The organism is Nocardia sp. NPDC041819 (assembly GCF_055590505.1).
Window position 1 is genome coordinate 1 of the sequence record NZ_JBVJAP010000007.1, and the last position, 57,671, is coordinate 57,671.

Genomic DNA, 57,671 nt, shown 5'->3' on the forward strand with positions numbered 1-57,671 from the left:
CGGGGTGGGCGTACGGATGCGGCGGGTACGACGGTGTCGCCGATTTTCGGTCCGGCGTTGGATGGGAGTTTGCCGGGTAATGAGGTGATCAAGACCGCTGATGGGGGGTTTGTGCGGGCGTTGGGTCCGATGCAGTTCTTGCCGGGGACGTGGGGGGCGTATGGCGCGGACGGTAATGGGGACGGGGTGGCCGATCCGCATAATGTGTTCGACGCGGCGTTGGCGGCGGGGAAGTATTTGTGTTCGGGGGGTTTGGATCTGCGGGATCCGTCGCAGGAGTTGCGTGCGGTGTTGCGGTACAACAACTCGATGGCGTATGCGGCGAATGTGCTGAGTTGGGCGGCGGCGTATCGGACCGGGGGTTCGCCTACGCAGGTGCGCATCTCGCCGGACCTGGTGCCGCCGGGAGCGGCAGCGCCGGTGGATCCCGGGTCCCCGATGACTGCGGTGACCACGGCGGTGCCCGCACCCGTCGAGTCGCCGCGGGCGCCCGTGCCCGTGCCGCGGCAGCAGGCGCCGACGCAGGTGATGATCACGCTTCCCGGTCTGCCGCCCATTCCGTGCGGCATCTTCTGCCCGCCGCCGCCACCGGTGAATCCGTGCGTCGCGCAACCTGTTCCCGCGCCGATGCCGCAACCGGGGCAGCCCGGCATGGCGCGCACCCCGCTCGCGCCCGGGCAACCGTACGGCGCGGCGCCCGGGCAGCTGCCGAACCCCGGCGCGAGCAGCCCCGAAGCGGCCGGCAACGCCGGACCCGCCGACGCCCGTGCGGCCGAGTGCACGCAACCCGAGACCGAGGCCGCCATCGGCCCCGCACCTGTCGCCCCGGAGCCGAACACGGGACCGCGCGACCCCGAACCCGCCATCACCACACCGCCCGCGCCGGAACCCGAGCCGGTGCCCGACGCCGAACCCGCGCCCGCACCGACACCCTCGCCCGGAATAACCCTGCCGTTCGGCATCGTCATCCCTCTTCCGGGCCCACCCCCGCCCCCACCGGCGGGCTGACTCGGTCCCCCGGTAACCGCGGATTCTCGCATTGGGGCGCGTGCTCTGCGTCCAGCTACTGGGTGCATCCACCGTGGACTCTGCGGCGCCGGTCGCACGGGGCGAAGAGGCGTTGGTCCAGGGCGGGCTATATGCCGCGACCGTTCGCGAACGTCTGCGAGCGATGCCACCCGGCCTGATCGCGCCGTAGTTCTCGCGGGTCGTCGTGCCGAGGCACGGTGACGTCGCCGTCGCTTGGGAGACCGTCCCGGAAACGGCGTCGAACGACTTCGTCACGATTGTGCCCATATCGGGCGCGACGCTGCCTCGAAGCCGTATCCGGACCGCGCGAACGGACGTATTCTGATCGGTAGCTATCGCGTGGCATCTGCCAGCGGCGCCGAGGAGGCCATTCACCTCCGGGCACGCCCGCACCTACCGGTCAGGGCTTGCCGTCGTGGTCTCCGAGGGCGTCATCTCGTGCGGCGGACGTTCGGCGAGCGTGTGGCCCGGATCCGAACCCGGGCCGATCGTCGGCGACCGCCGTGACCAACCCGTCCGAGACCGGTCGAGCAGAGGTGATCCCATGAGGGCCACAGTCGGAATATCAGCAGAACAGGCCGTGGTGCGCGGGGTGATGCTCTCGTCCACGGCGCAACGAGGCACCAGGCCGGACGTGCTGCGGGAGATCGAGCAGCCGGTCGAGCACTCGACCGCCGCATCGGTGGCCGCCACACTCGAAGCGTTGACGGCCGAGGCCGAGGCCGGCACCGAAATCGATGACGTCGCCGTGGCGTACCGAACCGTGGCCGAGCGGCGAGCAATCGTGTCGCAACTGTCATCGGCATCGTGGCGATCGGCGTCGCTCGTGTCGGCGAAGGCAGCGCTGCTGGCGATGATCGAGGACATCCCCGGCCTGGCGCAGTACGGCACCGTGCTGGTGCTCGAGTTCGTCGGCTACCACACGTCCTATCTCGTGACCGGTCCGGAACGGAACGGAATTCTCAGCTGCGGCGGGTGGTCGTCCGGTGTCGTCGACGCCGATACCGCCGGCCTGGCGATCGATCGAATCCGGTCCGCGGTAGCGGCGGATGGGCTGCTGCCCGACGCCGTGGTCTTGTGCGGCTCGTCGGCGGGTGAGCCGGACGTGGTCGCCGCGGTGCGGCTCGCGCTCGCCGTACCCGTCATGGCGGCGCCGGACCATGCCAACGCCGCCGCCTACGGCGCGGCGTTGGTCGCGGCCGCTCCGTTCCGGAGCGCACCGGTGGCACCGGCGGCGGCCGGTCGCCGGCATGGCGGCCGTGTGATCCTGGCCGGAGCGGCCGCGGCCGCCCTGCTGGGCGGAGCGGCCGTCGCTGTCGTGCAGGCGCGCGAGGACCGCCCGGCCGATGCCGCGATCGGCGGGCCCGCGCAGGCGCCCGTTCCCGCCGCTCAGCTCGCCGAACCGAATCCGGCGGCGGCGCCCCCGGCGCCCGCGGCCGAGCAAGCCCCGGTGGCCGTGTTGCCGGAATCGGCATCCACTCCCGAGCCGTATCCCGAACCGCCGATCCCACCGCCACCTCCGCCGCACCCGCCGGCGGAGGCTCAGGCTCAGTTGCCCATCCCGCCCATCCTGCCTCCCGTACCACCGCCCGCGGAGCAGCAACCACCGCCGCACCCGCGCAATCCCAGCCCGACGGAATCCTCCGAACCGACCGTTCCGGCGCCGGCCACCGCCGCCGCGCCCGACGACACCTACCTCTTCCCGGGCGAGTCCCCACCGCCTCCCTGGAACGCCGACCAGGCCACCGTGCAGGCGTGGTGGGACAACCACTGGAAATTGAAGGAGAGCTGGCTGCACGGCCGCTGATACATGACGGAATCCACTGGTATGTGTGGTCTTTCCGGCGCGGGCGTGGCTCGTCGTCGACGTGTCCTGGGATCACCACACCGGCCAGGACCTGTTCGACCAGTGGTGGCAAGCGGCGCCGCTGTGAGCCGCGCCGGGTACCGGCGGCTCCCGCCGACGGTGGATAAGCTGGCCGGGTGAGCGCACCAACGGCCGGCTCGGTCGCTATCGTCGACGACCTGGAGACCGTCACGACCCGAGGTCAGGAAGACGATCCCGCCGCGATCGGCCTCAGCCGCGCCGACGTGGAGTCCCTGTGGGAGTCGGTGCAGGCGTGGTACCGCCTGGGCACCACTCCCGCGATCCAGGTCTGCCTGCGGCGCGACGGCAAGGTCGCCCTGAACCGCGCCATCGGCCACGGCTGGGGCAACGCGCCGGGCGACGGGCCGGAGGCGGTGCGCGTCCCGGCCACGCCCGACACGCCGTTCTGCGGCTTCTCGACCGCGAAGGGCGTGGCCGGTGCGCTGATGTTCATGCTCGTCGAGCAGGGTGCTTTCGCCCTCGACGATCCGGTGTCCGGCTACATCCCGGAGTTCGCGGCGAACGGCAAGGCCGCCATCACGATCGGTGAGGTGCTCTCGCATTCCGCCGGGATCCCTTTCGTCCCGGCTCCGTATCAGGGCGTCGACCTGGTACTCGACGAGGAATTGGCCGTGCGCGCGCTGGCCGACCTGGTGCCGAGCTGGAAGCCGGGACGTTTCCGTGTGTACCACGCGCTCACCCTGGGATTGGTGCTGCGCCTGCTGGTGCGGCGCGCGACCGGCAAGCGGATGCGCGAGCATCTCGCCGAGCAGGTGCTCGAGCCGTTCGGATTCCGCTGGACCAACTTCGGCGTGCGACCCGAGGACCTCGGCAAGGTCGTGCCGAGCGTGAAAACCGGTCCGGCTCCCTCTCGGACGGCGAGCTATCTGGCGCGCAAGGCGGTTGGCGGGCGAATGGACCGTGCGTCGCGCGCGGCGACCGACGCGTTCCTCACCGCCGAGTTGCCCTCGGGCAATCTGATCACCACCGCGTCCGAGTTGTCGCGGTTCTACGAGATTCTCGTCCACGGCGCACCCGACGGCCGCCGCATCATCCGGACGGAGACGCTGGAGCAGGCGGTGCGCCCGGCGCGCTGGATACCCGGTGTCGCCGGACGCGTCAGCCGAGCCGGCTTCGAACTCGGCGGGCGCAGGTCGAAATTCGGCCGCGACACCGGATCGCATTTCGGGCGTAGCGGATTGACCACCCAGTACGGCTGGGCCGACCCGGCTCGCGGGCTGTCCGGTGCGATCCTCACCAGCGGCAAGGCCACCACCGATACCGAGCGACCGTGGCGGCTGGTCGCCCAGGTCTCCGCCACGGTGCCTGCCGACCGGTAGCCAGGGCGAGGTGCTCGGCCGGATCGATCGCCTCCACCAGTGAGAACACCTTAGCCATCCGAACGATTTAGTCTGTTAACTCGCTTGTTGCCAACCCGTCGGGTTGTGCTAGCGCTAGCGGAACAGACTGACCCGTCGGCTCTTTGGCGGTGAAAGCGTTGGTGTTGATGAGGATTGACCATGACGTGGCGGTGAGCGGATCCCGCCACGAGATGTTTCCCGACGAACGTGGGCGGTTCGGCGTGTTCGGTGGCAGATTCGTTCCCGAGGGCCTGATGGCCGCGCTGCTGGCCTTGGAGGACGCCTACCGCCTCGCCTGCGCCGACCCGGGTTTCGTCGCCGAGTACCGGGAGCTGTTGCGCGACCGTGTCGGCAGGCCCACGTTGCTGCATCGGGTACCGCGGTTCGGGGAGTTACTGGGTGTGCCGGGCGCCCGGGTGTATCTCAAGCGCGAAGACATGGCCCACACCGGCGCCCACAAGATCAACAACGCGCTCGGACAGGCGTTGCTGGCCCGGCGGATGGGCAAGAAGCGGATCGTCGCCGAGACCGGCGCGGGTCAGCACGGCGTCGCGGTGGCGACGGTGTCGGCGATGCTCGGATTGACCTGCGTGGTCTATATGGGCACCGAAGACATGCGGCGCCAGGCGTCGAACGTGGTGCGGATGAAGCTGCTCGGCGCCGAAGTCCGGCCGGTGGACAGCGGTTCGCGGCGGCTGAAGGAGGCGATCAGCGAGTCGGTCCGCGATTGGGTGGCCGACGTGGACACCACCCACTACCTGTTCGGCACCGCGGCGGGGCCCGCGCCGTACCCGCGGATCGTGCGTGATTTCCAGACGGTGATCGGGACGGAGACCAGGTACCAGATCGCGCGCGCCGAGGGCAGGATGCCCGATTACGTGCTGGCCTGTGTGGGCGGCGGCAGCAACGCCATCGGGGTCTTCCATCCGTTCGCCGACGACCCGCGGGTGGCGTTGATCGGTGTGGAGGCCGCCGGGCTCGGGGTGGATACCGGCGAGCACGCCGCGACCCTCTGCATGGGCAGCCCGGGTGAGATCGACGGCTCCTACAGCTATCTGTTGCAGGACGAGGACGGCCAGATCGCGCGCACCCACAGCATCGCCGCCGGACTGGACTATCCTGGCGTCGGTCCCGAACTCAGCCACCTGAAGGACAGCGGCCGGGTGCTCTACCGGGCTGCCACCGACGCGGTCGCCCTCCGCGGCATGCAGGCACTCAGCCACACCGAAGGGATCCTCGCCGCACTCGAATCCGCTCACGCCGTCGGCTATCTGATGGAGATGGCGGCGCGCGGTGAGATTCCCGCGGACTCGCTGATCGTGCTGTGCCTGTCCGGCCGCGGTGACAAGGATCTCGCCGTCGCCGCCGACCGGCTCGGTGTGGCGTGACCGCTGCTATCGTCGAAAACGCCCATGGCGCCGGAGAGGGACCGCGCGCTACACCCGCGCCCGAGGACGAGCCCTCTTGAAGTATGTGCCCCGCCTGTTGTTGTTCCTGGCGATTCCCGCCGTGCTGTTCCTGCTGCCCTGGTGGACGCTGGTAGCCGCACCCACCGCGGAATCCGGCCCGCTGTTCTGGCTGGGTTCCGCGCTGTTCCTGCTCGGATTCGTCGGTCTGCCCGCGTCGATGTTCCTCGGTCACGGACCGGCGCAGTCGGATGCGGCCTCGATCCTCGGGGACACGTTGCTCGGCGTGATGTGGGTGCTGTTCAGCTGGTCGGTGCTCGGCAATCTCGCGCGCGCCGGACTGACCGTCGCTGGAGTGGCCGACCCGGCTCGCTCCCGGATCGTCGCGGTAGGGGTGCTCGCGGCCGCGACGGTGCTGGTGGTGTGGGGTGTGGTCGAGGCGCGCCGGGTACCGCGGGTGCGCACCCTGGAGGTGTCCATTCCGGGTCTGGGCCCCGCGTTGGACGGACTGCGCATGGTCGTCGTGACCGACACCCATTACGCCGCGCTCGACCGGCTGCGCTGGTCGGAACGGGTGGTCGAGGTGGTGAACGCGCAGCGGCCCGACATCGCCTGTCACGCGGGCGACCTCGCGGACGGATCGGTGGCGAAGCGGCACGCGCAGGTGGACCCGCTCGGCAAGGTCGAGGCCGAACTCGGCCGGTTCTACATCACCGGCAATCACGAATACTTCGGTGACGCCCAGGGCTGGATCGACCACATGACCTCGCTCGGCTGGCAACCGCTGCACAACCGGCACGAAATCGTGCGCCGCGGCGACGATCAGCTGGTGATCGCGGGCATCGATGATCCCACCGGCATCGCCTTGCCCGGGCACGGTCCCGACCTGCCCGCCGCGCTCGCCGGAGCGGACCCGGACGCGCCGGTCGTCCTGCTCGCCCACCAGCCCAAGCAGATCACGGAGGCCGCGGCGGCGGGTGTGGCGCTGCAGATCTCCGGTCACACCCATGGTGGCCAGATCTGGCCTTTCCACTATCTGGTTCGCCTCGATCAGCCCGTCGTCGCCGGGCTGAGCCGCCACGGCGAGCACACGCAGCTCTACACCAGCCGGGGGACGGGCTTCTGGGGGCCGCAGCTGCGAGTGTTCGCCCCGAGCGAGATCACCGTGCTGATCCTGCGTTCGCAGCCCGCGAGCGCCTGAGCGCTTTCGGCTGCCGGGGCGACCTCGTCAACGGTGGCCGCGGTCGGCGCCGGCCTGACCGGCGGCGTCGGACGCGGGCGACGGCGCAGGTGGTTGGCCGGGACTCCACGCCTCTACGACCCCCGGAATGCCGTCCTGGACGACATAACCGGCTCGTGTGTGGATGGGCGCGCCGGGATGGCGGACGTAGGGGACGACGCGAAAGTCGTTGCGCCATATCTTGTGGTCGAGTTCGACCCGGACATAGCCGCGTTGGGCGTTGAAGAACTTGATGTCCGGGTTCGCCGCGAGCAGCCGGCGGCCTTTGTCGCTCAGGTCGGTTCCGTCGCCGTTGCTGGTGATCGAGGTGCCGGTGAATTCCGCCGCCACGACCGGTGATCCGGCATCGGTGTAGTCGCGCCGCAGGTCGGCGGCCTGGTTCTCGTGCCGGTCGCCGGTGATCACCACCAGGTTCGCGGCGCCGCGGGTCGCCGCGGCGTCCAGTACGGCGTTGCGGTCGGCGACGTAGCCGTCCCAGGCGTCGGTGGAGACGCTGACCTGCGGGCCCGGGTCGGAATCGTTCTGGCTCATGCCCACCTGGTTGCCGAGGACCTGCCAGCGCGCGGGGGAGTGGGTCAGCCCGTCGATCAGCCAATCCCGTTGCTGCGCACCGAGAATGGTGCGGCCGGGGGAGAATCGATCGGTGCAGCCGCCGACCACGGCGCCGCCGCATGCCTGCGGCGTGCGGTATTGGCGCGTGTCGAGCATCGTGATCTCGGCCAGATCGCCGAACCGGAAGCGGCGATGCAGCCGGATGCCCGCCGCGGACGGCAGCTGCGCCAAGCGCAGTGGCTGGTGCTCGTACATGGCCTGGAAGGCGGCGGCGCGGCGGCGGCGGAACAGGGCGGGGACGCGCCAGATGTCGATACCGATGCCGGGCGCGTCCGCGGCCCAGTTGTTGTCGACCTCGTGATCGTCCATGGTGACCAGCCACGGGAACGCGGCGTGTGCGGCGCGCAGCGGCTGCTCCGATTTGTACAGCGCGTAACGCAGCCGGTAGCCGGGCAGGTCGACGGCCTCGTCGCGGAAGTTCGGCCCCATCGCGACACCCGCCCGCCCGCGCACCCACGCCCGCTCGTAGATGTAGTCGCCCAGATGCACGACCAGATCCAGATCTTCCCGGCTCATGTGCTCGTAGGCGGTGTAGTAGCCGGAACTCCACGACTGGCAGGAGGCGAAGGCGAAGCGCAGCCGCGCCAGGGCCTGCCCGGGCGCCGGGGCGGTGCGGGTGCGCCCCACGGGAGACACCGCCGAGCCCACCCGGAACCGATAGAAGTACCAGCGATCCGGCGCCAATCCGTGCACCTCCGGATGCACGCTGTGGCCGAGTGCGCGGGTGGCCACCGCCGACCCGCGCGCCACCACCCGGCGGAACTGCTCGTCGTCCGCCAGCTCGTAATCGACCGTGACCGGGTCCACCGCCATGCCGCCGAGGCCGTCGGGCGCCAGCGGGTCCGGCGCCAGCCGCGTCCACAGCACCACGCCGTCGGGTGCGGGATCGCCGGAGGCGACGCCCAGCGCGAACGGATCGCCGAGCCGTCGCGGGGCGGGAAACCGGGCACTGCTCGCCGCCGCGGTTCCCGCCAGTACCGCTGCCGACCCCGCGGCGCCGACTCGGAACAGTTCCCGACGTGAGAGAGCCATACATCAGCGTAAGGCCGTGCCGAGGACGGGAAGGGGCCGCGAGCGGCGCTCCGGTGTCAGAGCAGCCCGCCCCGGCGCGCGTGGTCGAGGGCCTCGACGCGGGAATTGGTGCCCAGCTTGCCGTAGATGCCGCGCAGGTGCGTCTTGACGGTGTTGACCGAGACACCGAGGTCCGCCGCGATCTGCTGGGCGGTGCGGCCGGAAGGCAGTTGCTTGAGCACGGTCATCTCGGTGTGGGTCAAAGCGGGGTAGGCGGGCCTGCGGCGCGCCGCGGGGTGACGCCGGATCGTCGCCGCGAAGCTCTCCGCCCGGCCGAGCCGGCCCGCGTAACTGTCCAGCAAGGGCATCGCGGCGGGCACGTCGAGGAACGGCCGCAACAGCCGGTGGGGCGTGGCGGAACCGAGCGCGTTCTCCAGCGCGGTGAGGGCTTTGGCCGGCGCCCTGGACTCGTGTTGCGCCGCGGAGTACAGCAGCCATCCGGTGACGGCGCTGACCGGACGCAGGTCGCCTGCGCGGTCCAGCAGCGGTTCGAGGACCGCGCAGGTCGCCTTGCGGCGATCGGCCGCGGCGTGCAGCGCCGCATCGGCCAACCGGACCTCGGGAAGCTCTCCGACGATGCCGCGGGCGCGTTCGACCAGCAGTTGCGCGGTCCTGGCGTCGTGCACGCGCAGCAGCGCCCACACCACCGGCAGGATCAGGCTGCCCGTCGTGGCGGGCACCGTCTTGTGCTCCAGCAGGACCAGCAGGCTGCGACGCAGCGCGTCGACCGCCGCGGACTGCTCCTCGGCCCGCTCGAGATCCAGCAAGCGGCCCACGACGTGACCGCGCCATCCGGCGGCAGGGCCGCATGATCCGTCGTGCTCGGCCCGCTCGGTGAGAACGGACGCGATCTGCGCCGCCTCGGGCATCTCGCCTTGCAGGTAGGCGCCGTAGGCTGCCACCGACGTCGCCTGGACGGCGTCGGTCGTCCACAGCAGCCCGTGTTCCTCGGCGATCGCCAGCGCACGTGCCGCGCGCTCGCGCATCGCGGTGGCGGCGTCGACGGCGTCGGCGGCGAAGGCCAGCCGGGTCAGCGCACGCAGCACCAAGCGGGGGCGGCCCGCGTGCTCGGCGAGTGCGAGCGCCGAGTGCAGCAACTGTTCGCCGCGAGCGACGGCGCCACCGGCGACGAAGGCGGTGGCGATCTGGATCTCGGTGTACGCGTCGAGATCAGGATCGCCGGTCGGCGAGACGCGGTCCGGGAAATCGGGAAGGTCGGCCCCGGTGGTCGCCGCGACGTCGATCGCCGCGGCGAGGGTGAGTGCGTCCAGCTGTTCGGGCGAGGCGAAGGAGATCTTGGCGGCGCGCCGCGCCTCGGCGGTGTCCAGGCACGCCACCGCGGCGGCGGTGCTGCCCGTGACGAGGGCGTCGACGACGCGCACCAGCCACAGGAACGGATCATCGAGCAGAGCGGGCGCTGAACGGGCCAGTTGATCGAACAGCGTCGCGCCCCTCCCGTCGAGAACCATGCGCAGCGCACACGTGGACAGGAATTCGCACAGCTGATCGCGGTCCGCGCCCGCGAGCTGATGCGTAAGCGCGGTGGAGGGCAGCCCCGCGGACCGCAACCAGCGGGCCGCCCGGCGATGCAGTTCCGCGCACAGGTCCGGTCCGAGGCGGCGGGCTTCGGCGAGGAAGTGGGCGCGCACCAGCGGATGACAGGAGAACCAGACCTCGCCGTCGCGCACGTCGGAATCGATCGGGAAGTCGATCCGATCGAGTTCGTGCAGACAGTGCCCCGCGCCGCGGCCGAGGAGTTCGTCGGCGAGCTGCTCGGTGAAGGAAACCGGAATGCTGGTGTAGGTGAGGAACCGGCACAGTGCGGGCGGCAGTGCCTCGATGAGCTCGCTCATCAGGAAATCGGCGACCGCGCGCGCCGGGCGCGCGAGAACGGTGAGCGCAGCGGCTCGGTCGTCGGATCCGGCGGCCAGATGGGTCGCGGCGATGCGCACGAGGGCGGCCCAGCCCCGGGTCAGGGCGTGCAGCGTCGCGAGTTCGTCGCCGGTGAGCTCGCAGCCGTGGTCACGGCACAGCGCATCGATCTGCGCCGGGGTGAAGGCGAGTTCACTCGGACCCCACCGGGTCAGTCGCGAATGCAGCTCGAGCACATGCCAGCGCAGCGGCGGAGCGAAGCGGGCGCACAGCACCGTCGTCACGTTCGGCGGGGCATGCTGCAGGAAGTACTCGATACCGGCGAGCGCGAGCGGATCGGTGAGCAGATGGGCGTCGTCGAGCACGAGAACCGTCGGCGTCGTGCGCGCGGCCAGCGTGTCGGCGAGCGCCGCTGCCTGCGCGGCCGGCGGGCCGGGGCAGGTCGTGTTCGCGATCTCGAAGCGGGCGTGCAGCACGGTCCACAGCGTCGTCGCGTCGTCGAGCTGCTCGGTGACGGTCACCCAGGCGACATCGGACGTACCCGCGGTGTGCCGGGCGGCCCAATCGGCCACCAGTACCGACTTCCCGGCCCCGGCCGGTGCGCAGATCAGCAGCACGTGTCCGTCGCGGGTGCTCGTCACGCCGTCGGCGGCGGCGTACAAATCGAGCCGGGGGATCGGGGTGAACGGCAACGCGGGTATCTCGGTGACGGAATCCGCCGCGGCGGGGACGGGGCGTAGAGCGGGGACGTGCGAGGTGGTCACCGTGCCTCCCGGGCCGTGTGCTGACAGATCACTACCACGCCTCGGTAGCGGAACTTACCCGGTGTGTAGTCCGCTCGATCAGATCGTGTGTGGTCGTTATGGAATTTTCATTTCGGGCGACCGCGAAATATCGGAGTCACCCGAAACGGGTGAAGTGCCGGACGGTGGGACTGGTGGACATTCGGAAGACGCCTGTCCACCATTCCCCGAGAAAGGGGGCGACCGATGACGCACATGACCGAACCGGAGCCACACCCCGTCCGCCGTGGCATCGCGGCGGGTACGTCCATAGCGGCCGCTATCCTGTTGCTGACCGTCGGTGTGCTGTCGATCTTCGAGGGGATCTCCGCCGTCGCCGAGGACGCCCTGATCGTCGTCGGCACCGACTACGTCTACAAGTTCGACACCACGACGTGGGGCTGGATCCACATCGTCATCGGCATTCTCCTGGTCGTCGCGGCGCTGGGCTTGATGACCGGCGCCATGTGGGCGCGGGTGGTGGCGATCGTCCTGGCGGCCCTGTCGATCATCGCGAACTTCATGTGGTTGCCGTACTACCCGGCGTGGTCGGTTCTGGTGATCGCGTTGAACATCGTCGTGATCTGGGCGGTCGCCACGTGGCGGCCGGAAGCCGTCTGAGCGGACGGACATTCCCGGCCGCGCCTTTGCTCTCGGCCGGGTCGAACTCCGCCGATCCGACCTTCGGTGCGGTTCAGATCGCCTCGCACCTGAAGCATGGCGCGGCGCCGGTCAGCGGGATCCGGCGTCTTCCGGCCGGGGTGGGAGCCGGCTCGGCGCGGGCGGGAGGGCGATACCGTTGCGGCCGCAGCATTCCGGCGAGCAAACTTGGTGATCTCTCGCAGAACTCGGGGTTTCCGCTGCCACCATAGGTGAGGTTGTGGTATCCACCTTCGAGATCGCACTACGAACTCGAAGGGACGCCAATGCCCAGCAAGCCCCCGCTCGTTCTCCTGCACGGTGTCACGATGTCCGAACGGGTGTGGGACGACGTCACCCCCTTGCTCGCCGCCCGGCACGAGGTGATCACGCCCACCGCCGTCGGCCATCGGGGCGGGCCGCCAGCCCTGCGGCGCCCGGCGCGGGTCGAGCATCTGGTGGACGACATCGAGCAGCGGCTGGACGCGCTGGGGCTGCGCCGGGTGCACGTCGCGGGCAATTCGCTGGGTGGGTGGATGGCGATCGAATTGGCTCGTCGCGGTCGAGCCGAGTCCGTCTGCGCGCTCTCACCGGCGGGGTTCTGGAAAGCCGGGGACGGAAGCCGGTCGGCCGCGACCCGCCGCATCGCCCGGGAGGCGGTCACCGGGCGGCTGCTGGGCTTTCTCGCCCCGCTGGCGCTGCGCAGTGCGGCGGCCCGGCGAATCGCTCTGCGTAACATCGCCGTGCACGGTGATCGCATCAGCTCGGCGCAGGCCCTGACCTGCTTACGCGACCTGCTGGAATGCACCGTCACCGCCGATCTGCTCGGCACCGACGAGCAGATCGCCGCGCTCGACCCGTTGCCGTGCCCGATCACGGTGGCCTGGTCGGAACGCGATCGTGTTCTTCCCGAACACATTCACGGGCCGATCGCCCGGACGCGGCTGCCCAAGGCCGTGTTCGCCATCCTGCCGGACACCGGTCACGTTCCGATGATCGATGACCCGCGGCTGGTGGCGCAGACGATCCTGACCACCACCAGCGTCACCACCGCCGAGGCGCCCTAGGCCTTGCGCGTTCCGCGGCGTAGCGCCCGGAGGATGGCGACGGGCCTGCCCGGAGGACGGCGATGGGCCCGCCCGGTCACACGTCGAGCAGGTGCGGCAATCCGGCGCGATACCGATCGGCGTCGATGCGTTTCCACGGTTCGAAGACCGGCAGGGACACCAGCGGGAAGACCGGTACGCGGGGCGCCGGGTCGTCGGCGGCGTCGAGGATCGCGTTGGTGGCGGCGCGACCGGATTCGTTGGCGCCCTCCATCGTGGCGAGGTCGATGTGGTTGCGTACGTGATCGCCGCCGAAGAACAAGTTCGGGATGGCGCAGTGGGCCTGCGGCCGGTGGTCGTAGGAGCCGACGGTGTTGACCAGCAGCGGAGTCTCGTTGTGCACGCCGTTCGCGGTCCAGGTGACGCCGGGGTCCAGATGCCAGGAGCGGATGTCCTCGGGACGCAGCCATCCCGTCCCGGTGTTGAGCCACTCCGTGAGCTGTGCCCATACCTCTTCGGCGATCTCGGCGGCGGAGCATTCTTTGGCGGGCCGGTGGAAGCGGATGCCGGGGGAGTCCCAGTCGGAGATGTCCACCGAAAGGCATTCGCGCACCGTGCCGTCGCCGTAACGGGTGGCGAAGTCGCCGACCCACATGGGTGCTTGGCGCAAGGCGGTGAGCGCCCACGGGGAGCCGAGGGCGGCGATATGGCCTTCCGGCAACTCGGTGGGGTTGGCGAGGTAGTACTGGAGACCGACCATCCAGTCGGTCCGCAGCTCCCGCATGCCCGCCAGATGCGGGTCGGTGTCGAGGATGTCGTCGGTCAGCAGCGTGACCGCCTTGTCCACCGGCATCGCGCACAGATACCAGTCGGCGGTGACCACGGTGGAGCGGCCGCCGGGATCCGTCAGCGTCGCCGAGGCGATCCGGCCATCGCGAAGCTCCAGCCGTGTCGCCCGCAGGCCCGGCACGAATCGCACGCCCCGCGACCGCAGATAGGTGACCCACGGGTCGATCCACGCTTCGTTGGTGGGACGGTTGAGAATACGGTCGATACCCGCGGAGTACTGCGGGATCGCCCCGGTCCCCGCCAGCACCAGGGCCTCCCCGATGGTGCCGATCGTGCGCGCCGAACTCAGCTGGGGTTTGGCCGCAACGGTGATCCGGGTGAGGGCGCTGACCAGGTATTCGCGATAAGCCGGTGACTTGCCTTCGGCGCGCAGGATCTGCTCCCACGTCACGTATTCCCACTGCCCGAAACGCCGTTCGGTGCAAGAGGTGAACCAGACGGCCATCTGTTTGGCGAAGAACGCGAGTTCGGCCGGTGGCAGTTCCGGGATGAAGCCGAACGCGCCGATCAGCGAGCTCTGCAACCGCTGCGGGTTGATCTGGTCGAGGCCCCCGAATTCGACCGGCGCGTAGATCGGCGGCCTGCCCCGGAAACCGGCGACGGTGCCCTCGACTCGGACGAGGTTGCCCGCGACGCCATCGGGACTGCCGGGGAAGGGGATGCGCCGCATGGTGTCCGGAAGGTTCTGATAGCAGCCGGGAAAGAACCGGAAGCCGTGCTCGCCGGGGAGGTCCGAACGGCCGTCGGTACCGGTGCCCGGCACACCCATGCTGCGCGCCTTACCGCCGAGGAACGCCGGTTCGTACACGGTGACCGCGTATCCCCGCTCGATCAGTTCGTGGGCCGCCGACAGCCCGGCGACGCCGCCGCCGAGGACCGCGACCGACTTTCCTCCGGTGCGCAGCCCGGGCGTTCGGCGTGGTCGGGGCGGTGCGGCGTGTGCCGGGGCAGCGGTGAGAGCCAGTCCGGCCGCGAGCGTGCCACGCAACAGGTCGCGGCGGGTGAGGTCGATGGTCGGCCGAGGACGCGGGTCATGCATGTCGATCTCCTGAAGATGCCGCGAGAACGCGCCGCGGCGGCCGGGACTGGATGGCGTCGGCGGGATCGAGGCGCGTGAAGGCGCACGCCTCCCTCCGTTCGGAGACTGTGTCGCGGCATTCGTCCGTCAGATTCGCGAGGACCGGCCAGGGGGCGCGCCATGAAGTGCGTAATGCTCCCGCCGCGAGCGCCGCCGCGCGTGCGGGAGTGAAGACGTCTTCGGGAGCCACGGTGCGCGAGAAGATCTCGGTGACCGCGTCGGCCAGCGCGGGGTCGGTCGCGGCCCTGCGGTAGAGCTCGATTTCCAAGGGGCGCATCGCCGTACCCCGGGCCAGCCGATTGGTCCACTGGTAGACGCTCAGGCATTCGCGATCGCGCAACCGTTCCCACGCGGCCAAGGCGGTGTCGAGGTGCTCGGTGTCATCGAGGGCGGCGGCGGCCAGTTCGCCGAGTAACCGGCCGTAGCGCAAGGCATCCCGGATGCCTTGCGCGGTCACCGGATCCTTGAAATGGCCCGCGTCCCCTGGCAGCGCCCAGCCCGGCCCGGTCGAGCGCCGGAAGTAGGACGCCAGTCCGGTGGCCGAACGCACCCGCCCGACGCGGCGGCAATCACGCAGGCGCAGTAGAAGTCCAGGCAGGCGCTCGATCGCCTCCTGATACCTGCGCTCGGCGCGCCCGCCACCCGGTTCGGCGGGCTGCGCGGGCGGCTGGACGAGGCTCAGCAGCAAGCCGTCGTCGCAGGGGAACGCGGTGCCGAGATCGGGACCGTTTCGCCATTGGGCCGCGATGTGCCGCTGGTCGGCCGCGCCGTCGTGCCAGTAGGCGAAGAAGCACTCCCGTCCGCTCGGTGCGGACAATCGGGGCCGGGTGGCGCCGACGAGCCGGGCCACCGTACTGCGGCGGCCGTCCGCCCCGACGACCAGGCGGGCACGCACCTCGTGCTCGCCGCTTCCGTCGGCGTAGCGAACGCCGGCGCAGCGATCCCCCGACCACAGCAGATCGGTGACCCGCACGCCCTCGCGGATCCGTGCTCCCGCCTCCACGGCGGTGGCCACGAGCGCGGCGTCCAGTCCGGTCCGCCGCACGCACATCGCGTAGTCGACGCCGTCCACCGGTGTGAAGGACGACCGGACCGCATAGCCGCCGCCGTCGGCGAAGGCCATGGTCAGCGGGGGCGCGCCGAGCCGCAGGACACGGTCGAGGGCGCCCGCGCGATGCAGTTCGGCCAGGCCGCCGGGCCACAGCAGGTGCGTCGAGAGGGTGTCGGAGGGAAAGCGCGCGGAGTCCAGCGCGAGCACGTCGCGCCCGGCTCGCGCCAACGCGATGGCGGTCGCGGAGCCCGCGCACCGCGCGCCCACCACGACCACGTCGGTGTACTCGATTGCCGGGGGAGGAGAACCGCGCATGCCCGAACACCTCGGTCACATAGTCTCGGACACTGTGTCCGATCGATGGTGAGCGGTGGGTGCCCGAATGTCAATATCGGTGCCGTGTCGGCAGAATGGTGGGAGCACCCGACCGGCACAGCCGAGCACGCGGCCGCCGCGCCGCAGAGAGGACCCGGATGCCCTCGCTGACCCGTGTCCCCAGAAACGCACGCAAACCGGTCGACGATCGGCGCGCGGAGTTCGAGCGACGCGTCCTCGCCGCGGTGGAGGAGCTGCTCGCCGACGGCACGCCCTACACCGAGATCGCCGTCCACCGGATCGCCGCCGCCTCGCAGTCGGCGAGGTCGACCTTCTACCGGTATTTCCCGGACAAGAGCCGGCTGCTGATCCGCATGGCCGAATTGGCCACCGCGGATCTGTTCGAAGCCGCCGAGCGCTGGTGGATCACCGAGCACACCGGGCGGCAGACCGGTGTGGTGGCGGCCGTGCGCACCATGATCGCGGGGTTCCGCGAGCACCGTTCGCTGCTGCTGGCGCTGAGCGAAGTCGCCGCCTACGACCGCGACGTCGGCGCGTATTGGCGCGGCCGGGTCGCCTCGTTCGTGGCGGTGGTGCGATCGCGGCTGGAGACCGACCGTGCCGCGGGCCGGATCAGTCCGGCGATCGATCCGCAGGCCACCGCCGTCGTGCTGACCTCGATGGTGGAACGCGCGATCGCGGTGAGCTTCTCCTCCGGCTCCGGGGTCACCGACGACGCGCTGGCGGAGGCGCTGGGCCGGGCGATCTGGTTGACGGTGTACGGCGACGCCCCGTCGGCCTGACGGAACACCCGGCGGCACAAGCGGATCCATTGCTACAGTCGCGCCCATGACACAATCCGGACAGCCCCTGCGGATCGGCATCCTTGGCGCCGCCCGCATCGCGCCCGCCGCCGTCGTGCGACCCGCCGGGGCGAACGCGGACACGGTGGTCGCCGCCGTGGCTGCCCGCGAGCCGGAACGCGGGCGGGCGTTCGCGCGCGAACACGGCATCGCGCGGGTCTTCGACAGCTATGCCGCGCTGATCGCCGCGCCCGACATCGACGCGGTCTACAACCCGCTGCCGAACGGTCTGCACGGCCGGTGGACGAAAGAGGCGCTCGCCGCGGGCAAGCACGTGCTGTGCGAGAAACCGTTCACCGCCAACGCCGCCGAGGCCGAGGAGATCGCGGCACTGGCCGCGACGTCGGACCGGGTGGTCATGGAGGCCTTCCACTACCGCTACCACCCGATGACCAGGCGGGCCGAGGAGATCATCGCCTCCGGCGAACTCGGCGAGCTGGTGCGGGTGGACACCGCGATGTGTTTTCCGCTGCCGCGATTCTCCGACATCCGCTACGACTACGCCCTCGCAGGCGGGGCGCTCATGGACGCAGGCTGCTACGCGGTGCACATGGCCCGGGTCTTCGGCGGCGAGAACCCGGTGGTCGTCGCGGCGACCGCGAAGTTGCGCGGCCCGCACATCGACCGCGCGATGAGCGCCGAACTGCGCTTCCCCTCCGGGCACACCGGGCGGGTGCGCTGCTCGATGTGGTCGTCGGACCTGCTGCGCATCGGGGCGCGCGTGGTGGGCGAACGCGGTGAACTGCGGTTGCTCAATCCGGTGGCGCCGCAACTGCCGCGCAGGCTGTCGGTGCGTTCGCAGGGCGGCAGCCGCACCGAGAAGATCTCGCGCCGCAGCACCTACGCCTATCAGCTCGACGCCTTCGTCGCGGCGGTGCGGCACGGGGAGCCGGTGCTCACCTCCGCCCAGGACGCGGTGGCGACGATGACCGTCATCGATGCGATCTACGCGGCCGCGGGTCTGCCGCTACGGCAACCGGCCTGACGCGGCGGCCGTGATCGCCTCGGTGTAGACCGCCACCAGTCGTTCGGTGAACCGCGACTGCAGCGTTCGTCCCGCGTGGCGTGCCAAGACCTCGCGCATGGCGGTGAGCCGTTCCGGCTGAGCCGCCAGCAGTCGCAGCGCCTCGGCGAGCGCGGCCGTCGAGGCGTCGCGGGCCCGGAATTCGCCGCCCTCGGGCACGGTTTCGGTGACGTCGGGGTCGCAGTGCAGCACGGGAAGGCCCACCGCGACCGCCTCGAGCAGAACCATGCCTTGCGTGTCACACCCGGCGGAGGGGAACAGCAGCACATCGTGGGCACGCATGGCCGCCAAGCACTGCGCCTGGCTCACCTCGCCGTGCAGCCGAACCCGCTCGTGCAGCCCGAGCCGGTCGACGGCCGCGCGCAGGCGCGCCTCCAACGCTCCCGCACCGTAGATGTCGAGGGTGCAGCCCTCGGCCCGGTGCACCGCCTCGATGGCGTCCAGCGGGCGCTTCTCCGCCGAGAACCTGCCGCACCACAGCACGCGCAGCAACGGGTCCCGGCCACGGGGTCGCTCGGGGAGAGCGCGTACCAGATCGTCGTCGACTCCGTTGGACACCACGTGCATCGGCCGATCCACGCCGTGCGCGGCCAACCGCTGGGCGAAATGCCGTGTCGGCACCACGACGTGGTCGGCGGCCCGCGCTTGCGCGACCAGCGGTCGCCAGGCGTGGCGTGCTGTGCGGCTTTCCGCCGACTTCGGCATCGTCCCGCGCAGGCCGACGAAGCTGCCGTGCAGCACGCGCATGGTGAGCGCGGCGAGATAGGGGAACGGGGAATTGCGTTCGATGAAGGAGTCGTCGCGGCTGTGCATGGACTGCACCGCCGGAAGGCCGTGGCGGCGCGCGGCGCGCAATCCGGCGATGCCCGCTCCGTAGGTGGTCTGCGCGTGCACGACATCGAAACCGCGCTCGGCGAACACCGCGTCGATGAGGCGGGCATTCCTTCGGGTCGGCAGGGCGACCGGATAGCCGTTCACGGCCAATCCGGCCGTGGTGGCGAGCACGACGATCCCGGGATCCGGCGGCACGGGATCCGGCGGGGGGATGGTGAACACGGTGACGTGATGCCCCAGCCGTTCCAAGGCCGTGCGCTGCGCGCGCATCGACGTCTGGATTCCCCCGAGGGTGGCCGGATGGAAGTCCGCGAACATCGCGATGCGCAACGAGCGGTCGTCCGCGCTCACACGGTGCCCCGTCCGGACGCAGAAGGCGCACAGCCGTCGAGGAATTCGAGGATGTGCCCGTACACGTCCAGTGCGGCGCCGCGACCGAGGAAGGTGTCGAGGTGGCCGTAGGAAGGGATCTCGATGTAGCGCACGTCCAGCCCGGGGTGGCGGGTGGTGAGCACGTCGTGGCACAGCTTGTTGGAGTCGAGCCAGACCTCGTTGCGGCTGCCCGACAACAGCAGTACCGGGCAATCGATCCGGTCGGCGTGGTCGAGGGCGTTCTCCGGGAGCACGCGGTAGCGGTCGTCGTTGTCGTTCCAGCGTTGCACCGCGTGCGCCAGCTCCATCCGCCGCAGCTGGGGCAGCACATGCACCGGGATCGGCCCGAACAGTTCCGCCAAACGGTCGTGGGTGCGCGGATCGAGATGGTCGTGGACGAACAGCTGCGCGCCCATGCCCCAGCTGCCGTGCACCATCCGGCAGGTTGGGTCGGTGCATTCCCCTTTCCGGGTGAGCAGGGCGTAGAGCAGCGTTTTGCGCGACCACAGCCCGACTCTGCGGAAGTCGGACTCCAGGTGGTGGACGCGGGAGCCGAGCAGTTCGCCACCCACGAGCACGCGCATCCGCACCGCGTTGCTCACTTTCGGGGTGAGGAAGACACCCTGGGCCACGACGCCGGCCAACCCGGGCAGCAGTCCCGCGGCCATGCTCATCGACAGCGCCAAGGCCCCGACGCAGTGCGCGACCACGAACAGCGGCCGGTCGCCGATGCGCAGGCGGATCTCCTCGACGGCTCCGGGGAGGTCGTAGAGCGCCACGTCGTCGAAGCTGAAACGCGGCCCGGAGGCGTTGTAGGGCAGTCGGGAGCTGCCGCGCCAGTCCAGCAGCCACGGTTGGTATCCCGCGTCGAGCAGCGCGTCGACGACCGTGCGGATCTCCGGCGCCAGGAACATCTCCGAGGAGACGCCGTGGCCGTGGACCAGCAGGACCGCGGGCCGGTCGGCCTCGGCGGCAATGACGCGGCGCAAACCCAGCCGCAGGCCGTCGGCGGCACGGAACGGGATCTCCTCCAGCGTCGGGGCGGCGCCCGGCCGGATCGGGGTGAGCATCAGCGCGACTCCTTCGCGTTTCGGCGCAGATCCAGCAGCTCGGTGCCCACACGCAACGCCGGTTCCAGCAGGCCCTTACCGAGCTGGGATCCGAACCAGCTCAGCCACAACAGTTTCGCGATCCGCCGCTGGCGCTCGGACAATCGCGGATCGACCTGGATGCCGTCGATCTGATCGCGCAGGTAGGTCTCCAGCGGGACGGCGACTTCGCCGGTGAGGCTCGCCGGTTCGCCCTCGCGGCCGAGTTCCACGGTCAGCGTGCGCGCCTGCCTGATGAGGGTGCGGCGCGCCTCGGCGTATTTGTAACCGGACAGCCACCACGTCCCGCCGTCGGCGTCGCGCAGCGACAGCCGGTAGTGCATCAGCGGATGCCGCAGTCCGTGCCGGATCGGGATGCCGTCGTGCGGGCGCACCGACAGCACACCGGACACCGTGAGGGGTTCGTCGTGCAGGCGTGCGCACCGCAGTTCGCCACCGACATCGACCGTGCGCCCGGCCACCAGCTGGTGGGTGCTCGCGATGGACAAGCGCAGATTCAGGGTGCAGGACGTGTCGGCCGCCCCGTCCACGGCTGCGAGGGTGCCCGCCAGGGTTTCCGCGAACCACAGATACGGTGCGTCCTGCGGCTGCGGCAGCCTGGCCAGACCGGTGCCCGCGAGCATTTCCAGCGTCTTGCTTTGCGACCGAGCGCCGTAGCGGACCGGCTGGGGCAGGTTGTGGGCGCGCAGGAAGGCGCGGGTTCGGTCGTCGGTGGCGGCGGGGACGGAGGCCATCGTCTCCAGCGGGTGGCGCGCGACCGGGCTCTGCAACACCTGCGCCAGCGATTCCAGCTCAGGGACCGGCTCGGTGCGGATCCGTTCCACCACCTCGTCACACCAGGCGGCCCAATGCTGCACCCGCATGTCCATGCCGATCGCCGCCGACTCGCCGAGCATCTGCTCCAGCGAGGTCGGCGTGCCGGTGAGATGGTAGTTGTGGCCCCACGCCCCCGGCGCGCACACGATGGCCGCCGCGACCTTGCTGACCCAATCCACCGGGGCGACATGGAGATTGCGCAGCGCGGGGACGGTGCCGAACCGCGACAGCGCCGCGATGATGCCGCTGTTGAGGTCGCGGGGGTTGTGCGCACCGGTCTCCCGGTGTCCGCCGATTCCGCCGGGTCGCAGCACCGTGACCACCAGTCCGTGCTCGCGCGCCCGCCGCATGACCGCCTCGGCCGCCCACTTCGTCCGGTCGTAGCCGATCACGAGCTTGCCGATATTCGCCACCGGATCGTCCTCACCCATCGAGGCGATGCCGAGTTCGTTGAACACCGCGATCGAGGAGATGTGGTGCAGCGGTTTCGGTCTGCCGGTGGCGGCCAGCCGGGCGAGGGTCAGCGGGCCGAGCACGTTGCCGCGGCGCAGGGATCGGTAGCCGCGCAGGAAGTCCACCGCGGCGCCGACGTTGACGATCGCGTCGACCTCGTCCGCCAGCGCGGTCCAGCGTTGCTCGGACAGGCCGAGGTTCGGCTCCCGCAGGTCGCCGGTGAGCACCGTCACCCGCCTGCGCACCTCCGGTGACCACGGCAGCAGGAACCGCGTCAGCGCGGCGGCCAGCCGGTCGAGGCCGTCGGTCTCGTCCCGCGCGCGGACCAGGCAGACGACGTGGGCGTCGCTGCCGCGCAACAGGTCCAGCAGCAGATGGCTGCCGAGGAAACCGGTGGCGCCGGTGAGCAGCACACGGCGTGGGACCACCCGCTCCGGCGGGTCGACCAGCGGTAACCGGTCGGCTCCGGCGACATCGGAGATCAGCTGCGCGAACTCGTCGTCCACGGAATCGGATGCAGGCGCGATGGTCTCGTGGTCCCTGGCGTCCGGACCGGTGCCCAGCCAGCGCTGCGCGAGCCTGCGCGGACGCGCGTCGGCGAACACCTCGTCCAACTCCAGGTGCACGTCGAGCTCGCGGGCGAGCGCCGCCACGAACTGCACCGCCGCGACGGAGGTGGCGCCGCTGTCGAAGAAATCCGTGTCCGGGCCGACGGTTTCGGCGGTGAATCGGTTCGCCACCTGGGTGACCGCCGCCGTGAGCGACTCCGGATCCCACTGTTCGCGACGTTCGATCGCCGCCGTCGCGGGGGGCGCGTCGCCACCCGCGCGCGCGAGCAACGCGGACACGTCCAGGCCGCCACCGCGCTCGATGGCCTCGGCGAGGTCGCGCCGATCGGCTCGCTCGAGCCGCGGCGGGTGCTCGCCGTTCGGACTGCGCACGGGAAACTCCTTGTCGGCCATGATCATCGCGCCCAGGACCGGAACGTCCGCAGGCGATCCAGCGGCACCTCGACGTCGAGCCGCTCGGCATCGGTGGCGCCACCGCCCAGCGCGGCGGCCAACCGGCGGGCGGGCACGTTGCGCTCGGTGCGGTGGACGGTCATGCGCACCGTAGTGCAACCCAGCGCGGCCGCGCGGTCGGCCAGCCAGCCCAGCAGATGTTCCTCGACGCCGCGGCCGAGGGCGCGGCAGCTGAGATGCCATCCGCGCACACCCAGCGCGGTCCCCTCGGCGCGCAGCGCGAGCACGGCGATCGTTCCGTAGTCGCCGAACCGGTCGCGCGCCGCCGCGGTCCACACCTCGCCGTCCTCCTGCCAGCGGTCGACATCCTGCTCGGTGCCCGGGCCCAGAACGAATTGGCTGGTGCGCCGGATCAGCTGAGCGGCGCGCGCCCGGCTCCGCCCGGAGAGCCGCTCGACGGTCACCACCAGGTGCAGGCTCTCGAGGAACCGCGCGAAGTCGAGTTGTTCACGGGCCAGGTCGCGTTCGCGTTCGTGCCGGTAGAACTCCGCCCGCTCGGCGTCCTCCGCGGTCACCGCCACCGGCGTCACCGGCCACAACCGGGTCAGGAAGCCCTCCAGTTCCTCGATCGGCGGGCAGGTCACCGCGAGCACTTCCGGCAGACGGGAACGCATCTTCGCGATCTCCACCGGGTTGTCGTCGAGATAGACCACGTCGTCGGATGCCAGACGCAAGGTGCGCGCGGCCTCCTCGAGCCGTTCGGCCTTGCTGTCCCATCCGGTGGAGACGATGGCGAAGTCCGCGGCGCGCAGCGGACTGTCCGGACGGTCCAGGACCGCGTGCACGGAATCGTCGTCGTTGTTGCTGATCAGCACCAGCAGGGTGCCCGCGGCACGCCACTGCCGCAGTCGCCGCGCCAGCGTGATCCGCGGCGGGTCGAAAGTGACCGCCGCGGGCCCGATTTCGCCCACGACGCCGCTCCACAAGGTGTCGTCGCCGTCCACGGCGATGACTTTCGGGGCGGGCAGCAACGCGACGCGCGCGACGGCGGCGAGCGTCAGCGCCACCGCCGCCTGGAACTCCTCGGTGAACGGCAGGTGCGCCAGCGCGTCGGTCTGCTCGTCGAAACGGTGCGCCACCGGGTGGTCACGGGTCCAGTCGGCTTCGGTGAGGACCGCGACGCCGGGAATCTCCCGCAGCCGTTCGGCGGTCAGCCGCTCCCACCGCAGCAACCGCTCGTCGAGAACGGGGGCGGGAAGCAGGCCGACGATGATCGGCACCCGGGCACGCTCGGCGGCCTCCCGGACGGCGGCCGGGTACTGCTCCGCCAGTTCGGCGAGCGAGTCGTCGGTGAGCGGACCGAATCGCTCCAGGTCCGCCGCCCGCAGCAGCACGATGCCCAGAGCGGTCGACGGCTGGGCGAAGACCCCGGACGGGTCGCGCAATCCGGCCAGGACGTGATGGTAGGGCGCTTCGAGCACGGTCCGGCCGTCCGCACCGTGGGCATGCGCCGCCGCGCTGTACAGATCCGGCAGCTTCCCGAGCGCGAACGTGGCCCCGAACGCGACGCCTCGCGGTGTGTCCGTGCGCGGTGGGCGCACCGGCAACCCGGAGTGCTCGACCACCTCGCCGAGCAGTGCCAGGTAGTCCTGCCCGAGACGGGCGCAGGTCGCGTCGTCGATGATGTCGGCGTTGTAGGTGAACCAGACCTGATCCGCGTCGGCCAGCACGGCCACCATGAGGTCGAGATCGGAGTAACCGGTCCCCACCGGGACCAGGTCCGCGCGGTGCACGGCGGAATTGGCCCGCAGATAGTTGAAGTACACCTCGACCAGCGGCGCGTTGTCCCGATACAGGCCCTCCGCGGCGAGCGTGGTGAGCACGTCGGAGAAACCCGCTCCGGGCACCAGCAGCCGCCGCAGCCGGTCGCCGGTCCGGCGCAGCAGGTCATCGATCGACTCGCCGGGCTCGACGGTCGCCGGATAGGGCACCGGCACACCGAAATAGCCGACGGCCGTCGGCGCGTCGGCGTGGATGCGGGTGTCCACCGGGACGGCGAGCGCGAAACGATCGGTGTCCTGCCGCCGGGCCAGCAGCACCGTCAGCGTGCCGAGGAACAGCGCCGCCGGCGTTATGCCCAGCTCCCGGGCCCGCCGGGCCGCGCGATCCTGCAGCCCCGCGGGCAGTTCCAGCAGCACCTCACCGGCTCGGTGACTGCGCTGCGCGGGCCGGGGGCGGGCGAGGGTGAGGTCGAGGCGGCGGCAGCCGGCGAACTCCCGGCGCCATGCGGCGTCGGGCTCGGCCTGCGGTGCCTGCGCGGCGAGCAGATCGTGGATGTCCTTGTTGGACAGTGTTTCCGGGAATTCCGTGCCGGACAGCTCGGCCCCGATCTCCCCGGCGACCAGCATCATCGATTGGACATCACACATGCCGTGGTGGGCGCCGAAGATCAGTGTCTGTTCGCCGGACTCGGACGTCAGCAGTTCGAACCGCCACAGCGGCCCCTGCGCCAGGTCGAACGGTTCGCGCATCAGTTCACGGAACCGGGTGCGCGCGACGGCGTCGTCGAGCCGGTCGACGGCCGAACTGCGCAGCAGCGGCCCGCCCGGGCGGGACCGTACCTGCAGCCGGGTGCCGTGCTCGTCGCTGGGCACGATCACCGTGCGCAGCGCGGCGTGGCGTCCGGCGAGGCGGGCGAGCATCGCTTCCGCTTCGGCGTGGCCGACCGCCCTGGGCAGGCGCATGGCCAGTCCGCCGGTCTGGGCGACACTCGGAATGCCCTGCTGGGCGGTGCGCAACAGCCGCATCAGGTCTCGGGTGACGGGCAGGGTGACGACCTCGGGGACGTCCTGCTCGGCCGGCCGCGCGGCAGCTACGGCGGTATCCGTGTGCGCCGCTTCGGCGACTAGGTATTCGGCCAGCGCGGCCGCGCTCTGGTTGGCGAGGATCTCGCCGAGCGGGACCAGGATGCCGGTATCGTCGCGCAACCGGTTGCGCAGTTCCACCGCCATCAGCGAATCCATGCCCAGCCCTTGGAACGACCGGTCCGGTGCGATCGCATCCGCACCGGTATGCCCCAGCACGCCGGCGGCGACGCGCGCCACCACATCGACCGCGACCGCGGTCGCCTCACCGAGCGGCAATCCGCGCAGCCGCTCGGCGAAACGCGACCGTGCCGACGGGTCCGCGACGTCGCGGTGCGCGGCCGTGCGGCGCGCAGGCGGACGGATCAGCTCGCGCAGCAGCAACGGCACATACGGCGCGCGCCGCATCGCGTCGGCATCGATCCGCATCGGCGCCAGCACCGGCTCGGCCCGCCGCAGCGCCGCGTCGAACGCGGCCAAACCGTCCTGCGCGCTGAGCGGGCGCATGCCGGAGCGTTCCATGCGACGGATGTCCGCCGCCGCCATCACCTCGTGCATGTCCAGGCTCCACGGACCCCACGCCAGCGACTGCGCGGTGCGCCCTCGGGCGACGCGGTGGGTGGCGAGGGCGTCGAGGTAGGCGTTGGCGGCGGCGTAGTTCGCCTGGCCGGGATTGCCCAGGACGCCCGCCACGGAGGAGAACAGCACGAAGCACGACAGGTCCATGCCCGCGGTCAGCTCATGCAGATGATGCGCCGCGTCGACCTTCGGCCGCAGTACCGCGGCGAGCCGGTCGGGAGTCAGCGAGCCCAGCGTGCCGTCGTCGAGCACCATCGCGGCGTGGACGACGCCGCTGAGCGTGCGCCCGCGCAGCACCTCTGCCAGCGCGGCGCGATCGGCCACGTCGGAGCGGGCGAAGACCACGTCCGCTCCGAGACCGGTGAGTTCGGCGCGCAACTCCTCGGCACCGGGACCGTCGGCGCCCCGGCGGCTGACCAGCAGCAGCTTGCCGACCCCGTGGGCCCGCACCAGATGCCGGGCCAGCAGCGAGCCGAGCCGTCCCGGCGCTCCGGTGACGAGCACGTATCCGTCGCCGAACTCCACGCTGCCCCGCGCGGCCTCGGCCATGGGCGCTCGCGCGAGCCGTGGCGCGGACAGGGCGCCGTCGCGCACGAGAACCTGTGCCGCCCCGCAGGCCAGGACGGTCGCGATGTCGACCTCGGCGTCGGCGCTGTCGACCAGCACGATGCGATCCGGGTTCTCCGACTGCGCCGCCCGCGCCAGGCCCCAGACCGCCGCTCCCGCGGTGTTCGGGACGTCCTCGCCGGGCAGCGCCATCGCCCGGCGGGTGCGCACGACGATGGTCGCCGCCGTCAGGCGAGGATCGTCGAGTGCCGCTTGCAAGGCTTCCAGCGTGCGCCGGACCGCGGCGTGCACGGCGTCGATCGAATCACCCTCGGTGACGTCGATGAGCACCGCCTCCGGCGCCGGATCGTGCGTGCCGAGCCGCGACCAGGGCACGGCGGTGACCGGCCGGACCGCCGTCGGCGCCGCGAGCGCCGACCACTCCGGCCGGAACAACGTGCGGTGCGCGGCGGACAGCGCCCCGTCGAGCACCTGCGCGTCGGGCGCGGGCCGCAGGATCAGCGACCGCACCGACACGACCGGGCGGCCGGTGTGATCGTTCGCCAGGACACGCACCCCGTCCGAGCCGTCACGGGTGATCCGGACGCGCAACGCCGTCGCGCCGGAGGCATGCAAGCTCACCCCCGCCCAGGCGAACGGCAGCAGCGCCGAACCACTGTCGTCCGCGCCGAGCAGCAGCGCCGCGTGGAGGGCGGAGTCGAGCAACGCGGGATGGATCTCGAACCGCGCGGCGTCGCCGTGCGCGGACTCCGGAAGCGCCACGTCGGCGAAGACTTCCTCCCCGCGCCGCCACGCCGCGCGCACCGACCGGAACAGCGGCCCGTACCGGTGTCCGCGATCGGACAGCCGCGCGTACATGCCGGCCACGTCCACGGCCGTCGCACCCGCCGGAGGCCACTGCGCGCTGTCGCCGCCGATGGTTTCGGCTCCGTGCGTCGCCGCCAGCACCCCGCGGGCGTGCAACGTCCACGAGGTGTCGAGATCGCCCTCGAGGCGGGAGTGGATCGACACCGGGTGGTCACCGTCGGGGTCGGCGTCGGCGACCACCACTTGGATCTGCACCGCGGCATCCTGCGCGAGCACCAGCGGCGCGTGGAGCACGAGTTCGCGCACGTGTCCGGCGGCCACCTCGTCGCCGGCGCGGACCGCGAGCTCGACCAGCCCGGTGCCGGGCAGGACGACCGCGGCGGGCGCGGCGTGCTCGGCCAGCCACGGATGCGTTCGCAGGGAGATCCGGCCGGTCAGCGTCACGCCGCCGGAATCGGGGTGCGGCACGACCGCGCCGACGAAAGGATGACCCGCGGGCCGCAACCCCAGTGCCGCGGCGTCCTCGGACACCGACTCGGTCCAGAACCGCCGCCGGTCGAAGGCGTAGGTCGGCAGCTCGACGCTCCCGCGCGCGGGCACAAGGCGTGACCAGTCCAGGTCGCGGCCCGCCACCCAGAGCGCTGCTTGGGCGCGGGCCAGGCTGCGTGGCCCGTCCTCGTCGCGCACCAGCGAACCGACCGCCACGACCTCGCCGCCGATGTCCTCCGCGACCGCCCGCACCGCCGTGGTCAGCAGCGGATGCACCCCGAGTTCGACGAAATACCGGAACCCGTCGCCGATCATGCGCTCGATCGTGCTCGCGAACCGGACCGGTTCGCGCGCGTTGCGGTACCAGTAGCCGCCGTCGGCGGAGTCGTCCACCATCTGTTCGCCGAGCACGGTGGAGTACCACGCGACGTCCGGTGCAGCGGCGCTCAACCCGGCGAGTTCGTCCAGCAGTTGCTGCCGGATCGGTTCCAGCAGCGCGGAATGCCCCGCCAGCGCCGGTCCCGCGGCCAGCACCCGCACCTCGACCTGGTCGTCCCGCAGTGCACGCACCAGTGTCTCCACCGCGTGGCGGGCTCCGGCCACGATCGTCGAGCCGGGCACATTGATCGCCGCGACCGACACCGCCTCGTCGGCTGCCAAGCGTTCCGCGAGCCGGTGCGCGGGCAGGCCGACCATCGCCATCGCGCCTTCCTCGGTGATGCCCGCCATCAGGCGGCTGCGTGCCACGACCACGCGGGCGGCGTCGTCGAGGCTCAGCGCGCCCGAGACGTAGGCGGCGGCGATCTCGCCCTGGCTGTGCCCGATCACGGCATCCGGTGTGACGCCCGCGTCCCGCCAGGTGGCCGCGAGCGCCGCCATCGTGGCGAACAGCAGCGGTTGCACGAGGGTGAAGTCGCCGAGTTGCGCCGCGGTGAAGGTGAACAGCCCGGTCGCCAGCGACCATCCGGTGCGGTGCCGGAACGCTTCGTCGCAGCGGGCGAACTCGGCGCGGAACACCTCCGACCGGGCCAGCATGTCGCGCGCCATCCCCGCCCACTGCACGCCTTGCCCGGGGAAGACGAACGCGGTCTTGCCCGCGGTGAGCGCCGCGTCCGTGGCGGCCACGACATCGGGCGCTGCCCGTTCCTCGACCAGATCGCCAAGGCCGGACAGCATTTCGTCGCGTGTACCCGCGACGAGGACGGCGCGCCATTCGAACGGTGTGCGCTGCAACGCCAGCGAGCGCGACACCGGGGCGGGGTCCAGCGCGGGGTCGCCGGTGACGTGCGCGAGCAGGCGACGCGCCTGACCGTGCAGCGAGGCCCGGTTGCGGGCCGAGATCGGCAGCAGCGCGACCCGGCGGTCGTCCGGAGCGTCGTCGAACGAGTCGGACGTGTCGTCGAGGGCGGGCGGGTCCTCGAGGATCAGGTGGGCGTTGGTTCCGCTGAGCCCGAACGCACTGACGCCCGCGCGGCGGGGCCGGGCGCCGCGCGGCCATGGTGCCGAATCGGTGTGCACAACCAAACCGCTACCGGCCCAGTCGATGTGCGATGTCGGCGGCCCGTCGTGGGCCATCCCCGGTATCCGCTCGTGCTGTAGCCCGAGAACCAGTTTGATGACCCCGCCGATTCCCGCCGCGGCCTGGGTGTGGCCCACGTTGGACTTCAGCGAGCCCACGCCGAGCGGGCGCCCGGGTTCGCGGCCGGGACCGAAGACGCGCGCCAGGGCGCGGGCTTCGATCGGATCGCCGAGGGCGGTGCCGGTGCCGTGCGCTTCGACGTAGTCCACGTCCGCGGGTGTCAGCCCGGCCGAGCGCAACGCCGCCTTGATGACCTGCTCCTGCGCGAAACCGTTGGGAGCGCTGATGCCTTGGCTGCGGCCGTCCTGGTTGACCGCGGAGCCGCGGAACACCGCGAGCACCCGGTCACCGTCCCGCCGGGCGTCGTCGAGCCGCTTCAGCAGCACCAGACCGGCGCCCTCGGCCCACACCGTGCCGTCCGCCCCCGCCGAGAACGGCGCGCACCGCCCCGACGGCGACAGCACACCGAGTTTGCACAGCTCCACGTGCGCGGTCGGGCTCATCAGCAGCGTCGTGCCGCCCGCAAGGGCCAGATCGCATTCGCCCCCGCGCAACGCCTGCGCGGCCAGGTGCATGGCGACGATCGAGGAGGAGCACGCGGTGTCGAGGGTGACGGCCGGACCGTGCAATCCGAGTGTGTACGCGATCCGTCCGGATGCCACGGCCGGCGCCAGCCCGGTGCCGACCTGCCCGTTCAACTGCTGCGGAGCCGGGTCGGCGAGATAGCCGGTGCTGTACACCCCGAAATAGACACCGGTCATGCTGCCCTGCAATCGCCTGGGGTCGCGACCGGACCGTTCGATCGCCTCCCAGCTCAGTTCCAGCATGAGCCGCTGCTGCGGGTCCATCACCGCCGCCTCACGCGGGCCGATACCGAAGAACGCGGCGTCGAACTCGTCCACCTGGGTGAGGTATCCGCCGCGGAAGGTGTACGCCTTGCCCTCGGCGGCCGGGTCCGGGTCGTAGAGCCCGTCGATGCTCCAGCGCCCGGGCGGCACCTCGGACAGGCCGTCGCGCCCCTCGTCCAGCAGGCGCCACAGCGATTCCGGATCGTCGGCGCCGCCGGGGAAACGACAGGCCATCGCGATGATCGCGATGGCATCGTCGGTGCGCCCGGGCGGGACGGGCGCGGCTTCGGTTCCGGTGCGTGCCCGGGCCACGAGGGGCACGGCGGCGGGTTCGCTGTCGGTGCGCTGTCGGTCCGGGACCGGCGCGGCCCCTGCTTCGGCGGGGTGCAGCGCCGCCACCACTTGCGCGATGGTGGGGTGCTCGAAGAACAGGTTGGTGTCCAAGGTCCGCCCGACCTGGTCGGACAGCTCCACAACGAGTTCGACCAGATCGGCGGAGCCGAGACCGAATTCGACCAGCGGCCGGTGCACGTCGATGCGGGCCGGATCGAGATACGCCAGCCGGGCGATGATGTCCACCAGTCGGCTCTGCATGGCTTCGGCGCTCATCGCCGCACCGCCTGGTGCGGTGGGCGGGACGCCGGTCTCGTCGAATTCGCCTCGCAGGGACAGCAACGGGGACAACGCGTCGTCGAGATACGCGGCGCGGCAGGCTTGCCGCTGCACCTTGCCACTGCTGGTCTTGAGGAGGGCGCCGGGCCGGATCAAGACCACCGACCGCAATGTGAGTCCGTGCTCCGCGCCGATCGCCGCGCGGATCGCGTCCTCGGCGTCGGCGAGTTCGGCCGGATCCTCGGTGCGTACCTCCGCGACCACTACGGGCAGTTCCCCGTCGAGGCCCTCGTCCACGGAGAACGCCGCGACGCAGCCCGCGCGCACGGTGTCGTGCGCGGTTTCGGCCGTCAGCTCCAGATCCTGCGGGTAGTGGTTCTTGCCGTCGATGATCAGCAGATCCTTGCGCCTGCCCGTGACGAACAGCTCACCGCCGGAGACGAAACCCAGATCCCCGGTACGCAGGAAAGCGCGATCGTCGTCGCCGAGCCGGGCGTGGAAGGTCTCGGCGGTGGCCGCTTCGTTGCCGAAATATCCGGCGGCGACACTCGTCCCGGACACCCAGATCTCGCCCTCGGTGCCTTCGGCGCACTCGGTGCGGCGCTCGGGGTCGACGATGACGATCGACAGCCCTTCGGCCGGGCGTCCCACGCCGGCCAGCTCGGAGCGCCCGGGCGGCAGGACGACCGTCGGAGGCGCACCGAGTTCGGCGGCGCTGACGATGAGCGTCGCCTCGGCCAAGCCGTAGACCGGCTGGAACGATTCGGCCCGGAATCCGGCGCTCGCGAAGGTGTCGGCGAACCGGCGCACGGTGGCCGGGCGCACCGTCTCCGAGCCGTTGAACGCTACCTTCCAGCCGCGCAGGTCGAGCCGGTCGATCTGCGCGGAGGTCATCCGGCGCAGGCACAGTTCGTAGCCGAAGTTGGGACCGCCGCTGGTGTGCGCGGCGAACTTCGACACCGCCTGCGGCCAGCGTTCGGGGCGTTGCAGAAAATGCCGGGGAGACAACAGCACCGCGTTCGCGCCGACGAACATCGTCTGTAGTACCGGCGCGATGAGCCCCATATCGTGGTACATCGGCAGCCAGCTGACGAACAGCGCGTCGGTGAGCGAGGCCAGCAGCTCCGGTGTATGGCCCAGTGCCGTGGCGATGGCGCGCTCGTTGTGCAGCAGGTTCGCGTGGGTGACCACGACGCCGCGGGGCGCGCTGGTGGAACCCGAGGTGTATTGCAGGAAGGCGACCGAGTCCGGGCCGACGGCGGGCTGTCGCCATGCGGCGGCCGCGTCGTCGGGGATCTCGTCGGTCGCCAGCCACGTGAGCGCACCCAGTTCGGGAACTTCCGCGACCGCCGCGGTCGCGTCGACGCGGACCTGGCCGGTGGTGAGCACCGCGCCGACGTCGGCATCGGTGACCATGTGCCGCAACCGCCGCAGCGACCGGGCATCCAGTTGCGGCAGTGGCGCGGGCACGGCGACGACGTTCGCGGCCAGGCAGCCGAAAAAGGCCGCGATGAAATCCAATCCGGACGGATACAGCAGCAGGGCCCGGCGGACGCCGCCGTCCTGCAACGCGGCGGCGATGGCCCGCGCCCGGGCCGACACGGCGGCGTAGGTGATCTCGTCGATGGCGCCGTCGGCGTCACCGGTGCGCAGGAAGCGGTACGCCGTGGTGTCGGTCATGGTCTCGCCGCGGGCGAGCAGGACATCGACGAACGAACGGTAATCGGTCATGCGGTAACAACCTTCGGAACTCGACTGTCACGGTGGTCGTGCGCGCGCCGGACGACGCCGCGATCGCGCGCGGCGGCCGCCCGGCGTCTCATGGTCGGGGTGTCGCGGCGGCCAGTTTCTCGGCGGCGTCGACCGCCGCGAGTACACCGTTCTCCCGCGCGACCGTGCGGCCGATTTCGGCCGCTCGCTGCCGCATCCGCGGCGTGAGAGCCTGCGCCAGCGCCTGGTGCAGACGATCGGGGGTGATCGTGCGATAGGGGAACGTCGCGCCGATACCGAGCGCGGCGATCCGCCAGCCGTAGAAGAATTGATCGCTGTGCACCGGGATCACCACGGCAGGAATCCCCGCCCGCACCACGTCGTGGGTATTTCCGCTGCCGCCGTGATGCACCACCGCGGCGCAGCGCGGCAGGACGCGGTCGTAATCGAACGAATCGAGGATCAGCAGGGTGCGGTCGGCGCTGAATCCTTTCGGGAATCCGTCGCCTTTCACGGTGACGAGTGCCCGCGCCCCCAAGCGCGCGCAGACCGTCGCGATCATCTCGCGGCATTCCACCGGATCGAGCACGGGCATTCCGGTCATGCAGAAATAGATCGGGGGCTCCCCTTCGTCGAGCCAGGCGTCGAGTTCCGGGTCGACGACCGCTTCGCCCCAGGCGTCGCGCAGCAACGAGGGCAGAATGGAGGCGCCCACGATCGTGGCGCGTTCGGGCCAATCGTGCGGCTTCGGCAACAGCACGGGGCTCACCATGTGGACGAGCGGTATCCGTTCGGCACGCAGGCGCCGGAAAGGATTGCGCGGCCTGCCCGCCAAACCCATCTGACGGCGCAATTGTCGGTCGACCTTGCGATACAGGAACGTGTAGGACAATTCGAAAAGGCTGTAGGTCGCCCGCGACAGAATCCGGGACGAGGTCATGTTCTTCGCCATGAACGACGACGGGAACTCATCGGTGCGTTCGAGCGGGTAGGGCAGGCAGCCGATCACCGGGGTGCCGGTCTTCTCGCGGAACTCCATCGCCCACGGCAGCGTCGACGCGCACGCGACGACGACATCGGCGGACGCGCAGGTTCGCGCGAGCACCTCGTGCATCGCCACACCACGCTCACCCTCGATGATCCGCACCGTGTCGAGCATGATGCGAATGAACGGCAGCGTCTTTCCGGAGGCCAGCGCTCGCTTCGCCGCGGTCGTCTCGAGCAGTTCCGCGGCGTCGAAGGGAATCACCCGAGGCTCGAAGCCCGCCTTGCGCACGATGTGCGCTTGATTGCGGGTGGCGGTGATTTCCACTTCGTGCCCGCGGGCACGGAATTCGTGCGCCAACGCGAGATACGGTTGATGATCGCCCCTGGTACCTGCGGGCAACAAGGCCACACGCATACTATCGACTTCCGCTCGTGCACTGGGCTCGTCCGGCCGGATTCCACGAATCGGCCGATATCTGGTTCGTTGCAGGGATCCGCCTCCCGCGGACGTCCTGCTCGCTCGACAGAGTTCGGAACGGTACTCGGCCCCCCGCCGTTCTCAACGGGCCGACACTGTTCGCAGAATCGGGAGATGATCCTTTCGTCCGAAGGTGAGCCGACCGGCCGCGTCACACTCGGCGTGATCGGCTCCCGCGAAACCGGCGCAGGCCAGTATTCCGGCTCGACCGGGCGCCGTCCAGACTAGGCGCGGGCCGAATCGTTCCCTTCTCACCGGTGGGAGTGGCCCGACCGCGGTGCCGTGCGCCGGCTCGGCGAAAAATTCGCGGCGGCAGCGGATTCCGGCGTCGCGGGGATCTCGGGTACGGAGTGCGAACGACTGTTTCGGTGCGGTGCACCAGCGCGGCGCCGGCCGGTGACCCGACGCCGTGTGGGTCGAGCCCGGCGACCGCCGCCACGACGCCGGGCGTCGGCAGTGCCCCCGGAATCCGGGTATCGCCGGAAATGTCCGTGCCACAGCAAGCCTCGTCCGGGTCGAGTTTGCGGCTTCGCCCGATGCGCGGGCAATATGTGGAGGCTCGACGGTTGTCGGCGTGCGTCGCTCGCTGCGACTCATCCCGTGCCGCGGAAGGGACCCCGCCGTTCCAGAGGCGGAACCGATCTGTTATCTACTGGCTACGATTGTTTTTTCGACTGCACGCGCTCGGTAACCGTGAAGGGATTATCTCTATGGCACGCAAGGTCGTCGTGACACTGGTCGATGACTACGACGGCAAGTCTCAGGCCGAGGAAACAGTGTCTTTCGCCGTGGACGGCGTGGCCTACGAGATGGACTTGTCGGCGGACAATGCCGGTCAGTTACGTGGATTCTTCGAGCAATGGGTTCCGTATGCCCGCAAGGTCGGTCGCGCGCGCCGCGGCCGCGGCGGTGTTCTGCGGTCGGCGACCGATCGGGAACAGGCCACGGTGATCCGGGAATGGGCGCGCAAGAACGGCATAGATGTGTCGGCGCGTGGACGGATCTCCGCCGAGGTCGTCGAGGCGTACAAGAAGGCGAACGGGTAATTCCGGAAAGTACATCGATCGGTGGCCTGAAGTGCCCGCGCCGCAGCGGCGGCGCGGGCCGGCCACAGTGCCGTACTTTTCCGCGCGATGCCGCGATAACAGCGCCGCACCGGGGTAAGCGACCGGTATGACGGTCATGTTAGGCGCCCCGAAGCAGGAACTGCCCCGCCCGCGTGGCGAGCTGTCGGAAGCGGTGGTGGAGCTGCTGCGCGGCGAACCGGGTGGCTCGGTGCCGGAGCCGGGTCCGGCGGATCCGTACGGCGAAGACCTGCACCTGGCCCTGCACACCTGCTACGAGCTGCACTATCACGGTTTCCCGGCGGTCGACGCGGGATGGGAATGGGATCCGGGCCTGCTGGGTCTGCGCGCCGTGCTGGAGCAGCGGTTCCTGCGGGCGCTGCGCGAGGACGTGCCCGGCGGCGGGGATCTCGACGCGGAACTCGACCGGTTGCTGGTCACGCCGGCCGACCCGGACGGAGTGAGCCGTTTCCTGCGCGACGAGGGCCAGTGGTGGCAGATGCGCGAGTACTTCGTGCACCGTTCGATCTATCACCACAAGGAGGCCGATCCGTACGCATGGGTGATTCCCCGGCTGCGCGGCCAAGCCAAGGCATCGCTGGTGGCGGTCGAGTTCGACGAGTTCGGGGCCGGGCGCGGCGAACACGTGCACGCGCAGCTGTACGCCGACCTGCTGGCCGCCGCCGGCCTGAATCCGGACTATCTGCATTATCTGGACGTGGTTCCCGCGCCGATGCTCGCGCTGGTGAACATGATGTCGCTGTTCGGGCTGCACCGGTCGTGGCGGGGCGCGCTGGTGGGCCATTTCGCCACGGTGGAGATCACCTCCCCGCCCGGCGCTCAGCGGTTGGTGCAGGCGTTGGAGCGCTTGGACGCCGATCCGGCGTGCGTGCTGTTCTACCGTGAGCACGTCGAAGCCGACGCGGTGCACGAGCAGATCATGCGCACGGGAGTGATCGGCGACCTGCTGCGGCGGGAACCCGAGCTGACCGAGTCGGTGGCGTTCGGTATCCAGGTGACGAATCTGCTGGAGGACCGATTCGCTGATCATGTGCTGGAGTCCTGGCGCGCGGGGCGCGGCTCGTTGCGCGATGGCGGGCGCGGGCGTGGCGGCGCGGACGATTAAGCAGGCCTCGGCGGGCTATTCGCCGAATGTGATGTTGATTCGACCTCCCGGCGTCTATTCGCCGCAGCTGGACACCTGGTTGCTCGTCCGTGCTCTGGCCGAAGCGGGCGTTCCGCGCGGCGGGCACGCGTTGGACGTGTGTACCGGAACGGGCGCCTTGGCCGTCGCCGCCGCGTACACGGGCGCCGCGCGGGTGACCGCGGTGGACGTGTCCCGTTCCGCCGTCGTGTCCGCGTGGTTGAACTGCCGGCTGCGCGGCATCGACGCGGAGGTGTTGCGCGGTGATTTCGCCGCGGTCCTGGGCGGGCGCAGTTTCGATCTGGTACTGGCCAATCCGCCCTACGTCCCCGCGCCCGAGGGCACCGACAGCCGCGGCATCGCCCGGGCCTGGGACGCCGGGGCCGGGGGCAGGGCGATCCTCGACCAGTTGTGCGCGGCGCTGCCCACTCTGCTGAAACCGCGGGGGGTAGCGTTGATCGTGCATTCGGCGCTGAGCGATCCGGATTCGACGTTGGCGCAACTGCGGGAGCGAGAACTCAAGGCCGCGATCGTGGCACGGGCGACCGTGCCGTTCGGGCCCGTGCTGCGCCGGCGCGCGCAGTGGCTGGAATCGGCCGGGCTGATCGGGCCCGGTCAACGAATGGAAGATCTGGTGGTGATCCGTGCCGACCGCATCCGACAATGAGCAGTGGCGGCGAGTGACGCTCACCGCCGACGGTCCCGCCCTGATCGAGGGCCCGGTGGAGTTCGTCACCGCGGACGGGCGGACGGTGCGCTCCGACCGGTTCCTGGTGGCGCTGTGCCTGTGCAAGCGCTCGAAGAACTATCCGTTCTGCGACACCAGCCACCGCAGGCATCGCCGTTCGTCATGACCGCGGGTCACGCCGGGGAACCGTCCGAACCCAGCGAGCGAACGGTGTCGAGCAGCGATTCGGTGGCGCAGGCGACGGTCTGCTCGACCACCTCCACCGGTTCGCCGTCGAACTGACGGTGCCACGCGCGCACGCCGTGCTCGGTGGCGATCGCGAACCAGACCGAGCCCGGCGGCTGACCGTCCTGCGGGTCCGGGCCGCCCGCACCGGTGACCGCAACGGAGACAGCCGCTTTCAGCAAGCCGCGGACTCCGGTGGCCATCGCTTCGGCCGCCGTCTGTGAGACCACCGGCACGTCGGGCACACCCAGGACCGTGCGCTTGACCTCCGTGCTGTAGGCCACGAGGCCGCCGCGGAACCATTCGGACGAGTTCGGCGCCGCACCCAGCGTGGCGGAAAGCCGGCCGGCGGTGAGCGATTCGGCGACCGCCACGGTGATCTCCGACTGCTGCGCCGATTCGGCCAGCTCATGTGCGTTCTCGTCCGCCTGTGGCATCTGCGTCCTTTCTGCGCTGTGTGCAGCTCACCCTACGGCCCGGCCCGTGTCCGCCGGCACGGCAGCCACCCGGTTTCGGTGCGGCGGCGCCGGGAATGTCGGCAGAGAACCGGCCCTTGACGCAAGGAGAAAGCGATGACGACCGACGCGATCGTGCTGCTGCGCGACGACCACAAGGCGATCCGGAAACTGTTCCGCGAGTTCGAGAAGGCGGGCGAAGACGCCACGCAGACCAAGGGCAAGGTGGTGAAGAAGATCATCGAGGCGCTCACCGTGCACACGTATCTCGAGAACGAGTGCATGTACCCCGAGGTCCGCAAACTCGTTCCGGAGCTCGAGGACGACATCCTGGAGTCCTACGAGGAGCATCACGTCGCCGACGTGCTGGTCACCGAGTTGTCGATGATGAAGCCCGACGACGAGCACTTCACCGCGAAGACCACCGTGCTGATCGAGAACGTCGACCACCACATCGACGAGGAAGAGAACGAGTGGTTCCCCAAGGTGCGCGAAAGCCTGGGGCGCAAGCAGCTTCAGGAGATCGGGGCCCGGATGCAGGAGCTCAGGAAGAAGGCGCCGACCTCGCCCGCCCAGCCCTCGGCCCTGAAGAAGACGGTGGACGCTGTGCTGGCCTGAACACGCGCCGGCGCCTCGGGGGAGGCGCCGGCGCCATCGCGTGAGTGTTCAGTCGGCGGGCGGGTACTGCTGCGTGCCCAGCAGCCGGGCCAGGTGGGCGGCGTTCCTGGCCAGCGCGGCGGTGGCCGAGGCCACCGCCTTGGGCACCGAATCGAGATCCTGGTAATCGGTGCCGCCCATGGCTTGATCGTTCCAGTACGTGCAGCCCTGCGCCGGAATGGTGAATCCGATGTCGTTGAGCCCCTGATACAGATCGGCGACGATCTTGTGCGCGCCGTCCTCGTTGCCGACCACCGCGACCGTGGCCACCTTGCCGACCATCGCCGGACGGCCCGCCTCGTCGGTCTCGGACAGTTCGGCGTCCAATCGCTCCAGCACCCGTTGCGCCACCGACGACATGTGCCCGACCCAGGTGGGGGTCGAGATCACCAGGATGTCGGCCGCCGCGACCCGCTCGCGAATCGAGGGCCACTGGTCGCCGGGGCCCTCGTCGGCGGTGACGCCGGGCAGCACGTCGTAGTCCACCACGCGCAGCACCGTGCCCTGCACGCCGTGCCCGGCCAGTTCGTCGAGCACCTGGCGGGCGATGAGGTCGCTGCTGGATTCGGCGGGCGACTTCTTCAGCGTGCACACCAGCGCGAGTGCGGTCGGTCCGGCCATGAAGGAAACCTCCTGATTCACCATGTGTTCCGATTCAGTCGCGGGCGACGACCCGGATCGTGCGCAGCCGGGAGTCGGCGGCGTCGGGCACGTTCATTCCCGCGTCGAGCCGGGTGCGCAGGTACTCGACGACGGCGTCATCGATGCGTTCCCCGGGCACGACCACCGGGATGCCCGGCGGGTAGGGCGTGAGCTGCTCGGCGGCGATCCGGCCGACGGCGTCGCGCGCGTCCACCGTCTGCACCGGGCCGAAGAAGGCGTCGCGTGGCAGCATCACGGTCTCGAGCTGCAGGTCCTCGGGTGAGGGGAGGTCGATACGCGGCGGCTGGGGATCGGTCAGCTGGTCGCGCCAGGCGGCGATGCCGTCGATGAGGGTGTCGACGGTGTCCTTGTCGTCGGCCATCGACAGCGTGGCCAGCAGGCGGCGGTGATCGCTCAACCCCATGTCGATGCGGCGGTGCTCGCGCAACCAGTCCGCGGCCTGGTAGCCGCTGGCCCCGGTGCCGGAGACGTCCATCAGGACCTGCAGCCGGTCGAGGTCGTGCGAGGCTTCCGCACCGAGCAGTTCGTCTTCGAGCACCTCGATTCCCGGTATCTCGGCGAGTTGCCGCCTGGCCTGTTCGGCGACCCGCAGGGCGTCACCGAGCAGTTCGTGGCCGCGCTCGACCATCTGCCTGCGCCAGCCGTCGAGCGCGGCGTAGACCAGCACGTTCGGGCTGGTGGTCATCAGCAGGTCGGCGCATTCGCTGAGCCGGATCGGGTCGATGAGATCGCCTTGCAGGTGGAACACCGAGCCCTGTTCGAAGCCCGCGCCCATCTTGTGCACGCTGACCACGCACAGATCCGCTCCCGCGTCCATCGCCCAGGTCGGCAGGTCCTCGTGGAAGGGCAGGTGCGCGCCCCAGGCCTCGTCGACGATCAGGGGCTTGCCCCGCTCGTGGCATACCTCGGCGATGCCCGGGATGTCCGCGCAGGTGCCGTAAGGACTCGGGCTCACGATCAGCGCCCCCGCGGCGCCGGGGTGCGCGTCCCACGCTTCGCGGACCTGCTGCGGCGAGGGCGGGTGCGCGAAATGGTGCTCGGCATCCCAGCGCGGCGTGATCCAGTGCGGCTGGACACCGGAGAAGACGAGCCCGGCGACGACGGATTTGTGGCTGTCGCGTGCCACGAGCAGGCCGCCGTCGTGGCCGCCCGCCACCGTCATCATGGCCGCCTTGACCGACAGGGAACTGCCGCAGGTGGAGAAGAACGCCGATTCGGCCCTGACCGCGTCGGCCATCAGCGCTTCGGCCCGCGCGAGATAGCCGCCGCGCGAGAGCCGGTCGTCCAGCCCGGCGGTGGCCAGCACGTCGGAGGCGAAGGCGTCCCGGCCGATCACCTCCAGGACGCGTTCGTCGGTTCCGCGTCCTTGCCGATGCCCGGGCGGCGTGAAGCCGTAGCGGCCCAGCCGGTGATAGTCGGCAAGCGCTTCCAGGAGAGGAGCTCGTGTATGGTCCACGGCTTCCGCCTACCCCGGATCGGCGGCGGCACACATCCGGCGCACCGCCGGCTCATGGCATCCCGCGCACCCCCAACCGCGGCGGTCTCCGACAGCGTCCCGAATCCGCCTGCCGCGCAAGGGGATGTGTCGGTCGGTGTGTGGACCGCCCCCCGACGGCGACCACCGCTCGACATCGGCGACCGGATCCAGGTCCAGGCGAGGCACCCCGGGCGGGAGGCGACCATACGTCGCGCCCTCCGGGGCCGGGCGATGCGGTCGCGTTCCGCGCTGACCGGGGTTCGTCCGGGCGAACCCGGTCGCCGGTCGTTTCGGGCACTGGCGTCCGGGTAGGACGGGGACTGTATCGACTTCGACCGGAGGAGCGCGCGGATGAAGGCAGTGACCTGGCAAGGGCGGCGCAAAGTCGCCGTGGAGACGGTGCCCGATCCGCGGATCGAGGCCCCGACGGACGCGATCATCGAGGTCAGCTCCAGCGGAATCTGCGGATCCGACCTGCACCTGTACGAAGTGCTCGGCGCGTACATGAGCAACGGCGACGTCCTCGGCCACGAACCCATGGGACGTGTGGTCGAGACCGGCTCGGCCGTCACCGGCCTGGCTCGCGGGGATCGCGTCGTCATCCCGTTCCAGATCAGCTGCGGCGCCTGCTACATGTGCCGCACCGGCCTGCCCACCCAGTGCGAGACGACGCAGGTCCGCAAATACGGCTGCGGCGCGGCCCTGTTCGGCTACTCCAAGCTCTACGGGCAGGTGCCCGGTGGCCAGGCCGAGTATCTGCGGGTGCCGCATGCCGACGCCACCCATATCAAGGTGCCCGAGGGACCGGCCGACGACCGCTTCCTGTACCTGTCGGACGTTCTGCCCACCGCCTGGCAGGCGGTGGAATACGCCGCGGTGCCCGACGGCGGGTCGGTGACCGTGCTCGGCCTCGGCCCGATCGGGGACATGGCCTGCCGGGTCGCGGCGCATCGTGGCTATCGCGTCATCGGTGTCGACCGGGTGCCCGAACGGCTGGCGCGGGCGGCCGCGCGCGGTGTGGAGGTGATCGACATCGGCGCCGTCGACGAGCCGGTCGGCGACATCATTCGCGGCTGGACCGAGGGCCGCGGCACCGACTCGGTGATCGATGCGGTGGGAATGGAGGCCCACGGGTCGCCGATCGCGTCGGCGGCCCAGCGCTCGGCGGCGTTCCTGCCGGATCTGGTGGCCCAGAAGGTGATGGACACCGCGGGCGTGGACCGGCTCGCGGCGCTGAACTCCGCGATCGACATCGTCCGGCGCGGTGGCACGATCTCGGTGATCGGCGTCTACGGCGGCATGCTCGACCCGTTGCCGATGCGGGTGCTGTTCGACAAGCAGATCCAGGTGCGGATGGGCCAGGCGAACGTCAAGCGGTGGGTCGAGGACATCATGCCGCTGCTGGGCGACGGCGACCCGCTCGGCGTGGACACCTTCGCGACCCATCGGCTGCCGTTGACCGCCGCGGCGGAGGGCTACGCGATGTTCCAGCAGAAGACCGACGGTGCGGTGAAGGTGGTGCTCGACCCGACCGCCACGAACTGACCGGCGCACCGGCCCCGGCCGAGGTCCGAGACCGCGGCCGCGGACGGTTTGCTCTGTCTTTGCCTGGGTAGCTGCCGGGTATGAGCTTTTTACTGCGCGGAGTCGTCTCACCGTGGTGGCTCGAGGCGCCGACCTCCGTGGCGGCGGAGATTGCCCGCGCCGGCGTGGAGAAGGTCGTCGATCTGGGAACCAAAGCGGCCCAGGCGCCGGTGCAGGCGGTGGCCGCGGGCGCGCGGGCGGGCGCGTCGCTGCTGAACCTGGGACGCGACGAGGAGTTGCGCGACGAGTTCGCTGCGCTGATCGATCCACACGCGCTGCGTTCGCGCCGCCGTGTGGCGCTCTACGAGGACCGGGCGACCGTCGAGGTGCGCGGGCTGGACTCCGGAAAGAGCGGAGACGTCACGCAGGCGCTGCACCGGACGCTGGACCGGCGTCGCGATGTGCGCTGGTGGCGGGTGAACGCGGTGACCGGCCGCGTCGTCGCCGCGCTCGAGCACGGCGCGGCCGACCTGCCCGCCCTGGTGTCGGCCATCGAGTCCGTCGAGGCGGACACCGCGGTCGGCGACCTGGACTGGAGCCGCGGCTGCGAGCACCCCGGAGATCGGGAACCACTGCTCGCGGCCGCGATCCAGGTCGCAGGCGACGTGGGTGCGATCGGATTGTCCGCGGTGGGCGCGGTGCTGCCGTTGCGCGGGCCCGCCCGGATGTTGCGCGCGGCGGCGGCCTTCGTCGACACCCAGCCCCGGCTGCGCAAACGGCTGGAGGAACAGCTCGGCCGTCCACGCACGGACATGGTGCTCACCACCGCCAACGCCATCGGCAACGCCCTGGGCAACAGCGCGGCGGCGGGCACGGCGAATCTGGTCATCGACGCGGTGCATCGCGGTTTCACCCTGACCGAGTCGATGACCAGGTACGCGCAGTGGCGCCACTGGGAGACCGAGATCGACCGCCGTCCGGCGGAAGTGTGCGATCCGCTGTCACCGTCCACCCGCGTGGTCGAGATGCCGCAGGGACCGATCGAGCGGGTCGCCGACGAGACAGCGGCGGGCGCGCTGGTGGGTGCGGTCACCTCCGTCCTCGGCGGCCGCGGCCTGTTCGGCGCCGCCGACGCGCTGGAACTCGGTGCGCCCAAGGCGGCGCGGGCCAGCCGGGAGGCCTACGGCGCCCTCGTCTCCACGGTGCTCGGCCGCGCCGGTGTGCTGACGCTGCACCCGCGGGTCTGGCGGCGACTGGACCGATTGTCCGCCCTGATCATCGACGGAGAATCGCTGCTGACCTCCCGCCGCTTGGTGCTCGACGCCGAAACGACCGACCAGAGATGGTCGGTCGCCGACGTGTGGAGCGCGGGCCAGCGGCTGCTGTGGGAGCGGGAGGCCGGCGAAGGCGCGGACAACGAAGCACAGCCGGACGACACCGATCGCTACCTGTCGTCGGGGGGCCACCGCACACTGGTGCACCCGGCCACCGGAAAACCCGACGACGGTGCCACGCCCCGCCCCGTGTGGCGCGAACTCCACGACAACGGCAAACCGGTCGGACGAGTCCTGATCGGCCGCGAACTCGACCGGCGGGCACACGCGCTGCTGAGCCGGGCGCGCAGCGCGGGCCTGCGCGTCACCCTCGCCGCGGGCGCCGACGCCGCCGAACTGCGGTCGATGGCCGACGAATTCGTCTCCCCATCCCATTCGCTCAGCGAGCGGGTGCGCACGCTGCAACAGGACGGTCACGTCGTCGCGGTGCTGAGCCCCCGCGCTCACAAGGCCCTGGCCTGCGCCGATGTCGGGATCGGTCTGGCCATGCGGGAAGACAACGCCCTACAGATGCCCTGGACCGCCGACGCGGTCTGCCGCGACCTCGGACAGGCGCACCGCGTCATCGCCGCCATCGCCCCCGCCCGGCAGGTGAGCGAACGCGGCCGTTCGCTGGCGCTGTCGGCGGCCGCGCTGGGCGGGCTGCTGCTGGCCGTCGCCCCCGATAGCGCGGGCCGGGCCTCGCCCATGACCGCCGCCCACTACACCGGTCTGCTCAGCGGCGCCTACACCGGATGGCGCACCGCACGCACCGAGCCACCGGCCACCCTCGCCCCGTTGCTGCCCTGGCACGCCCTCGAACCCGGCGAGGTATTGAGCCGGTTGCCGCAGCCCGGGCCGGTGCGGGAACGAGCCCAGCCGGACACCGCCGCCCGCATCCCCGGGGTGCGCGTGCTCAGCTCGGCGGCGTCGTTCGCGGGCCAACTGCGCCGCGAACTGGCCGACCCGCTGACCCCGATCCTCGGCGTCGGCGCGGTCGCCACCGCCGTGCTCGGCGCCCCGTCGGACGCCGTGCTGTTGTCGTCGGTCCTCGCGGTGAACGCGCTGGTGTCCGCCTGGCAACGGCAGCGCGCCGAGGGCGCGTTGCACCGGCTGTTCGAAGGCGAGCAGCTCACCGCCCGGGTGATCGATCGCGCCGAACTCGACACGGGCGAACCGCGCGAAACCCGCGTGCCCGCGAACCTGCTGGCACTGGGCGATGTCATCGTGCTGCGCGCCGGGGACGTGGTCCCCGCCGACGCGCGGCTGCTGCGCGCGGACGACCTCGAGATGGACGAATCCGGCCTCACCGGCGAGTCGATCACCGTCGACAAGCAGGTCCCCGCCACGCCGGGCACGTCGGTGGCCGACCGCGCCTGCATGGTCTTCGAAGGCAGCACCGTGGTGAACGGCACCGGGCGGGCGATCGTCGTGGCCGTCGGCCACGACACCCAGGCGGGCCGCGCCGCCGCCGGAGCCATTCCGCCCGAGAAGGCCGGTGTGCAGGCGCAGTTGCGCCGCCTGACCGACCGCGCCCTGCCGCTGACCCTGACCGGCGGCGGCGTCGTGACCGGGCTGGGCATCCTGCGCGGCAGGCCCCTGCGCACCGCCATCGCCGACGGCGTGGCGGTCGCGGTCGCCGCGGTCCCCGAAGGACTGCCGCTGGTGGCCACGGTCGCTCAGCTCGCCGCCGCCCGCAGGCTGTCGCGCCACGGTGTGCTGGTGCGCGCCAGCCGCACCGTCGAGGCCCTCGGCCGGGTGGACACCCTGTGCTTCGACAAGACCGGCACCCTCACCGAGGGGCGGCTGCGCCTGACCACTCTCGCCGATCTCGACGACCAGTGGTCCCCGGACGCGGGCTCCGAAGACGCGCACCGTCTGCTGCGAGCCGCGGCCCGCGCCTGCCCCGATCCCACCGAGGGACCGATCGCGCACGCCACCGACCGCGCCGTCGTCGACGCCGCGGCCCAGATACTCGGTGACGACGCCCGGCAGTGGGATGCGATCGAGGAGATCCCGTTCGAATCCAACCGCGGATACGCCGCCACCCTCGGCCACACCGCCCGCAGACTGCGGCTGATCGCGAAGGGCGCACCCGAAGTCGTGCTGTCGCGCTGCACCAGGGTGCGGGTGAACGACACCGACCACCCCTTCGACGAGCGCATGCGCGAACGCGCCGAACGCGCGGTGCGCGATCTGGCCGAGCAGGGCCTGCGGGTGCTGGTGGTGGCCCGGCGCGACCTTTCCACCGAACCCGACGACGTCGAGGCGGCGGTCGTGGAACTGACCCTGCTCGGGTTCCTCGGCCTCGCCGACGCCCCACGCCCGCAAACGCTGCCGCTGGTCACCGCGCTGCAACGCAACGGCATCAGCGTGCGCATGATCACCGGCGACCATCCGGTGACCGCGGCGGCGGTGGCCCGCCAGCTCGGCATCGACGCGGGTGAGGTCGTGACCGGCGCGGATCTCGACCGCCTCGACGAGACCGCCCAAGCCGAGCTGATCGAACAGGGCACGGTCTTCGCCCGCGTCGATCCCGAGCAGAAGGTGCGCATCGTGGCGGCGCTGCGCCGCGCCGGTCACGTCGTCGGCATGACCGGCGACGGCAGCAACGACGCCGCCGCCATTCGCACCGCCGACGTCGGAATCGGTTTGGCCGCACAGGGTTCCATCGCCGCGCGCAATGCCGCCGACATGGTGCTCACCCGCCCCGACCCCCTCGTGCTGTTGCATGCCCTCGTCGAAGGGCGCGGCATGTGGCAGCGGGTCACCGACGCGGTCGGTGTGCTGGTCGGCGGCAACGCGGGCGAAGTGGCCTTCACGCTGTACGGCACCGCCGTCAGCGGCCGAGCGCCGCTGGGCACCCGGCAGTTCCTGCTGGTGAACATGCTCACCGACATGTTCCCCGCGATGGCGCTGGCGCTGTCGCGCGACGGGGACGCGGTCGATCCCGACGACACCGACGACCCGAAGGCCCAGGCGGAGCGGGCATCCGAACGCCTGGCCGAACTCCCGCGTGCGCAACTGGGTACGGATCTGCTGCACACCCTCGGCGTCCGCGGTGTCGCGACGGCCACCAGCGCGTCGGTCGCGTGGACCCTCGGCCGCGTGACCGGCACGCAGCGCCGCGCCGCGACCATCGGCCTGGTCGCGCTCATCGGCACCCAACTCGGCCAGACGCTGGTCTCCGGTTACCGCAGCCCGCTGGTGTGGCTCACCACGGCGGCGAGCGGCGCGGTGCTCGGCGCGGTGGTGATGACACCGGGGTTGTGCACCTATTTCGGTTGCCGCCCGCTGGATCCCGTCGGATGGGGGATCGCGACGACCTGCGCGACGACCGCCACCGCCGCCGCCGTGCTGCTTCCTCGGTTGCTGCCCCAGCCGCAGCCACCAGCGCCGGCGGCGCGCTGATTGGCGCCGCACCGCCCGGGTACCCGCCGGGCGACGGACCCTGCCACCGGCACAGGACAGGAGGACCCCATGGCTCAACAGGTCGGTGACTACGTCGTGCAACGTCTGCGGGAGTGGGGCGTCGAGCAGGTCTTCGGTTATCCCGGCGATGGGATCAACGGCCTGATCGCCGCTTTCGGCCGCGCGGATGACGATCCGGCGTTCATCCAAGCCCGCCACGAGGAGATGTCGGCGTTCCAGGCCACCGGATACGCCAAATTCAGCGGCAAGGTGGGCGTGTGCACCGCGACCTCGGGCCCTGGAGCGATCCATCTGCTCAACGGTTTGTACGACGCGAAACTCGATCACGTCCCGGTGGTGGCGATCGTCGGGCAGACCGCCCGTAGCGCGATGGGCGGCAGCTATCAGCAGGAAGTCGATCTGCAGAACCTGTTCAAGGACGTCGCGTCCGACTACTTGGTCGAGGTGAATGTTGCCAGTCAATTGCCCAATGCGCTGGACCGCGCATTCCGGGTCGCGATCGCGCGGCGGGCCCCGACCGCGGTGATCCTGCCTTCGGATCTGCAGGAGCAGCCCTACGAGCCACCGCAGCACGCCTTCAAACAAGTGCCGTCGAGCCCGCCCGGACAGGCCGCGGGGCGCGTGATTCCCGCGCACGAGGACATCCGGCGGGCCGCGGAGGTGCTCGACGCCGGATCCAAGGTGGCGATCCTGATCGGGCAGGGCGCCCGTTCGGCCGCCGAGGAGGTGGTGGAGCTCGCCGAGCGCACCGGCGCGGGCGTGGCGAAGGCTCTGCTGGGCAAGGACGTCCTGCCCGACGATCTGCCTTTCGTCACCGGAGCGATCGGATTGCTCGGCAGCAGGCCCAGTTACGAACTCATGCGCGACTGCGACACGCTGCTGATCGTCGGATCGAACTTCCCCTACAGCCAGTTCCTGCCCGAATTCGGGCAGGCGCGCGCCGTGCAGATCGACATCGACGGCGCCATGATCGGCATGCGGTACCCGACCGAGGTGAACCTGGTCGGCGACGCGAGATCGACGTTGGCGGAACTGATTCCGCTCGTGCGGCGCAAGGACGACCGCGGCTGGCGGGAGAAGATCGAGAAGAACGTCGCCCGCTGGTGGCAGACCATCGAACGCCAATCCCTGCTCGATGCCCACCCGGTCAACCCCATGCGGGTGGTGTGGGAACTGTCCGAGCGCATTCCCGACGACGCCATCGTCACCGCGGATTCCGGGTCCTCCACCAACTGGTATGCCCGCTGCCTGCGCTTGCGCGGCCGGATGCGCGGGTCGCTGTCGGGCACCCTGGCGACCATGGGGCCCGGCGTGCCCTACGCCATCGGTGCCAAGTTCGCCCACCCCGACCGGCCCGCGATCGCGCTGGTCGGCGACGGCGCCATGCAGATGAACGGGATGGCCGAACTGCTCACCATCGCCCGCTACCGCCCCCGTTGGAGTGATCCGCGCCTGATTGTCTGCGTCTTCCACAACAACGACCTCAACCAGGTCACCTGGGAGCTGCGCGCCATGGGCGGCGCACCGAAATTCGAGCAGTCGCAGGCCCTTCCCGACGTCTCCTACGCCGAAGTCGCCCGCAGCGCGGGCCTGACCGGCATCACCGTGCGGACGCCGGAGGATCTCGGGCCGGCCTGGGACCGCGCCCTGCACGCCGACGGCCCGGTGGTGCTCGACGTGCACTGCGACCCCGACGTGCCGCCCATCCCGCCGCACGCCACCTGGGATCAGATGAAGGACACCGCCGAAGCCGTGCTGCGCGGCGACCCGGACGCCTGGCATCTGATCGCGCAGGGTGCGAAAACCAAAGTCCAGGAGTTCATTCCGTAGCGACAGAAACGAGTGTGCGATGACCGAACAGGATGTCGTCGAGCTGCTGACCGCCCAGCACGAGGAGATCTTCGCGTTGCTGGCGCGGCTGAAGGCGGGCGAGGACGGGAAACAGGATCTGTTCACCGAGTTGGTGCGGTTGCTGGCCGTGCACGAGAGCGCCGAAGAGGAGGTCGTGCATCCGGTCGCCGGGCGGGCTCGTTTCGGCGCGGACGCCGACATCGTGCAGCCGCGGCTGGAGGAGGAGAACGCGGCCAAACGCGCCCTCGCGGACCTGTACGACCTGGGGGTGGACCATCCCGATTTCGACGCCCGGCTCGCGAAGTTCGCCGACGCCGTGGCCGAGCACGCCGCGCACGAGGAGACCGAGGAGTTCACCCTGCTGCGCGCGCAGTTCTCGACCAGCCAGTTGCGGCGGATGGCGGGCTCGGTACGCGCCGCCGAAGCCGTGGCACCCACCCGCCCGCACCCCCACGCGGGGGAGTCCGCGGCCGCGAACCTGCTGGCCGGCCCGCCACTGGCGGTGTTCGACCGGGCTCGCGACGCGGTGCGCGACTGGCGGCAGAACCAGGACACCTGAACCATCCCAAGCCCACGAAGCGGAGAAGGAGAACACCGACATGGGGTTTCCCGAGCAGCAGCAAGAAGTTCCCGGCATCCAGGCCCGGATGACCCCCGTGCCGGACTGCGGTGAGGACAGCTACCGCGGCTCCGGCAAACTGACCGGCAAGGCCGCCGTCATCACCGGCGCCGACAGCGGAATCGGCCGGGCGGTGGCGATCGCCTACGCGCGCGAGGGCGCGGACGTGCTGATCTCCTACCTCGACGAGGACGAGGATGCCAAGGAAGTCGCCGAGCTGGTGACGCAGGCCGGGCGCAAAGCCGTCCTGGTGCCCGGCGACCTGTCCGAGGCCGCCCATTGCCGCGCCGTCATCGATCGGGCCGTGCGGGAATTCGGGAAGATCGACATCCTCGTGAGCAACGCGGCCTTCCAGATGACACACCAGACGCTGGAGGAGATCAGCGACGAGGAATTCGAGCACACCGTCGAACTGAACATCAACGCCTACTTCTACCTGGTGAAGGCGGCGCTGCCGCACATGCCTGCGGGGTCGTCGATCATCGGCAGCTCCTCGGTCAACTCCGACATGCCCTCGCCGACCCTGGCCCCGTACGCCGCGACCAAAGCCGCCATCGCGAACTTCTCCGCCAGCCTCGCGCAATTGCTGGGCGAACGGGGAATCCGGGTCAACAGCGTGGCGCCGGGACCGATCTGGACCCCGCTGATCCCCTCCACCATGCCGGTCGAGAAGGTCGCGAAGTTCGGTGACGACACGCCGTTGGGCCGCGCCGGTCAACCGGCCGAATTGGCGCCCACCTACGTCATGCTGGCCTCCGACGACGGCAGCTACATCTCCGGCGCTCGCATCGCGGTCACCGGTGGCAGGCCGATCCTGTGACGTTCCGCGCACGATGACCCGCCCGGTCGGCCGTGACGGCCGACCGGCAGCGGGGGCGGGTCACAGCATCGACACCACGATGCCCACCGCCACGGCGAGGAACAACAGGATCACCAACGCCCCGATGAGCATCGCCACGACCCCGGTGACCGGGAAGTGATGGCTGGTGCTGGGCTCCGGCGCCGACAGCCCGGAGGTCTGCGGGGTGTCCGGCGGGGTCGCGCCCGGCGCTACTCCGCCGCCTGGTTCCAGATCGGGGGTTTTCGCGGGATCGGGGTCCATCGCACTCATAGCCGCTCCCTACTCGCCGTCGTTGCCCGGCACCTCGGGTGCGCCGGGCCGTTTGCCGGTCCTCTTCCGATACAGGATCACGGCGCCGACCAGCACCGCGAGCGCGAGAATCACCAACAGTTCCATGCCCGGGTCCTACCCGATATCCGCGCGCCCAATCGGCACGCGTCCACCTGTCGCCGGGCGGTTCCGCACGAGGACATAGTGGCCGGCGGTCTCCTGGAACGCGACCGCCGCATCGATCGCCGCGTCGTCCGGGACGGGACTGCCCGCCGGGACGACGACCAGTTTGTCGTCATCGTCGTAGAGCCGGTGGACGATCGCGACGCAACGTCCCCGCGCGAAAACCAGCGGTTCGGACGGTCCGAGAAAGTAGGCGTCGAGCTCCTGCCCATCGGGAGCACGGGTGAGCGGCACGTAGCCGTAGTTGGCCCCCCGTCGGTCATCGTCCGAGGCTACGGCAGCTCGCTCGGGCCCTCGGGAAGCGCACCGCCATATCGGACAGGCACTGCGCCCACGGGTGCGGGCATTGCGTGCGGGCGTGGGCTGGAGGAAGGTGAGTTATGTCCGGTGGCGCCACCGGGGCGCCACCCTGACAGGGCAGGAGGTGGCCCGTGTACGCACGTTCCAGCACCATCGCGGCGCAACCGTCATCGATGGACGACGGGCTCGCATATCTGCGTGATGAATTGATGCCGAATCTGTCCGAGATCCAGGGGTGGGTCGGTTTGTCCTTGATGGCCGACCGGTCGACGGGACGCTGCATCGCCACGACTTCCTGGGAGAGCGAGGAGGCGTTGCATGCCAGCAGAGGACGCGTCCAGCAACTGCGTGAGGGCATGGCCCGGCGCCTCGGCGGGCGGGCCGAGCGCGTGGAGGAGTGGGAGATCGCGGTGATGCACCGTGACCACCCGGCAGGCAACGATGCCTGCACCCGCTGCACCTGGGTCCAGGTCGATCCGGCCCAGGTCGACCGGCTGGCCGACATGTTCAAGACGGAAGTGCTGCCGCAGACGGAGATGCTCGACGGATTCTGCAGCGCGAGCCTGTTCATCGACCGCGACAGCGGCCGAGCGGTGGGCGCGACCGTGTGGGAGAACCGGCAGGCGATGGACGGCAGCCGCGAGCAGACCAATCAGATCAGGGCCACGGCGACCCAACGGGTGGGCGCCAACGTCCTGGAGGTGGGGGAGTTCGATCTGGCCTTCGCGCACCTGCGCGTACCCGAGATGGCGTGAAAGCACGGACGTCCGGCCGGAAAACGAGCTTTCCGGCCGGGTATCCGCGTCCCGCGCAGGGGTAGTGGCCATTACCCGAGACGTAATGGCCACGCTCCGCGGCCGTTCGTAGGATCGGGGCGTGAGTACCCCAACGGCAGGTGACCTGCTGCGACATTGGCGTCTGGAACGCAGGCTGAGCCAGCTGGAACTGGCCGGACGGGCCGACACCTCGGCGCGGCATCTGAGCTTCATCGAAACCGGGCGCGCCACCCCGAGCCGCACCATGATCGTGCACCTGTCCGAGCATCTGGAGATCCCGTTGCGCGAGCGCAACCGCGTCCTGCTGGCCGCGGGCTACGCTCCCGCCTACGCGCAACCCGGCCTGGACACCCCCGCCATGGACGCCGTTCGCGGTGCCATGCGCCAGATCCTCGCCGGTCACGAGCCCTACCCCGCGCTGGCCATCGACCAGAACTGGACGATGGTCGACGCCAACAGCGGCGTGTCCGTGCTCATCGCGGGCATCGATCCGGCACTGGTGACACCGCCGGTGAACGCTCTGCGCCTGAGCCTGCACCCCGACGGCATGGCAGGCCGCATCCGCAACCTCGCCGAGTGGCGCGGCCACATCTTCGCCCGCTTGGCGCGTCAAGCCGAGGTCACCGGGTCCCGGGACCTGGCCGATCTGCTCGAGGAGCTGCGGTCCTATCCCGGCGGCGAAGTGGAACTCGCCGTCCCCGAACCCGACCAGGCGGTGGTCCCGCTGCGGATCGACCATGACGGGAACGAGCTGTCGTTTCTCAGCGTCACCACGGTGTTCGGTACCCCGATGAACGTCACCGTCGCCGAACTGGCCATCGAGTCGTTCTTCCCCGCCGACGAGGACACCATGAAGCGGCTCACCGCGGGCGCCCGGTGAGCGGCGCGGCCCAGCTGTCGGCGCTGCTGACCGTGCCCGTGCGCGCCGTCACCGACCTCGGCGCCCATCACGCGTGGACACTGCACCGCGCCGAAACGGCCGACGGCCGAGCGCTGTTCGTGAAGGCGACGGCCGAGCCGACACCCGTCTTCGCGGCGGAAGCGGCGGGTCTGACCTGGCTGCGAGACACCGCCACCGGCTCCGGCGACGGCAACCGGGCCTTGCTGCCGGAGGTGCTGGCCGTCGACGACCGGATGCTGGTGCTGCCGTGGCTGGAGGAAACCGGCCCGACCCCCGCGGCCGCCGAGCGATTCGGTCGCGAACTGGCCACACTGCACGCCCACCGAGCCGAGTGGCTCGGTGCACCGTGGGAGGGCTGGATCGCGAACCTGCCCCTGCCCAACACCCCGACCAGCGGACCGTGGTCGCGGTGGTACGCCGAATATCGCCTCACCCCCTACCTCGCCCGGGCGGCCCCGCATCTCGGCGAAGACGGAACACGCCTGATCGAGCGCGTCATCGATCGCCTCGATGACCTGGCCGGGCCCGCCGAACCACCGGCCCGCATCCACGGCGACCTGTGGTCGGGCAACGTCCTGTGGACGCGGGAACGGGCGATGCTCATCGATCCCGCCGCGCACGCCGGCCACCGCGAGACCGACCTGGCCATGCTCGCCCTCTTCGGCATTCCGCACCTGGACCGCATCCAGGCCGCCTACCACGAGACCCATCCGCTCGCCGACGGATGGCGAACCCGCACGCCGCTGCATCAACTGCACCCGCTGCTGGTGCACCTCGTGCTGTTCGGGGCGGGCTACCGTGCGCAGACCCTCGCCGCGGCCACCGCGGCGCTCGCGTCCCGGCCTACCCGCCGACCCGCGCGATGACCTTCTCCGCGAAGCGCGACAGGTTGGCGATCTTCGTCTCCAGCGGCTCGGTGTCCTGCTCGGTGGTGTAGGGAAGCCGGAAGCCGACGATCACGTCGGTGACCCCTTTGTCCTCGAGGCGTTTGATGCCGTCGACGGTGAACCCGTCCAGCGAGATCACATGCACCTCGAAATCCTTGCGGGTGCCGTACTCCGCGCGCAGGGTATCCAATTCGGCCAGCAGCCGGTCCAGTTCGGCGCCGTCGCCACCGGCGTGCATCCACCCGTCGCCGCGCTGCGCGGCCCGGCGCAACGCCGGCTTGCTGTGCCCGCCGACGAGGATCGGCACCGGTTCGGTCGGCACCGGGCTGATCTTGATCGGCGGAATGTCGTAGAACTGTCCGTGGTATTCGAAGTAGCCGCCCGCCGAGAGCCCGCGCACGATGTCGATGCACTCGTCCATCCGCGCGCCGCGCTTGTCGAACGGCACCCCCATGATCTCGAAATCGTCCGGCCAAGGACTGATGCCGACGCCCAGCCCGAACCGGTTGCCGCTCAGCGCGGCGACCGAAGCTGCCTGCTTGGCCACCAGCACGGGCGGCCGGATCGGCAGCTTCAGCACGAACGGCGTGAAACGCAACGTGGTGGTGACCGCCGCCATCGCCGCGCTGAGCACGAACGCCTCGACGAACGGTTTGTCCTCCAGGAATTCCCGGCTGCCGTCGGGGGTGTAGGGATACTTCGCGTCGGACTCTTTCGGATACGCGACGCTGTCGGCGACCGCCATGGAGGTGTAGCCCGCCTCCTCGGCGGCTTTGGCGAGTGCGAGGTAATACGACGGATCGGTCATCGTCTCGGCGTAGGTGAAGCGCATAGTGCTCGCCTTCCTGGCGCGTCCAGCGCGCCGCGCGGGTCCCGGCGCCGGTGCCCGGGGAATGGGCCGGCGCCGAGACGTGAGAGGTACTGCCGCAAGCGGAACCGGGCCGCCTCGATGGTGTCGAGGCCCTCCGGTGGATCACCGCCTACTGCCATGGGTTGGTGAAGCCTTCCGGTATCAGGTGGTCGAACATCGCCCTCATCTCCCGCGAGAGCCGCAGCAGTTCGATGTACGAGCCGATCGGCCCCCCGTCGAGGTAGGCGAACTCCATCCCGACGCCCTCGAACCTGCCACATGCGGCGATCTCGATGCCGGCCTCGGTGGCCTCGGCGAGCGCGGCGTCGTAGTCGTCGGGCACCCAGGCGGCGTGATGCAGGCCGGGACCGAAACCTGCCAGGTGCTCGGAATACAGGCTCACCCCGCCACGCGGCTCGATCAGCTCCAGTTGCTGCCCGCCCGCGTAACCGAGCGCCACGCCGATCGTGTAATCGGCGGGTGCCCCACGCAGTTCGGCGTTATCGGGCCCGAAATGGACCTCCGGGATGGTGAACCAGTCGCCGACTCCGTACCGAGTGGTGAACGCCCGAGTGGCCGCGGCCAGATCGGCCACCACCCAGCACAGTTGGAAGATCGGGCCGCCGGCGATCATCCCCGGCTCCCGAGGCGGCTCATCGAGTTCGGACACCATCGGTGGGCAACCACCTCGGTGGCCACGACCGCGACGTCCGGCGCGGCCGGCAGACGGCACGGCGCGGCGCCGAGGCCGGACGCGGCACCGGTGACCACCGCCACATCATCCACGCCGTTCAATTAATCATCTGTGTTTAACATCGTCAAGGTTCGTGTTTAGTACAGTGCGGATATGCCGAGCGACGAATCGCGCGCCGCCTTGCTCGACGCCGGGGAACGCCTCATCGCCGAACGCGGCGTCGACGTGCCGTTGCGCGACATCGCCGCCGCCGCCGGTCAGCGCAACAACTCCGCGGTGCACTACTACTTCGAATCGCGCACCGGACTGATCGAAGCCATCGTCGAGCGACGGATGAACCGGCTCGAACAGCGCCGCATGCAGTTGCTGGCCGCCCACGAAGCCGACGGCCGCGCCAACGACGTGAACGCCCTCGTCGCCATGCTCGCCACCCCGATCCTAGAACTGCTCGGCCACGACCGGGTGACCCATCTAGGCCGGTTCCTGGACGTCGTGCGCACCCACCCCGTGGTGGCGGACGCCCACCGCCTCGCGGGCGCCGACCGCGCCGCCGTCCGTATCATCACCACCCGCCTGGACGCCGCGCTGACCGGGCTGCCGCGGCGCCTGCGCAGACAGCGCCTGGAGACGATGGCCACCGTCATGTTCGCGTTGATCGCCGACTACGAGCGCACCCTGGAGTCGGGCGTCCGCACCGCTCACCCCGGAGACGCCGCGGAAATCGTGGACATGATCGTCGCCATGCTCACCGTGCCCGTCCACGACCACCCCGCCGCCGCCCCGCGCCGCTGACACCGGCGCGGCCGGATACCGGCACGGCTGCCTCAACCCGACGTCCGCCGCGCCCCGACGCGGTTCGCCGGGACAGCGGCCCGCCGCCGCTCGGCTTGTGGCCGCGCTGCTTCCGGGAATCTGCGGTGCAACCGGTCGATGAAGCGGCGCACGGCACACAACTCGCTGTGCAACTCGTGGCGGGCGGCGGGATCGCCGCGGTAGGGGAATTCGATATCCCGCGCCAATGTCTGGGCTCGCCGGGTGAGCAACTCCAAGAAGACCCGGGCCTGGGCGAGGTCGGCGTCTTGTTCCATGCGGTGGCCGATCTGTCGTTCGATTACGGTGTCGGTCGCCCAGTACTCCCCGTGCCGCGGTCCTCGGCCGATCGGAGCAAACTGATGCTAACCGAGCCCCAGCCCACAGGTGCCGAAATGGAACCGTCTCTTGGCTATCGCGTGGCGACTCCCCATCCCGCTTCCGGCGTATCGTGATCGTATGGGCGTCATCGGGGAGCTGTTCCCAGGTAAGAAGCTGACCCACGAGGGCAGCGAGGACAGCGACGGACAGGCCTACACGCCGCGGTTCGACATCGATCTCGACACTGGCGTGGTCCGGGTGCCGCGCGCGCAACCACCCACCGTCGGCGACCAGCGGGAGCAGGCATGACATCTCGGATCCCGCTCGCGCGGAAAACATCTCGCTGATCGCAAACCGTTACCTCGGCGGTGCGCGCCGGTAGCGTCCCCGCAATGGGCAATGCTGGTGGGCGGCGGCGGCCGCTGAAGACCGTCACGGGAGTCAGCGGAGCGGTCAGCGTGTACGCGGCGGCCATCGATCCGGACGCGACCACGATCGCGTCATCGATCGAGATCGCGAAGATCGCCGAGCGTCACAGGTTCGACGCTCTGTTCGCCGCCGACCTCCTGAGTTTCGGTGCGCAGGGTGCGATCGGCGCGCAGGAACCCTTGATCTTCCTGTCCGCGTTGAGCGCCGTGACCTCGCACGTCGGGCTCATCGCGACGGTGACCACCACCTTCCACCACCCCTACAATCTCGCCCGGCTCTTCGGCACCCTCGACCACATCAGCAACGGCCGCGCGGCCTGGAACGCCGTCACCTCCTCGGTGGGCGAGGAGAACTACGGCGACCAGGAACTGCCGAGCCCCGAAGACCGCTATGCCCGCGCCACCGAATCCCTCGAGGTGGTCAACGCTCTGTTCGACAGCTGGCAGCCAGGCGCCCTGAGCGCCGACGGGCACGGTGGCGCGATCCTGGACCCCACCCGAGTGCGGCCCATCGAGCACACCGGGCGGTACTTCACCGTGCGCGGGCCGCTGAACATCCCGCCCCTGCCGCAGCGCAGGCCGGTCCAGTTCCAGGCAGGGCAGTCCACCGGCGGCATCGAACTGGGCGCGCGGTTCGCCGAAGTGGTGTTCACCTCGCTGCCGACCCTCGAAGACGCGGTGACCTACACCAAGCGCATCCGCGCCCGCGCGAACGAACTCGGCCGCGCCGACGGCCTGCCGTTGATCATGAGTTCCTTCCACGCCACCTACGGCGCCACGGAATCCGAAGCCAGGCGCCTGGCGCGGGAACAAGCGGAGGCCACCGACTTCGAGGCCGGGCGAGCCGCCCTCGCCGACATGTTCGGCGGCGGCGTCGACCTGTCCGGCCTACCGTTGGACAAGCCGCTGCCGGAGAGTCTGCTGCCCGACGTGACGTCCGTGCACCGCAGACGCGGCCGCGTGGAGATCTTCAGCAACTTCGCCCGATCGGGAAAAACACTGCGCGAGCTCATCATCGCCGCCAAGGACACCGGCCACTGGGCGGCCGTCGGAACACCCGAGCAACTCGCCGACGCGATCGGAGAACGCTACGACGCGGGCGTCCTCGACGTGATCTCCCTCGGCGG

The 57,671-nt window shown here is 70.7% G+C and carries 42 protein-coding genes (1 of these 42 running past the window's edge); 25 read left to right on the top strand and 17 right to left on the bottom strand.

The window, feature by feature from the left end:
* Window positions 1-129 precede the first annotated feature (129 nt).
* The 5 genes from ACZ6DL_RS20765 to ACZ6DL_RS20785 all read left to right on the top strand — a co-directional run bounded on the left by ACZ6DL_RS20765 (window position 130) and on the right by ACZ6DL_RS20785 (window position 6,864).
* A complete protein-coding gene (locus tag ACZ6DL_RS20765) occupies window positions 130-1,008 on the top strand; it encodes a lytic transglycosylase domain-containing protein (RefSeq protein ID WP_466053779.1) in 879 nt (292 codons plus the stop codon).
* A 565-nt stretch (window positions 1,009-1,573) separates the two neighbouring features.
* Window positions 1,574-2,836 carry a DUF7159 family protein gene (locus ACZ6DL_RS20770; RefSeq protein WP_466053290.1) on the top strand — a complete coding sequence of 421 codons (1,263 nt, stop codon included), beginning with the start codon at window positions 1,574-1,576 and terminating at the stop codon, window positions 2,834-2,836.
* A gap of 176 nt (window positions 2,837-3,012) precedes the next feature.
* Window positions 3,013-4,236: a serine hydrolase gene (locus ACZ6DL_RS20775; protein WP_466053291.1), complete on the top strand. Its 1,224-nt coding sequence runs from the start codon at window positions 3,013-3,015 to the stop codon at window positions 4,234-4,236.
* Window positions 4,237-4,403: 167 nt separating this feature from the next.
* Window positions 4,404-5,645 (top strand): tryptophan synthase subunit beta, encoded by a 1,242-nt coding sequence (trpB, locus tag ACZ6DL_RS20780; protein ID WP_393236498.1) that lies wholly within the window; start codon window positions 4,404-4,406, stop codon window positions 5,643-5,645.
* Window positions 5,646-5,721: 76 nt separating this feature from the next.
* Complete coding sequence (locus ACZ6DL_RS20785; RefSeq protein ID WP_466053293.1) at window positions 5,722-6,864, top strand: metallophosphoesterase; 1,143 nt, start codon at window positions 5,722-5,724, stop codon at window positions 6,862-6,864.
* 27 nt (window positions 6,865-6,891) lie between these two features.
* On the opposite strand, the gene ACZ6DL_RS20790 is transcribed toward ACZ6DL_RS20785, so the two are convergent.
* On the bottom strand, window positions 6,892-8,547 hold the full coding sequence (locus ACZ6DL_RS20790; protein WP_466053294.1) for an alkaline phosphatase D family protein: 1,656 nt from the start codon (window positions 8,545-8,547) through the stop codon (window positions 6,892-6,894).
* A 56-nt stretch (window positions 8,548-8,603) separates the two neighbouring features.
* A complete protein-coding gene (locus ACZ6DL_RS20795; RefSeq protein WP_466053296.1) occupies window positions 8,604-11,222 on the bottom strand; it encodes a LuxR C-terminal-related transcriptional regulator in 2,619 nt (872 codons plus the stop codon).
* A 225-nt stretch (window positions 11,223-11,447) separates the two neighbouring features.
* Between ACZ6DL_RS20795 and ACZ6DL_RS20800 the strand changes: the two genes are divergently transcribed.
* Both ACZ6DL_RS20800 and ACZ6DL_RS20805 read left to right on the top strand, forming a co-directional pair.
* Window positions 11,448-11,861 (top strand): DUF7144 family membrane protein, encoded by a 414-nt coding sequence (locus ACZ6DL_RS20800; protein ID WP_466053298.1) that lies wholly within the window; start codon window positions 11,448-11,450, stop codon window positions 11,859-11,861.
* Between the two features lie 305 nt (window positions 11,862-12,166).
* On the top strand, window positions 12,167-12,946 hold the full coding sequence (locus ACZ6DL_RS20805; protein WP_466053300.1) for an alpha/beta fold hydrolase: 780 nt from the start codon (window positions 12,167-12,169) through the stop codon (window positions 12,944-12,946).
* 76 nt (window positions 12,947-13,022) lie between these two features.
* On the opposite strand, the gene ACZ6DL_RS20810 is transcribed toward ACZ6DL_RS20805, so the two are convergent.
* Both ACZ6DL_RS20810 and ACZ6DL_RS20815 read right to left on the bottom strand, forming a co-directional pair.
* Window positions 13,023-14,813 carry a hydroxysqualene dehydroxylase gene (locus ACZ6DL_RS20810; protein WP_466053302.1) on the bottom strand — a complete coding sequence of 597 codons (1,791 nt, stop codon included), beginning with the start codon at window positions 14,811-14,813 and terminating at the stop codon, window positions 13,023-13,025.
* The gene (locus ACZ6DL_RS20815; protein ID WP_466053304.1) at window positions 14,806-16,218 is read right to left on the bottom strand and encodes an NAD(P)/FAD-dependent oxidoreductase; all 1,413 of its coding nucleotides are present in this window, start codon (window positions 16,216-16,218) and stop codon (window positions 14,806-14,808) included. The genes ACZ6DL_RS20810 and ACZ6DL_RS20815 overlap by 8 nt, the downstream gene beginning before the upstream one ends.
* A gap of 158 nt (window positions 16,219-16,376) precedes the next feature.
* On the opposite strand from ACZ6DL_RS20815, the gene ACZ6DL_RS20820 reads away from it, so the two are divergent.
* A complete protein-coding gene (locus ACZ6DL_RS20820; RefSeq protein ID WP_393236506.1) occupies window positions 16,377-17,021 on the top strand; it encodes a TetR/AcrR family transcriptional regulator in 645 nt (214 codons plus the stop codon).
* 46 nt (window positions 17,022-17,067) lie between these two features.
* Window positions 17,068-18,066, top strand: coding sequence for a Gfo/Idh/MocA family protein (locus ACZ6DL_RS20825; protein WP_466053306.1), 999 nt, complete (start codon window positions 17,068-17,070; stop codon window positions 18,064-18,066).
* Here the strand turns inward: ACZ6DL_RS20825 and ACZ6DL_RS20830 are convergent.
* The 5 genes from ACZ6DL_RS20830 to ACZ6DL_RS20850 form a co-directional block, all read right to left on the bottom strand.
* Window positions 18,049-19,290, bottom strand: coding sequence for a glycosyltransferase (locus tag ACZ6DL_RS20830; RefSeq protein WP_466053308.1), 1,242 nt, complete (start codon window positions 19,288-19,290; stop codon window positions 18,049-18,051). The genes ACZ6DL_RS20825 and ACZ6DL_RS20830 overlap by 18 nt on opposite strands.
* Window positions 19,287-20,381 carry an alpha/beta hydrolase gene (locus tag ACZ6DL_RS20835; RefSeq protein WP_466053310.1) on the bottom strand — a complete coding sequence of 365 codons (1,095 nt, stop codon included), beginning with the start codon at window positions 20,379-20,381 and terminating at the stop codon, window positions 19,287-19,289. The genes ACZ6DL_RS20830 and ACZ6DL_RS20835 overlap by 4 nt, the downstream gene beginning before the upstream one ends.
* Complete coding sequence (locus ACZ6DL_RS20840; protein WP_466053312.1) at window positions 20,381-22,630, bottom strand: thioester reductase domain-containing protein; 2,250 nt, start codon at window positions 22,628-22,630, stop codon at window positions 20,381-20,383. Before ACZ6DL_RS20840 ends, ACZ6DL_RS20835 begins: the two co-directional genes overlap by 1 nt.
* A 23-nt stretch (window positions 22,631-22,653) precedes the next feature.
* Window positions 22,654-32,727: an HAD-IIIC family phosphatase gene (locus tag ACZ6DL_RS20845; RefSeq protein ID WP_466053314.1), complete on the bottom strand. Its 10,074-nt coding sequence runs from the start codon at window positions 32,725-32,727 to the stop codon at window positions 22,654-22,656.
* Between the two features lie 88 nt (window positions 32,728-32,815).
* Entirely contained in the window at window positions 32,816-34,108 is a 1,293-nt protein-coding gene (locus ACZ6DL_RS20850; RefSeq protein WP_466053316.1) for a glycosyltransferase, read from the bottom strand.
* A gap of 773 nt (window positions 34,109-34,881) precedes the next feature.
* Here ACZ6DL_RS20850 and ACZ6DL_RS20855 point away from each other — a divergent pair.
* The 4 genes from ACZ6DL_RS20855 to ACZ6DL_RS20870 all read left to right on the top strand — a co-directional run bounded on the left by ACZ6DL_RS20855 (window position 34,882) and on the right by ACZ6DL_RS20870 (window position 37,233).
* Complete coding sequence (locus ACZ6DL_RS20855; RefSeq protein WP_159928739.1) at window positions 34,882-35,217, top strand: histone-like nucleoid-structuring protein Lsr2; 336 nt, start codon at window positions 34,882-34,884, stop codon at window positions 35,215-35,217.
* A 127-nt stretch (window positions 35,218-35,344) separates the two neighbouring features.
* The gene (locus ACZ6DL_RS20860; RefSeq protein WP_466053318.1) at window positions 35,345-36,361 is read left to right on the top strand and encodes an iron-containing redox enzyme family protein; all 1,017 of its coding nucleotides are present in this window, start codon (window positions 35,345-35,347) and stop codon (window positions 36,359-36,361) included.
* A gap of 31 nt (window positions 36,362-36,392) precedes the next feature.
* Window positions 36,393-37,046 (top strand): HemK2/MTQ2 family protein methyltransferase, encoded by a 654-nt coding sequence (locus ACZ6DL_RS20865; protein ID WP_466053781.1) that lies wholly within the window; start codon window positions 36,393-36,395, stop codon window positions 37,044-37,046.
* Window positions 37,024-37,233, top strand: a complete 210-nt coding sequence (locus ACZ6DL_RS20870) for a CDGSH iron-sulfur domain-containing protein (protein WP_063052993.1) — start codon at window positions 37,024-37,026, stop codon at window positions 37,231-37,233. Before ACZ6DL_RS20865 ends, ACZ6DL_RS20870 begins: the two co-directional genes overlap by 23 nt.
* A gap of 7 nt (window positions 37,234-37,240) precedes the next feature.
* On the opposite strand, the gene ACZ6DL_RS20875 is transcribed toward ACZ6DL_RS20870, so the two are convergent.
* Window positions 37,241-37,729 (bottom strand): CinA family protein, encoded by a 489-nt coding sequence (locus tag ACZ6DL_RS20875; protein ID WP_466053321.1) that lies wholly within the window; start codon window positions 37,727-37,729, stop codon window positions 37,241-37,243.
* 135 nt (window positions 37,730-37,864) lie between these two features.
* On the opposite strand from ACZ6DL_RS20875, the gene ACZ6DL_RS20880 reads away from it, so the two are divergent.
* Window positions 37,865-38,365, top strand: coding sequence for a hemerythrin domain-containing protein (locus ACZ6DL_RS20880; RefSeq protein WP_040871656.1), 501 nt, complete (start codon window positions 37,865-37,867; stop codon window positions 38,363-38,365).
* Between the two features lie 48 nt (window positions 38,366-38,413).
* On the opposite strand, the gene ACZ6DL_RS20885 is transcribed toward ACZ6DL_RS20880, so the two are convergent.
* Together ACZ6DL_RS20885 and ACZ6DL_RS20890 are read right to left on the bottom strand one after the other, a co-directional pair.
* A complete protein-coding gene (locus tag ACZ6DL_RS20885) occupies window positions 38,414-39,025 on the bottom strand; it encodes a flavodoxin family protein (RefSeq protein ID WP_466053323.1) in 612 nt (203 codons plus the stop codon).
* A 34-nt stretch (window positions 39,026-39,059) separates the two neighbouring features.
* On the bottom strand, window positions 39,060-40,523 hold the full coding sequence (locus ACZ6DL_RS20890) for an aminotransferase class I/II-fold pyridoxal phosphate-dependent enzyme (protein ID WP_466053325.1): 1,464 nt from the start codon (window positions 40,521-40,523) through the stop codon (window positions 39,060-39,062).
* Between the two features lie 372 nt (window positions 40,524-40,895).
* On the opposite strand from ACZ6DL_RS20890, the gene ACZ6DL_RS20895 reads away from it, so the two are divergent.
* From ACZ6DL_RS20895 to ACZ6DL_RS20915, 5 genes are all read left to right on the top strand, one after another.
* Entirely contained in the window at window positions 40,896-42,089 is a 1,194-nt protein-coding gene (locus tag ACZ6DL_RS20895; RefSeq protein ID WP_466053326.1) for an alcohol dehydrogenase catalytic domain-containing protein, read from the top strand.
* Window positions 42,090-42,169: 80 nt separating this feature from the next.
* Window positions 42,170-46,792, top strand: a complete 4,623-nt coding sequence (locus ACZ6DL_RS20900; RefSeq protein ID WP_466053328.1) for a cation-translocating P-type ATPase — start codon at window positions 42,170-42,172, stop codon at window positions 46,790-46,792.
* A 69-nt stretch (window positions 46,793-46,861) separates the two neighbouring features.
* Window positions 46,862-48,643 (top strand): thiamine pyrophosphate-requiring protein, encoded by a 1,782-nt coding sequence (locus tag ACZ6DL_RS20905; RefSeq protein ID WP_466053330.1) that lies wholly within the window; start codon window positions 46,862-46,864, stop codon window positions 48,641-48,643.
* A gap of 19 nt (window positions 48,644-48,662) precedes the next feature.
* Entirely contained in the window at window positions 48,663-49,223 is a 561-nt protein-coding gene (locus tag ACZ6DL_RS20910) for a hemerythrin domain-containing protein (RefSeq protein WP_466053332.1), read from the top strand.
* A 40-nt stretch (window positions 49,224-49,263) separates the two neighbouring features.
* Window positions 49,264-50,103: an SDR family oxidoreductase gene (locus tag ACZ6DL_RS20915; RefSeq protein WP_466053334.1), complete on the top strand. Its 840-nt coding sequence runs from the start codon at window positions 49,264-49,266 to the stop codon at window positions 50,101-50,103.
* Between the two features lie 60 nt (window positions 50,104-50,163).
* Here ACZ6DL_RS20915 and ACZ6DL_RS20920 read toward each other — a convergent pair whose 3' ends face one another.
* Both ACZ6DL_RS20920 and ACZ6DL_RS20925 read right to left on the bottom strand, forming a co-directional pair.
* Entirely contained in the window at window positions 50,164-50,394 is a 231-nt protein-coding gene (locus ACZ6DL_RS20920) for a DUF6480 family protein (RefSeq protein ID WP_062970613.1), read from the bottom strand.
* Window positions 50,395-50,529: 135 nt separating this feature from the next.
* Window positions 50,530-50,892, bottom strand: a complete 363-nt coding sequence (locus tag ACZ6DL_RS20925; protein WP_466053783.1) for an inorganic diphosphatase — start codon at window positions 50,890-50,892, stop codon at window positions 50,530-50,532.
* A 116-nt stretch (window positions 50,893-51,008) separates the two neighbouring features.
* Between ACZ6DL_RS20925 and ACZ6DL_RS20930 the strand changes: the two genes are divergently transcribed.
* From ACZ6DL_RS20930 to ACZ6DL_RS20940, 3 genes are all read left to right on the top strand, one after another.
* Entirely contained in the window at window positions 51,009-51,632 is a 624-nt protein-coding gene (locus ACZ6DL_RS20930; protein WP_466053336.1) for a hypothetical protein, read from the top strand.
* A gap of 121 nt (window positions 51,633-51,753) precedes the next feature.
* A complete protein-coding gene (locus tag ACZ6DL_RS20935; RefSeq protein WP_062970610.1) occupies window positions 51,754-52,533 on the top strand; it encodes a helix-turn-helix domain-containing protein in 780 nt (259 codons plus the stop codon).
* Window positions 52,530-53,420, top strand: a complete 891-nt coding sequence (locus tag ACZ6DL_RS20940) for a fructosamine kinase family protein (RefSeq protein WP_466053338.1) — start codon at window positions 52,530-52,532, stop codon at window positions 53,418-53,420. Before ACZ6DL_RS20935 ends, ACZ6DL_RS20940 begins: the two co-directional genes overlap by 4 nt.
* Here the strand turns inward: ACZ6DL_RS20940 and ACZ6DL_RS20945 are convergent.
* Both ACZ6DL_RS20945 and ACZ6DL_RS20950 read right to left on the bottom strand, forming a co-directional pair.
* On the bottom strand, window positions 53,398-54,273 hold the full coding sequence (locus ACZ6DL_RS20945; RefSeq protein ID WP_466053340.1) for a TIGR03619 family F420-dependent LLM class oxidoreductase: 876 nt from the start codon (window positions 54,271-54,273) through the stop codon (window positions 53,398-53,400). The two genes, ACZ6DL_RS20940 and ACZ6DL_RS20945, sit on opposite strands and share 23 nt — an antisense overlap.
* A 148-nt stretch (window positions 54,274-54,421) precedes the next feature.
* The gene (locus ACZ6DL_RS20950; RefSeq protein ID WP_466053342.1) at window positions 54,422-54,964 is read right to left on the bottom strand and encodes a VOC family protein; all 543 of its coding nucleotides are present in this window, start codon (window positions 54,962-54,964) and stop codon (window positions 54,422-54,424) included.
* Between the two features lie 174 nt (window positions 54,965-55,138).
* Here ACZ6DL_RS20950 and ACZ6DL_RS20955 point away from each other — a divergent pair, with 174 nt between their 5' ends.
* A complete protein-coding gene (locus tag ACZ6DL_RS20955; protein WP_393236528.1) occupies window positions 55,139-55,777 on the top strand; it encodes a TetR family transcriptional regulator in 639 nt (212 codons plus the stop codon).
* Between the two features lie 32 nt (window positions 55,778-55,809).
* Here the strand turns inward: ACZ6DL_RS20955 and ACZ6DL_RS20960 are convergent, their stop codons facing one another.
* Complete coding sequence (locus ACZ6DL_RS20960; RefSeq protein ID WP_466053344.1) at window positions 55,810-56,073, bottom strand: hypothetical protein; 264 nt, start codon at window positions 56,071-56,073, stop codon at window positions 55,810-55,812.
* Between the two features lie 181 nt (window positions 56,074-56,254).
* Between ACZ6DL_RS20960 and ACZ6DL_RS20965 the strand changes: the two genes are divergently transcribed.
* Window positions 56,255-56,425, top strand: coding sequence for a hypothetical protein (locus tag ACZ6DL_RS20965; RefSeq protein ID WP_466053346.1), 171 nt, complete (start codon window positions 56,255-56,257; stop codon window positions 56,423-56,425).
* Between the two features lie 83 nt (window positions 56,426-56,508).
* Window positions 56,509-57,671, top strand: the 5' portion of a protein-coding gene (locus ACZ6DL_RS20970; protein ID WP_466053348.1) for an NtaA/DmoA family FMN-dependent monooxygenase. 172 nt of this gene lie beyond the right edge of the window; only the first 1,163 of its 1,335 coding nucleotides appear in the window; its start codon is at window positions 56,509-56,511; the stop codon falls past the right edge of the window.

Excerpts from the sequence above, each read along its gene's own strand:
- trpB (WP_393236498.1), top strand. The coding sequence starts at position 4,404 with ATGAGGATTGACCATGACGTGGCGGTGAGCGGATCCCGCCACGAGATG.
- ACZ6DL_RS20875 (WP_466053321.1), bottom strand. The coding sequence starts at position 37,729 with ATGCCACAGGCGGACGAGAACGCACATGAGCTGGCCGAATCGGCGCAG.
- ACZ6DL_RS20950 (WP_466053342.1), bottom strand. The coding sequence starts at position 54,964 with ATGGTGTCCGAACTCGATGAGCCGCCTCGGGAGCCGGGGATGATCGCC.
- ACZ6DL_RS20770 (WP_466053290.1), top strand. The coding sequence starts at position 1,574 with ATGAGGGCCACAGTCGGAATATCAGCAGAACAGGCCGTGGTGCGCGGG.
- ACZ6DL_RS20965 (WP_466053346.1), top strand. The coding sequence starts at position 56,255 with ATGGGCGTCATCGGGGAGCTGTTCCCAGGTAAGAAGCTGACCCACGAG.
- ACZ6DL_RS20900 (WP_466053328.1), top strand. The coding sequence starts at position 42,170 with ATGAGCTTTTTACTGCGCGGAGTCGTCTCACCGTGGTGGCTCGAGGCG.
- ACZ6DL_RS20850 (WP_466053316.1), bottom strand. The coding sequence starts at position 34,108 with ATGCGTGTGGCCTTGTTGCCCGCAGGTACCAGGGGCGATCATCAACCG.
- ACZ6DL_RS20825 (WP_466053306.1), top strand. The coding sequence starts at position 17,068 with ATGACACAATCCGGACAGCCCCTGCGGATCGGCATCCTTGGCGCCGCC.
- ACZ6DL_RS20845 (WP_466053314.1), bottom strand. The coding sequence starts at position 32,727 with ATGACCGATTACCGTTCGTTCGTCGATGTCCTGCTCGCCCGCGGCGAG.
- ACZ6DL_RS20860 (WP_466053318.1), top strand. The coding sequence starts at position 35,345 with ATGACGGTCATGTTAGGCGCCCCGAAGCAGGAACTGCCCCGCCCGCGT.
- ACZ6DL_RS20920 (WP_062970613.1), bottom strand. The coding sequence starts at position 50,394 with ATGAGTGCGATGGACCCCGATCCCGCGAAAACCCCCGATCTGGAACCA.
- ACZ6DL_RS20790 (WP_466053294.1), bottom strand. The coding sequence starts at position 8,547 with ATGGCTCTCTCACGTCGGGAACTGTTCCGAGTCGGCGCCGCGGGGTCG.
- ACZ6DL_RS20910 (WP_466053332.1), top strand. The coding sequence starts at position 48,663 with ATGACCGAACAGGATGTCGTCGAGCTGCTGACCGCCCAGCACGAGGAG.
- ACZ6DL_RS20855 (WP_159928739.1), top strand. The coding sequence starts at position 34,882 with ATGGCACGCAAGGTCGTCGTGACACTGGTCGATGACTACGACGGCAAG.
- ACZ6DL_RS20865 (WP_466053781.1), top strand. The coding sequence starts at position 36,393 with ATGTTGATTCGACCTCCCGGCGTCTATTCGCCGCAGCTGGACACCTGG.
- ACZ6DL_RS20885 (WP_466053323.1), bottom strand. The coding sequence starts at position 39,025 with ATGGCCGGACCGACCGCACTCGCGCTGGTGTGCACGCTGAAGAAGTCG.
- ACZ6DL_RS20955 (WP_393236528.1), top strand. The coding sequence starts at position 55,139 with ATGCCGAGCGACGAATCGCGCGCCGCCTTGCTCGACGCCGGGGAACGC.
- ACZ6DL_RS20880 (WP_040871656.1), top strand. The coding sequence starts at position 37,865 with ATGACGACCGACGCGATCGTGCTGCTGCGCGACGACCACAAGGCGATC.
- ACZ6DL_RS20800 (WP_466053298.1), top strand. The coding sequence starts at position 11,448 with ATGACGCACATGACCGAACCGGAGCCACACCCCGTCCGCCGTGGCATC.
- ACZ6DL_RS20905 (WP_466053330.1), top strand. The coding sequence starts at position 46,862 with ATGGCTCAACAGGTCGGTGACTACGTCGTGCAACGTCTGCGGGAGTGG.
- ACZ6DL_RS20895 (WP_466053326.1), top strand. The coding sequence starts at position 40,896 with ATGAAGGCAGTGACCTGGCAAGGGCGGCGCAAAGTCGCCGTGGAGACG.
- ACZ6DL_RS20820 (WP_393236506.1), top strand. The coding sequence starts at position 16,377 with ATGCCCTCGCTGACCCGTGTCCCCAGAAACGCACGCAAACCGGTCGAC.
- ACZ6DL_RS20805 (WP_466053300.1), top strand. The coding sequence starts at position 12,167 with ATGCCCAGCAAGCCCCCGCTCGTTCTCCTGCACGGTGTCACGATGTCC.
- ACZ6DL_RS20960 (WP_466053344.1), bottom strand. The coding sequence starts at position 56,073 with ATGGAACAAGACGCCGACCTCGCCCAGGCCCGGGTCTTCTTGGAGTTG.
- ACZ6DL_RS20835 (WP_466053310.1), bottom strand. The coding sequence starts at position 20,381 with ATGCTCACCCCGATCCGGCCGGGCGCCGCCCCGACGCTGGAGGAGATC.
- ACZ6DL_RS20815 (WP_466053304.1), bottom strand. The coding sequence starts at position 16,218 with ATGCGCGGTTCTCCTCCCCCGGCAATCGAGTACACCGACGTGGTCGTG.
- ACZ6DL_RS20810 (WP_466053302.1), bottom strand. The coding sequence starts at position 14,813 with ATGCATGACCCGCGTCCTCGGCCGACCATCGACCTCACCCGCCGCGAC.
- ACZ6DL_RS20945 (WP_466053340.1), bottom strand. The coding sequence starts at position 54,273 with ATGCGCTTCACCTACGCCGAGACGATGACCGATCCGTCGTATTACCTC.
- ACZ6DL_RS20765 (WP_466053779.1), top strand. The coding sequence starts at position 130 with ATGCAGTTCTTGCCGGGGACGTGGGGGGCGTATGGCGCGGACGGTAAT.
- ACZ6DL_RS20915 (WP_466053334.1), top strand. The coding sequence starts at position 49,264 with ATGGGGTTTCCCGAGCAGCAGCAAGAAGTTCCCGGCATCCAGGCCCGG.